The organism is Pectobacterium araliae, from assembly GCF_037076465.1.
GTDB classification, from domain to species: Bacteria; Pseudomonadota; Gammaproteobacteria; order Enterobacterales; family Enterobacteriaceae; genus Pectobacterium; species Pectobacterium araliae.
In genome coordinates, this window is sequence record NZ_AP028908.1 from 2419917 (window position 1) to 2477587 (window position 57671).

The following is a 57671-nucleotide window of genomic DNA, read 5'->3' on the forward strand; positions in this document are numbered from 1 at the left end:
ATTCCGTCAGCGCCTTTTTATAGTCTTCCCATTCCTGCGCCGAATCACCGTCTTGCGGACGGTTGACTTTGGCATCGCCCTTGGCCTCTGCGGCTTTCTGCGCCTTCAGCTCGCCTTCTGTGCGCACGATATCCATCACCTGCGCACCAATTTCACCAATCAGCTGCGCCTGTTTCAGGCGTTTTTGCTCTTTCTCTTTGTTAAAGATCGGGCTGAGCGCATTGTTCGCGTGCTCAACATCACGGCTCAGCGTGGCGATATCTTGCACCTGCTTCGCCGTATCCCGCAACAACAAGGTGCCATCGCTCACCGCTGCATAGGTGTTGCTAGCCGCATTGCCGCTGTTACCCAGCGACATCAGCGCCGACGGCACATTCATCGCCAGCGTTGAGAGCAGGCTACCGCTCATAGATGGACTGGCGCTAAAACCTGCGCCGCTGTGCTCCACCTTGAATTCGGCTTTATTATCTAACCCGTTCCAGCCCAGCGTGCCCGTTTCCAGCCGGTTTTTCTCGGCGTTGGCGGTCGAGCCAATCACGGCGGCGTCAAGCTGGGTATGCTCACCGGTTTTTATACCAAATCCGTCTTTACCCGCAAAGAGCCCAGCCTGTTGCTGCACGCTGTCATAGTTGCTGTGGATCTTGTCTTTGCTGAGGCTGATATAGCCGCTGCCGCTACCGCCGCCCCAGGTAAAACTGCCGCCCGCTGAGCCGCTAACCTGTTTAGAATCATACCGCTCGCTGTCTTGCTGACTTTGCAGCAGCAGATTGCGTCCGGTATCGACATCAATGCGCTCGCCGTTCACCTGCGCGCCAATCAGTCGCGTGTCACGTTCGCTTTTCAGCATGACGTGGTTACCCGCATCCACCGTCGTTTCTGACCAACTGTTGCCCGTACCGGTTTCCCGCCCTTTCGCCGCATTAGCGTTGGCGAAAATGCTGAGCCCCGCACTCCCGTTGCTCAGTCCCAGGCTGATGCCGATATTCCCGCCGCTGCTGCTGTTTTTACCGCTGATCTCCTCGCTGTTACGGGCTGAGAGCAAGTGAATATCCTGCGCCGCGTTCATCATGACGTCGCCGCCCGCTTTAAGCTGGCTGCCTGCGACTGTGATATCCCCGGTACGCGATTCGATACCAATATCTCCCGCCGCATTCAGCGTCGAACCAAAGCTCTGTTTCTGCTCGCTAGTCTGGCTGGAGCGTGAGTTTTGCGCCCCGAGAGAAATACTGACGCCGACAAAAGACGCTTCCCCCTTGTTGTTCAGCTCGGACTGGCTGCCCTGATAGACCTGATACCCGGACAGCCCGGCTTTCATGCCCTGCAGCAGCGCCAGTCGGCTATCACTTTCACTTTTCGCCGCCTGAATGCTCTGCACCGCGCTGTTGAGCGCCGAACCCACCACGCCGGATAGCGCCACGGTCAGACCCGCGCTTTTCTGCTCAAACTCCTGCTGTTGTTTGCGCGTATCATAGCCCGGATCGAGGGTGACATTGTTGCCTTGCAGGAAGATGTCTTTTCCGGCCACCATATCGGTGCCGCTGATCGTGACATCGTTCCCGGCCTTCACCGTCACCGAATCGGTCGTGCTGCCAAGGGTGCTGATGCTCTGACTTTGTGTCGCCGCCTGATCGCGCAGTTTCTGGCTGGTCGAGGTTGAACCGATGGTAAAACCAATACCGCCGCCGCTGAATAGGCCGCTTTTTTTCTTGCTGTGCTCTTCATAGTTCTGGTAGTTCTCTACGCTGGCGGCAGTGTTGACGTCATTATTCGCCAGCAGCGTGACCTGTTTGTCACCGACCACTGCGGAGCCTTGTAGATTGATATCCTGATTGGCCGCCATCGTGACACTGTCACCCGACAACAGACTGCCTTTCTCGTCGGTTTGCAACGTTTCCCGCAGGGTATGCGTCACCGTCTTCGAGAAGGCCTTTTTCTTGACCTTCGTTTCTTCAAAGAAGGTGTGCTGCGTTTCCGTGGCCGACAGCAGGTTGATGTTGTTACCCGCCTGCACCGTCACCGCACCGCTCGCCACGCCCTGTGCTGCTTGCAGATTGATATCCCTGCCCGCTTGCAGGTTCAGACCCTTGCCGGTCGTTAACTCGGTGCTCTGTTGGGTGATGTTTTGCTGCCAGTCGGCGTGACGGTTCCACCAGTTGCCGCTGTAGGTTTCTTCCGTCTCAGACAGCAGGTTGAGATCGCGTCCGGCTGCCAGTGTCGCATTGCCTTTGGCGTTCAAGCTGGCCGCGTCGGACAGCACATCCCGTCCGGCCACCAGATTTAGATCGCCCCCGCTCAGGAGTTGGCTGTTTGCCACGTCCTGCGTGCGGCGCTGCGCGGTACTGCCGCCCTGATACAGCGTCTCTTTCAGCGTGTCCTGCGCAGTCAGGCGGATATCATTACCCGCCGCCAGCGTCAGCGCCGTTCCACCGGAAAGCGAGCTGGCATCGATCTGAATATCCTGACCCGCCACCGCGCTCAGCGCACCACCTGCATTGACGGTGCTACCCTGCACGGCTGTGTTCAGCGCGGTGTTGCTGCTGCCCCAGCCGATATCTACGCGGTTATTGGTCAGCGTCAGCGTCTCAATCGCTACATTGCCTTTGGCGTTCAGCGCCATGTCCTGTCCGGCGTTGAGCGTAGCCGCCACGTTGCGGATATCCTTGCCCGCGCTGAGCGTCAGGCTATTGCCCGCGACAATCTCGGCGGTTTTGCCGAGTTCAGTGAAGACCAGCGAGCCAGTGCCGCTGCGCGAAGCCGTCGGCTGTGCGGTCTGGAAGTTGCGGCTTTCGGTTCGGTTGATGATATCGCCGTTAATGCTGGCGAGTTGCAGCGTGTTGCCTTCAATTCGGCTGCCGCTGTTGGTGATGTTGTTGAGCGCCACCAGATTCAGGCCGCCGTCTGATTTGATCAAGCCGCCTTCGTGGTTATCAATCTTGTCGCCGCTGGCGATCGCCAGCAATTCAACCGCATTAAGCGTGCCGCTGTTGGTGACGCTGCCGCCCGCATTCAGCTCAACCTTGTTCGCGACAATCGCGCTGCCCTGCAGGTTGCTTTTATCCGCCTGCGCCAGATACAGCTTCGGTGCCAGCACGGTCTGCCCGTTAACCTCGATATTTTCCCACCAGACCATGCTTTGACTGAGGTTCGCAACCTGATCCGGCGTCAGGCTGACGCCCAGTTGCAGGTTCATGCCTTTCTGCGCCGCGGCCGCGTTATCCAGCAGTTTCTGCATTTGTTCCAGATCGGAGCCGGTGCCATTCAGGTGACGCTGCCCGCTCTGTTTCAACACCGCCTGGCTGATGTAGCGGATATCAAACTCCGCATCCCCGAGGAAGCGGTAATCGTGGTCTGCATCCAGATTCAGCTTATCCAGCAGATAGGATGACCCCAGCACCTTATCGGCCTGCGTCCACTGCGAGCGCGTCTCGACCGGTACCACCGTTGACGGCTGCTGCCCCAGCAGCGTCTGCAGATCGCTGAACAGTGCGTTATCCACCTGCCCCAGCTGTTCCAGTTTCGGGTTGGTGTGGATCAGGTAACGGCTGTCCGCATTCGGATCGACAACCAGCAGCCCGTTATTGCTCGTCGGCAGCGGATAATCGGCAAGCGGGTTGGTGCTCAGGTTTTGCAGCCCGTTGCCGATGGCGTTCAGCAGGTCTGTGGCAGAAAGAGGTTGTGGCGCAGAAGGCGTGGCTCCGCCCGGCAGAGTGTCTGCACTGACCGTCGGCTTCGGTGCATCAATCGCCGCCATGCCCGGCGTGGTCAGTGTGGCGGGGCTATCTACCGTGCCCGCTATCGTTACACCCGTTGCGGTATTGTCCACGTTAATCGGCGTCAGGCTCTTGCCGCCATCGGGCCGTTGGCCTGTCGACGTGAGCGCAACGGCATCAGGGTTGCTGACGTGACCGGAAGCAGAAGGCGCTAACACCACCGCATCGCCGGTGTTGAGCGTCAGCGGCCCGGTGGTAGTCGGTGCCGCAATCACCGCTGTGATGTTCTCCGCCTGTGTTCCCGCTTGCAGCGCAGTGCCTGCCTGCTGCGTCAGCGCCACGGCTTTGCCCGCCGCCGCCACGCCTGCGGCATTGCCTGACAGCGCAGCCTGTCCGCTGTTCGTTTTGGTGACGTCTACCGTACCCGCGTCAAACGACGAATCCTGACTGGTCAACTGGCGCGTGGTCTGCTTCTGCAACGGCGACAGCGTGGTGATAGCATCCAGCACCGGTTTGGTTGCCGCAGGCATAAATCCGCCGCTGCCCGGCTGCAACGTGGTATTGCTAATATCTTGCTTAAAATCGGCGGTAATGGTGCCGCCCGCCTGAATTAACGCGTTATAGCTTTCGCCAACGGTTTTTTCGTAGGTTGGGGAGTCATCCAAGACATAAGATATATATGGAGAAACATAAATATCTGATGATCGTGGTGTATTGTTTTTTTGTGTTAAGTTCTTCCCACCTGCGTATCTATACGTTAAATACTCATTTAAAACACCACTTTGATAAGATTGGTTATTTAATCTATTTCCTTTCAATAAAAAATCATTCTTTGAAAATAGTTGAGATGCTCTATTCTCTAATTTATCCACATTAATTAATACATTATTTCCTGAACTTATTTTACCTGCATCCCCTTCTGTATTAATTTTAATATCTTTACTGTTAGTTAAAATTTTTTGAATAATGGCACTTTCATAAGGTGCATACTCATATGAATAGGATGTACTCTCCCTTCCGCCCTCCCCATCACCTCCTCCTCCTCCTCCACTACCATGTCTGACAGTTGTTACGGTAGTGTATATTCCATAATCACTATTTTTGAACCATGATGTAGGTATGTTGACTCTCGTAGCTCCTAACCACGACGGTTTTTTATCAATACCTAATTCCGTTTCCGTCACCACCAGTCCCTCACGCTGATTGGTCAGCGTGCCGGTGTTAATCGTGATGTCGCCGGATTGCGTTTCGATGGTGCCGGAGCTGTTGAGCAGCGAGGTGCTGGCGTTACCCTGCGCATCGCGTTGCACCCACAGGCTATTGCCCGCCAGAATGGTGCCGAACACGTTGGTCAGAGAGTCCGACAGCAGGCGCATATTGCCGCCCGCATACAGCATGCTGCTGTTATGCAAGACACTCCCCGCCTGCACCAGCAGGTCACCCGTAGTGCCAATCAGTCCTTTGTTATTCAGCGTTTTATCGCTCACCAGTGTCAGATTACCGCCGGCCTGAACGCTGCCCGCTTCCAACTGTACGATGTCTTTTGCACTGATCCGCGACTCGCCGCCGCCCGCCAGAATGCGGCCCTGATTGGTCAGCGTGCCGGTACTGGTCAACTGGACGGATTGACCCTGTAACGTCCCGCGCTGGTCAAGGTCGCCCGCCACGTTCAGCGCCAGCTGTTGCCCGGCGGCCATGGTTTGCGTGAAGGTCAGCGGCCCGGTGAGTTCGGCGGTCAGATTGCCCAGTGCCACCAGTTGCCCGTCCTGCTGCAGTTCATGGGTTTTCAGGCGCAGATCCTGCGCGCTGTAGAGCTTCGCGCCCTGACGGTTAATCAGGCGCTGCGTCTGCAGCGCCAACTGTGTCAGACCCAGCAGCGTGCCGTGGTTGTCCAGCTCGTCGGCGATAATTTCCAGTTCACCCGCCTGCACCAGCCCGTTATTCACCCACTGCGGAATTTTCAGCGTCAGCTTATCTTGCGCCATCAGGCTGCCCTGTTGGGTAAACTGCTCGGTGTTGACGGCCAGTCCGCGCCCCTGTAACCAGCCGTGGTTGTCTACCGCCGCCGCGTTGAGCGTGGTGGTGCCGTCGGATAACAGCTGCCCCGCCTGCTGGTTAACAATCTTATTTTTTCCATCCAATTGCAGCGCGGCGGTGCCCTGTACCGTGCCGCTATTGGTTAACGTATTGCCCGTCAGCGTGGTGGTCGCGGCTTTGATGTCGCCCTGATTATTCAACGCGGCCGCCTGCACGCTCAGCGTGCCATCACTGCTTAAACGCGCCTGCGGGGCATTAGTGAACTGGCCAGCGACGGTGGCGTTAAGCGCACGGTCACCGCGCAGGATGCCGTGGTTAGTGAGTGCATCTGCATCCAGCGTCAGCGTGCTGCCCTGCACCTGACCGCGGTTGGTAATATCATGCGCAGTCAGGTTCAACTCCCCGCCGCTAACCAGTTGGCTGCCCTGCGCGCCCTGATAGGCACCGGTCAGTTGCAGCGTCCCGCGTTGTACGCCCAGCAGATTGCCCTGCTGATCGAGATCGCGGGCGGTCAGGCGCAGATCGTCCGATTGCCACAGCCCCTGATTACTCAGCACGCCGGTCGTTAGTACGCCCACGCCGCCGCTAAGCAACCGCCCCGTAGCCAGATTATCGACGCGGTCGGTGAGCTGCAGCGTAAAGCCGCCAACACCCGTCAGCGTGCCGCTGTTCTCCAGCGTCGTGCCGGTCAACGTCACCGCGCCCTGCGAGAACAGATCTCCCTGATTACGTAACTGGTCGCCGTTGAGCGACAGACTGTTCAGCCCCGCGACGGTGCCACGGTTATCAAACGTATCACCGTGCAGCGTCAGCGTGCCCGCCTGCCATAAACCGGCGTTATCTGTCTGTTTAGCACGGAGCGTGGCCGCCCCTTTGCTGAGCAACTGGCTGCTTTTATCGCCGACATAGCGCAGGACGTCGAGCAGGCGCAGCGCGTCGGTGCCCTGAATGCGACCCTGATTATCCATCTCGCGGGCGCGTAGTTGCAGGTCACCGGCCTGTAATGCACCGGCGTTGCTCAGCGTGCCGCTGTCGAGACGGCCCGAGCCGTTGGTCAGCAGTTCCGCCCCGGCACGGTTAATCAGTTCATCCCGGTTTGTGACCGTCAGGCCGTTGCTGCCCAGCACGCGCCCACCGTTATCCAACGTGCCGGTGGTCAGGTTCAGCGTTCCCGCGACTATCTCACCGCTCTGCGTCAGGCGGTCGGCTGTGATAAGGGCGTCACCGTCACTCAGCAAACGAGACTGGGCACTTCCCTGATAGGTGTTCAGTAAATCAAGACGCATCCCGTCCTGACCGAGCAGCGACCCGCCGTTTGTCAGGGTGTTCGCCGCCAAGGTCAGCGTGTTGCCCTGCCAGAACCCGTCGTTAATGACATCACCAGCCTGCGCCTGCAGGGCACCGTTGGTCAGCAGTTGACCGGTGCCGCCGACCGTCAGACCATCGCGCAGTTCCAGCGTGATACTGCGCTCACCGATAACCGTGCCGGTGTTGTCGAACGCACCGCCATTCAGCGCCAGCGTCCGACTTTCCCAGCGTCCGTTATTGCGTAGCTGGTTGCCGCGCAGCGTCAACGTGTCAGCAGTATGCAGTAGACCTGCCCCCTGATAGTCGCCATTGAGCGTCAGCGCCCCGTCAGCAATCACGCTGCCCGCGTTGTTTATCGCACCACTGTCGAGCGTCAACTTACCCACGCCGGACACGGTGCCTTGATTGTCGAGCAGGCTGGCGCTCAGCCAGCTGTCGCCGCCGGAGAGCAGCGTGCCCTGATTGGTTAATCGGCTGGTTGGATTGGCGCGATCTAGCGTGATCGTTAATCCTTTATCCCCCTGCATCCGCCCGCGGTTGGTCAACTGCTGCGCGTCAAACGTCAGGCGGTCTGCCTGCACGTCGCCATCGTTGATCACGTTTGCGGCACGTAATGCGGCAAGTCCCTGCGAAAGTAACTTTCCGTTCTTTTGGTTATTCAGATCGTTGGTTGCTGCCAGCGCCAACGCATGAATACCAAAAATCTGCCCGCTGTTGGTCAGGCCAGCGGCCTGCAGCGTGATGTCGCCCGCCTGCCACTGACCGTGATTCTCAACCTGATCCGCCGTCAGCGTGCTGCTGCCCTGACTCAGCCATTTGCCTTGATTGCGTGCCGTCCCCGCAATCGCCAGCGTCAGTGCATCCACGCCCAGCATCTTGCCCTGATTGTTCAGCGTATCGGCGTCTACCTTCAGCTCCAACGCTTCCAGCGTACCCTGCTGGTCAATATGGTTCGCTACCACACCCAGCGTGGTGCTGCCACTGATAAGACCGCGGTTATCCAGTTTATCGCGCACATTCAGTTGCAGGTCATCGGAACCCTGTATCTGCCCGTGGTTCAGCACATCCTCAGCGGTGATGCCTGTCCGTTGGCTGGTGAGGTCACCGGTGTTGGTCAACGTACCGTCCAGCGTCAGTTGCAGGTCACGCGTGCCGTTCAACTGACCGCCGTTGGTCACCTCATCGGCAGTAATGGTCAGTGTCTGGCTGTTCAGCGCGCCCTGATTATCAAGATGATTGTCGAGATCCAGCGTCAACCCGTTCACGCCCGTCAGGATGCCCTGGTTGAATACGTCCTTGGCCTTGAGCGTCAGCGCCGTGCTACTGATGTCACGCGTATTATTCAGCGCCCCATTCAGATTTAGATTCAGGCTGTCGACGCCGGTGATCGTGCCGTGGTTGGTCAGATCGCTGGCGTTCAGCGTCACCGCCGCTCCGTACAGCGTGCCGCGGTTGGTGAGGCTATTGCCGGTTGTCAGTTCAAGACGGTCGAGGCCGTTGATTTTCCCGCTGTTGTCCAGTCTGTCGGCCTGTGCGGTCAGTTGATGGCTGTTCAGCGTGCCCTGATTGGTTAACGCGTCATCCAGCGTCAGTTGCAACCCGGTCGCGCCGGTGAGGGTGCCTTCGTTGGTCAGCGTGCGGGCAGCGATATCGGCGTTATCGCTCCACAACGTGCCCTTATTGTGTAATTCGCCGTTTGCCAGCGTCACCTTCAGTGATTTGTCGCCCTGAATATGGCCGACGTTGGTCAGTTGCTGCGCGTCCAGCGTCAGGCTGTCCGCCTGCCACGCACCCTCGTTGCTCGCCTCGGCCGCGTTCAGCACCGCCATGCCCTGCGTGAGCAGCGTGCCGGTTTGCGTATTGGTCAGCGTGTTTTTCGCCGTCAGCGTCAGCGCCGACAGTCCCAGCAGTTGGCCGGCATTCTCGACGTCATCCGCCGTCAGGGTCAGCGTTTTCGCCTGCCATTGCCCACGATTTTCCAGTCGGTTGGCGGTCAGCGTGCTGTCACCCTGACTCAGCCATTTTCCACTGTTACGCGCCGTGGTGTGAATCGCCAATGTCAGCGCATCCACGCCCAGCATCGTGCCCTGATTGTCCAGCACGTTCGCCTGTACCTGCAGATCGCGGCTTTCCAGTGAACCCCGCTGATCGACCTGATCCGCCTCAAGCTGCACCCGCTGACTGCCGCTCATCAGGCCGCTATTGCGCGCCGTCCCCTGTAGCGTCAGGTGCAGTACGTCACCGGAGACCTCGCCCTGATTGAACAGGTCAGTCGCCGACAGCCCCAGCGTCGCCCCATAAAGCTGGCTCTGATTGGTCAGGCGGTCAGCAACGGTCAGTTGCAGCTCATCAATACCGGCAATCTCGCCGCCGTTAAACAGGGTATCGGCCGTAATCGCTGTCCGCTGCCCCAGCAGCGTGCCCTGATTCTCCAGCGCGTGCCCTTGCAGTTGGATAACGTTCGCCTGCCAGCGCCCGCGGTTGGTGAGCGTCGCTCCGGACCAGTCCAGCGCCCCGTCCGTCTGTAGCGTCCCGCTGCCCTGATAATTTCCCGCCAGTGACAGCGAGGTGACGGCCAGCACGGTTCCGGCATTCTCAACCGTCTCGCCGATAAGGGTTGCCGCGCCGTTACTGGCGAGTGAGCCCTGATGGGTTATCTGCGTCGCGCGTAGTTGCGTGTCGCCTCCAGACACCAGCGTACCGTGGTTGTCCAGAACACCGTCTGTTGCTCCGCCGCTATGGCGTGAGGATGACACGTTGAGTTGCTGAATATCTGCCGCCAGCGACAAGGCCATCGGCAGGAATGCGCGCTGACGATCGGCACTCACAGGCACGACCGTGATGTCGATATCGCCTTCGGCCTGAACCCGTCCCACGTTGGTGAAACGGGCCGCCTGCAGCGTCAGGTTATCTGCCCGCCACTCGCCGTGGTTCTCTGCCTGAGCGGCCTGTAACACCGCCGCGCCCTGCGTAAACAGTTTCCCGTTTTGTTGATTGATCAGCCCGTTTTGTGCGGTTATGAACAGCGCGTCAATTCCCAGCAGTTGCCCGGCATTCACGATATCGTCGGCCTGCAGAGTGAGATCCCCCGCCTGCCACTGGCCGCGGTTGTCCACCTGCTGTGCAGTTACCACGCTGGCTTTCTGTGTCAGCAAACTACCGTCATTGGACAGATTACCGGCAATCGACAACGTCAACGCATCCACACCCAGCATCTTGCCCTGATTGACCAACGAGGCGGCGTCCAGCGTGACGTTTTTCCCCTCCAGCGTGCCATTCTCGCTCTGGTTAACGTCGCCTGCCGTCACCGCCAGCGTGTTGCTGGCGCTGATCACCCCCGCATTTTTCAACTGACCAGTGAGCGTGAGCTGCAAAGCGTCCGTCCCAACTATGCCCCCCCGATTATCGAGATCGGTTGCCGTGACACCCAGCGCACGACTGCGCAACGCACCGGAATTGTAGAGGTTGTCGCCGAGCGACAGCGTTAGCGTATCGACACCGGTGATGTCGCCGTGGTTAAACAGATGATCCACGGATATAGCGACAGTATTGCCCAGCACCGTCCCCTGATTGGTCAACGTCAGGCCTTGCAGGGATAGCGCCCGGCTTTCCCAGTGCCCGTGATTCACCAGCGTGTCGCCGTGCAGCGTCAGCGTACCCGCCGTATTCAGCAGGCCGCGCCCCTGATAGTCGCCGCGCAGCGACAGCCCTGTTGCCGCCACCAGACGGCCGTCGTTAATCAGCGACGCGCCTGTCAGTTCAGTGCGCCCCAGGCTGGACAGCGTGCCCTGGTTATCCATCAGGCGCGCGAACAACGTGGCGTCCCCGCCTGTCGTCACGGTGCCACGGTTAACGAATGTGCCCTTGCCGTCAGTGGTGGGCAGCGTCAGAGATAAGGATTCATCCCCCTGGATCTGCCCGTCATTGGTCAGATTCTCCGCCGCCAACGTCAGGGTTTTCGCCTGCCACTCTCCAGCATTAACGACCTCTTTCGCCGCTAACGTCGCCGCGCCTTGAGACAGCAGCTTACCCGCTTGCTGGTTGGTGAGCCCATTTGTGGCCGTCAGCGCCAGCGAGGACACGCCAAGGACTTTTCCCGCGTTATCCAGTTCATTCACCTGCAACGCGACATTTTTCGCCTGCAAGGTGCCCTGATTATCAAACCGGTGTGCCGATGTGGTGCTGTCGCCCTCGCTCAGCAACTCCCCCTGATTCGACAGGTTGCCGGTTATCGCCAGCGTCAGTGCATCGGTGCCGTGAAGCGTGCCCTGATTGTCGAGCTGTGCCGCCTCCGCACGAAGCTGGTTACCTTGCAGCGTGCCGCCGTTATCCAGATTGCCGCTCAGGAAGAGCGACAGGTTATTGATACCGCTCATCGTGCCGCTGTTGTTGAGAGATCCACCGTCTGCCGTCAGGGTTAACGCCTGCAGCGAGCCCCGGTTCTCGGCCTTCGCGGCTTGAAGGCGCAGCGCCTCCCCGCTGAGCCAGTCGCCGCTATTGGTAAAGGTATCAGCGACAGTCAGGTTCACCGCGCTGAGCGCCTGTGCCTGCCCGCTACTGGTGAAGGTAGTCGCCTGAATAGCCAGTGCCTGGCCCTGCAACGCCCCGGCATTGCTGGCAGCCTCGCTGTGAATCGTCCAGTTCCCGGTGGCCAGCAGGCTGCCGCGGTTGTCCAGTTGCGCAGCGGTAATCTGTCCATCGCCGGTAAGGCTGGTTTTGCCCGCATTAAGCCAGCGCTCGGCATTGATCAGGAACTGCTGCGCCTGAATCGCGCCATCGGTCTCCACCTGCCCCGCGTTCACCGTCAGGTCGGTGCCCGCCAGCAGCGTGCCGCGAGCGGATTGCGTCAGTGAACGCGTGGCGTCAAGCTGCAGCACGTTGTCGGCCTGCAGCGTGCCCTGATTGGCGAGCGTGCCAGTATGCAACTGTAATACGGGGGCAGTAATCGTACCGTCATTGCTGAGACGGTCAGCAGTAACCTGCAGGGCGTTACCGGACTGCATCAGGCCGCGGTTATCCAGCGTGCCGCCCAGTGTCAACGCCAGTTTTTCACCCGCGCTGAGCGTGCCGCTGTTCACCAGACTGCCACCGTGCAGCGCCAGCATCTGTTGTGCGTTGATAACGCCGTGGTTTTCTGTCGTCTGGCTGGTCAGGTCAAGTGCGTTTGCCGTGACTTCGCCCTGACTGGTGAACCGGGTGGCCTGCGCAGTCAGCGTCGCAGCCTTCAATGTGCCACCGTTGGTGAGATGGTCGGCCAGCAAAAACAGCTGATTATCCGTCAGAATGTTGCCCTGATTGTTCAGCACCGTTTGCAGTTCAAGTTTCACTTCATTCTGGGCGCTGAGTAATCCGCTGTTGTCCAGACGCTGCGCGTTAACCGTCAACCGTTCGGCCGCCGCCAGCGTACCACTGTTCGTCAACGCGTTGCCGCTGAACGTCAGCCCCTGCAGCGCGGCGATATCGCCGCGGTTGTCCAGCGCATCCAGCGTCAGCGTGAGGCTCTTCCCTGCCAGCGTGCCGCGCTGCACCAGACGTCCGCCGTCAACGGCCAGCGCATTACCGGCGGTCAGGTTACCCTGCCAGTCGCTCTGCTGTTTGACGCGCACGGAGGCCTTGTTCTTCGCCTGAAATTGCGCGCTGCCGATGCTGTTAAGCGTAGTGGCCTCCAGTCGCACCTCTTCGGCGCCCGCGCTGCCTGCCAGCGACATGGTGTCCCCGCGCATATCAAGCACCCCATCCGCTTTGACGCCGCTTTGCGCATCCTGCTGCAGCGATTGCCCTGCATCGATCGTCATTTTGCCAGCGGCAAGCTGGGTAGCAGCAAGCGTGACGCCGTCACTTTTTATCGATAGTTGATTCGCTGACTTGACCTTACCCTGTGCATCGACGCCCGCACTGATGACGCTGTTTTGCGCTTTCAGTCCGCCCCCCGATGCCAGCTCGATGTTTTGTCCAGCACGCAGCGTCGCGTCCTGCAGCGTGATGTCTTGTCTGGCTTTCAGCGTCAGGGCCTCTCCCGCCTGCTGTTTGCCCTGCAGCGCCAGCATGTCTGCATCGACCTGAATAGTACCCTGCGCCACTGCATCGCCGAGGCTGAGTTTACCGTTCGCCGACAGCGTGATATCGCCGCTGCGCGCGCTCAGATTACCGACGTTAACGCCCACACCTTTATCACTGGAAATCAGTTTGATGCGGTTGGTGTACATGCCACCCAGCGCGCTCGTATCCAGCGCGACTTTTACATTACTGCCAGCCACGCCGCTGTCCGCCGCCTGCGCCGTCACCTTGCCCGTCGCGTCAACCTGATTAGCACCCAGCACAATCCGGGTCTCGTTGGCATTCAGCCCGGCATCAATCTGTGCGGTGCGGGCTATCAGGCTGAGGTAGTCGCTCTTGCTCGCATCCAGCCCCTGCCCGGTCAGCGTGATATCGCCGCGCTTCACGTCGATATGTTGCAGGTTCCCCTGCGCGTCCATCTGCGGTTTTCCGGTGGTCAACGTCACCTGCGGGGTGTTGATAAAGCCGCAGCCGTCGCAGGTAATGCCGTTCGGGTTGGCAACAATCACGCTGGCCTGCTTGCCACCCACTTCAAGGTAGCCCGCCAGCGTACTGCGGTTGGTGGAGACCACTTCATTGATAATGGCGTCGGCGGCTTTGCCCTTCAGATTGGGGTTGTTCTGGATAAGCCCGCCGAGCTGGGTAGAATTGAGCTGTTCCGTGCCGTTATTCAGGATCAGGCCGGGTTTGTCGACGTTAAAATCGTGGTACTGGTTGTGGGAGATCCCCGCGCTGTTTGGCGTGGCGATATTGATGACCGGGACGCCGTTGCCGGCCTGATCCAGCGCGGTATTGCCCGTCGCAACCTGCACGCCCGCGGCCATCGCTGGCAGCAGCGGCTGAAACGCAATCAGGTAGATCAGCGTATACGCCAGCAGGCGCTGTGTGGTTTTTACTGGTTTCATCCCTGATCCCCGATCTTAATGACTAATTATGAACAACAAAAAGTTAAAAACTAAAAAGAAAGCCCAACGCGGTAATACGCCACGGCGCTATCCGGCTTTAGCCAGTCGGGATGTGCCAACGGCCAGCCAACCGTGATTTGTTGTGATAGATAGTGGTTTGCGATACCCACGCCTACCGCCGCTCCCCACAATGTACCCGCTGATTCACTGTCCGCCTGATGCGAGAAGAGGTGTCCGCCGTCGACCGCTGCCGTCAGGGTGACACTGCCCAATAGCGGCAACTGCGCCGCTCGCCAGTTGACTTCATTGCGCCAGTAGCCGCCGCGATTACCTGAGATATACTGCTCTTTAAAACCGCGCACAGAGGTTTCCCCGCCCAGCGTGACCTGCTCGCTGCCATACAGGCGCTGCGGTGAATACTGTCCGTAGACGTTGGTGAGGTAATGAAGGTTGTCAGCAATCGGGTAGTAATAACTGGCCGCCAGCGTCACTTTGTTAAATTCGGCGCGCAGCGCATCATCAGATTTCCCTTCATCGCTTTCAGCGCCGAACCAGCGCGTTCCTCTGCTGTAAGCCGGGTTGAGCGTCGCCAGCCCGCCCCACAGTTTTTGACTATGATTGATACCGATAATCGCGTTGCTGAGCTTACGGCTGCTGGATTGCAGCAGGACATCGTTGAGGTAATTTTGCCCGATACGGTGTGACAGACCCGCCGAGAGGCTGGTTTTCATGTCGCCGTTGCGAAACACCACGCGCGACAGCGTGGCGCGATGCGTCTGACTGTCGCCAGTTGAATGCCAGAGAAAATCCCGGTTGATAAAATCATTGCGATAACGGCTTTGCGAATAGTCGTAGCTGAGCGTCCAATAACCATAGGGCAATGACACGCCCGCCTGCAGGCTTTCGACATTGCGGCTATCGCGAAATTCGCTGCTGTGCCCGCCGTTGACAAACCACTGGTCGGCCAGCCCCAGCACGTTATCCGCCCACAGGCCGCCGCTGAGCTGCCGTTCTCCGGTACTTTTCTGTCCGCTATTATCAAAACCGATATTTGCCGTCAGCGGAATTTGCTTTTTACTGGTAAGGTTCACGATGGAATAGCCGGGCTGGCTGCCAGGCTGAATTTCGATGCTTACCTGCTGCGTCGGCATGCGGTTGAGCTGTTCCATGCCCTGTTCGATATCCCGGAGATTGAGAATGTCACCTTCCAGCCCCGGAAAAACCTGTTTTAATGCCCACGTCGATTGATTATTAATATTAATAGATTCGAGGCGGCCTTCCAGAATATCGATCTGCAAGACACCGCCAGAAAGATCTTGCTCAGCAATAAAGGCTCGGCTGGTGATATACCCCCGCTCGATATACCAATTACTGACGTCATGAATCAGCTGATTTATATTGTTAACATTAAGACAACGATTAATATAATCTTTATTTAACTTATTTTTATCTTTTTCACGCAGCAGGGAGCTATTGTGATAATTAATATCCTTAATGAAAAAGCAGTGTTCGGCATCGCTTCCACCAGTTGGATTTATCGTCGTTTGAGGTTGATTTAACTGCAATAATTCATCGCGCTGTTGCCGAGACTGATCAATTACCTCGGCCTGCCGCTGCTGAATGTCATTTCTGTCTGCCGGATTAAGCGGCGCGGAAAATACGGTATAAGAAAATAGCGCAGGCATGATAACGATCAGCCTGAAAAAACCACGCATGGCTTCATCCCTGATGATAATAATTTTTTCGGCATAGTAGAACCGTTAATTACCCAGCTCAATATGTCAGGTAATATATAATTTTATGACAATGGGTTTGCGTTAAGTCGCGATAAAATGCTTCCTTAACCAATAATTTTAGGTTGGTTACACCTCGTCATACAATACTGCGTATTTCATGACCTTTTCTTGTCGATTCTTCACCCGAGGGATATCTCACCCCATAGCATCGTTGATGCATCATATTGTATATTAACGCCTCATCGCCGCGGGTCATTGCGGTATCACCCCACATCTCTATCTCATCACGTTGCGCAGCGCTTCTCTGGGGGAACAGTGAATTATCCAATTGGGCAGATCAATCACAGCTATCTGGGCTCCAGCGTTTATACCATACTGCGTGAGGCGTTAATTACCGGTCAACTCAAGCCGGACGACCGCCTAAGAATACGGGAGCTTGCCGCACAGGTTGGTACCAGCGTCACGCCAGTACGAGACGCGATCCTACAATTAGCGAAAGAGCAGGCGCTGGTGCTCAAGACGCCACGCGATATCCGTGTTCCCCAACTGACCGACGATCAATTTAAAGAGATCCGCACACTACGACTGGCGCTGGAAGGCACGGGGGCTGAGCTAGCCGCCGCACACATTACGCCAAAAGTGCTCAAGCAGATCGAAGAGAATATTCGCCAGAATCGTCTGGCGATTGACGAGAAAAATCTACGCGAAGCATTGCGGTTGAATAGCGAATTCCATCTGTTTCTGGCTCAGGCGGCACGTATGCCGCTGTTGACGCAGTTTATTGGCAGCTTGTGGATGCGTACCGGCCCGTTGATCGCTCAGGCCTATGCGCATTTTTCCGTGCAGATGGCGATCGAACATCACGAAGAGGTCTTCGCGGCGCTACAGCAGCGCGATGCCAGCGCTGCTCGACAGGCCATCCAATCCGACATTCTGGACGGTAGTGAAACAATGCTGGCCTTTATTGCTGTGGATCAGTCGTCATGAGCCGTGGTAATAGTCCGCGAATAAAGGGAGTGAACAGTCATGCTGCCCATACCGTCATCTTGTTCATTCATTAAGTAAAGATCGGGCTGAGTGAGTTCCCGCAGGGGAGTCATTCTTTCGGGAAAAAGTATTCAAGGGGAAGAACTAGCCTGGTTTTATCAATCTTTCCTGCCGTTAGCTGTAACGAGTTTTCCTTTAAAATAACAAAGACAGTGATGGCTTATGCTTAAAGGTCACTCGTTGTTTATGATTTGCAAGAGCGTTGCGCCAGACGACTTATAACCAAAATAATGGCTGATAAACGCTATATCGTTGGCAAGGATGCGATATTTGAACCCATGCCGTACTCTTTCCGTCACGCTGCCGGATGATCGCTATGCTCGCCCTAACTACCAATACCGGATTATGGTTCAGACTTGTTTTTGTTTCATTTGGCTGCGCATTGCTGGCTCTGTTTATTGGGCAAGGGATTCTAGCCAGGCTAGAGCAAACGCAGTTACTGCGCTATAGCCAGGACGTACTTAAGCAGGGAGCCGCCGTCGCGAATGAAGGCAGGGAAACCATCAACCGTGTGCTGACGCTGAATAACACGCCCTGTTCCAGCGCCGACCTGAAAGAGTTGCGTCTGCTCTCTTTTTATTCTGTCTATCTGCGCGATATCGGGCGTATTAAAAACAACTACCTCATCTGTTCTGCGGGTTGGGGTATTCTCAATCCACCGATTTATCTGCTACCGCCGAACCTGACGACACCCGATGGCGTGCAACTGTGGACCGCAATGAAAGACGTGGTTGATCCTCGTATTACCGCAGATATGGCAAGTCTCAACAATGTGGTCACCATCACCGCTGCCGCCGCATTTCGCCGTTTTATCCAACCGCCAGCCGGATACAGCGCCGCGCTGACAACCCGTAATTTAGGCCATATCTATCAGATGTTTGGCGACATCAACCTGTCGACGCTCACGCCGACACCGCAACCGAATAATACGTGGTTAACCATGGGAAAACGGCAGACATTTTCCTGTGAGCCAAACCGAGATATCTGTGTACTGGCTCAGTTAGATTCTGCGGGTATCCTGTATCGTCCCTGGTATATCATCGCTGCTTTGTTTTTTGTCGGGGCGCTCATCGGTGCCAGTTTTACCCTGTCTTATCAGCTCTACTACGACCGGCATCAGACCCTACCATCGCAATTAAAACGCGCGATCAAACATCAACGGTTTCAAGTTCATTATCAACCACTCATCAGTCTGCCGCTGCGGACCATTATTGGCGTAGAGGCGCTTGCCCGCTGGAAAAACGAACGCGGTGACAACGTATCGCCGGAATACTTTATCAATATTGCGGAAGAGATGGGTTATATGGCGGAACTCACTCGGATCATTACACGTCAGGCATTGCACGATATGCAGCCTTATCTCACGCAGGAAACGCCTTTTCTGCTCAGTATTAATTTGTCGGTAATCGATATTGTGTCGCCTGACTATCTCCGCTTCTTACAGCAGATGTGCGATGACATGGGGATAGACAGAGCACGTATCATGTTAGAACTGACTGAACGTTCGAGCACGTCTCATCAAACACTGGCGAGCGGTCTTCAGGCATTACAGCATGCAGGCTATAAGATCGCGCTTGATGATTTCGGCACGGGGTATTCCAACCTCGATTATCTCAGCCACCTGCCGTTCGATATGATTAAGATCGACAAGATTTTTGTCAGCGCCATCGGTACAGACTCGGTTAATGCCGCCATGGCGGATCTGCTCTTCACCCTGATCAAAAAACTGGATGTTTGCGTGATTATCGAAGGCGTCGAAACCCGGGAACAGGCCGCCTATATCCTGGAACAGTGCCCTTCCGCCATTATGCAAGGATGGTATTTCGGTAAAGCGGTAGCGTTGCACGATCTGCCGGATAGCCTCCACTATCAATGTCCGCCGATCGAAACAACGTAGCCTGAAAGCGCCCCACCGTCATCATTCGCGGTGGGGCTGTTTTTAAACAGCCCAATATCAGGTCATCATGTCTGACAAGCTTCCTCGCCGCCGCTTTCAGCTCGCGGATATTGCCCGACCACCTGACGTAGATAATACGCTTCCCCCTGACGCAGTTCCGCCGTCATGAAATCAAGGAAAGCCTGCTGCGGCGGCGCGTGAGCCTTGCCTGCCAATGTTTGAACCTGAAGCGAACGCTGGTCGAGCTGCTTGATATTCAACGGCTTCAGGCGCATCGGTTCCTGTAAGCATTTATACATCACGGAATAGAAGCTACAGGCGGTAACCGCCCCCGGTGTACTCATCGCATAGTAATAGAGCGTGGTGAAATTGTTGCAGCACAGCGTCGGCTCCAGAAAAGTGCCATTCATGCGGCATGAGAGGTCAAACAGTTGTCGCAGCGTAGTAGACGATTCCGGCAACGCCAGCGGGAAAGGATGCAGATCCGCGAGTTGGATAGACTGCTGCGCTAGCGGATGATTGTCAGACATTAGCAACATTAGCGGCGCAGGCAGTGCCAGCTCGACATTCACGCCCTGTTCGGGCGCCAGCGCAAACTGAAGCGCGATATCCACTTCACCGTTGCGGATCATCTGTGACACCTGCATCGCCGAGTCGACTTTCAGCGCAAAGGTGGTGTCCGGGTCATGTTGGCGGAAACGCGCAAACAAGGTCGGCAACAGATCAAACGCCATCCCCTCCGTGCAACCAATACGCAACAGCGCCCGGCGGCTAGCCTTCAGCCCCTGAATCTCCGCCACGGCGGCATCCATGTCCATCATGCTCTTACGCACATGGTTTTCCAGAATACGCCCGGCATCATTTAACACCATGCCGCGCGCATGGCGCTCGAACAGCGGCACGCCGATGCGTTCTTCCAGCCGCTGGATTTGGCGACTGATCGCAGAAACGGCGACAAACAGATGCTGACTGGCGGCGCTGAGCGAACCGGTGGTGGCAACCACTAGAAAATAACGGATCTCGGAGCTGTGCATGGCATCGTTCCTTTCAAAAAGTGCTGAGGATTCGAAGGTTTATATTAAAAGCAAAGCTTAATTGCAATTTTTATTATTGTTGCAAAGCTCGTTTTTTCTTTAAATATCGGTAACTTCGGCACATTATCCAGCAAGGAAAGGCATGACCAGTGCAGACCTTATTCGTATCGCCTGTGAACGTTTCGATCGCGGAGAATTTAAACAGACGCTGGCCCGGCGTATTGCCCACGCCAGCGAAAGCCAGAAAGCAGACAACCAGCCCGCGCTGAACCGCTATCTGACTGACGAGATCCAGCCCACGTTGCAGGCGATGGGATTCAGCATAAGATCAATCGCCTCGTCGGATGCACGTCATCCTCCTTTTTTGCTGGCCGAACGCATTGAAGATCCCAACCTGCCGACCGTGCTGTCTTACGGTCACGGCGACGTGGTTTTCGGTGATGAGGACAACTGGCGCGACGGGCTTACGCCCTGGGAATTGGTCGAAGAAGGCGATCGCTGGTACGGACGCGGCTGCGCCGATAATAAAGGTCAGCACAGCATTAACCTGATGGCGCTGGAACAGGTGTTTCAGGCGCGCGGACAGCGTCTGGGTTTCAACTGCAAACTGTTGTTCGAGATGGGGGAAGAAATTGGTTCACCGGGACTTGCCGACCTGTGCCAACAGCACAAGCAAGAACTGGCCGCCGATATTTTTATCGCGTCGGATGGGCCACGCCTTAATGCAGAACGTCCAACGCTGTTCCTTGGCTCCCGCGGCTGCGCCAATTTTCGTTTACGCATCAACGCGCGCGCTCAAGCGTACCATTCAGGCAACTGGGGCGGGTTGCTCAGCAATCCGGGTACGCAGTTAGCGAACGCCGTGGCGAGTCTGGTGGATGGACAAGGACGGATGAAGATCGATTCCCTGCTGCCACCGCCGTTAACGCCCGCGCTGCGGGAAATTCTCAGCACCATCGACCCCGCAGGCAGCGAGGGCGATCCGGCGATTGATGAAAACTGGGGTGAAGGCGGTCTCACGCCTGCCGAACGGCTATTTGGCTGGAACACGCTGGAAGTGCTGTCATTCATTACCGGTAACCCAAACAAGCCGATGAACGCGATTCCCGCTGATGCGACGGCTATTTGCCAACTGCGGTTTGTGGTCGGCACCGACTGGCAGCATCTGGCGCAACATGTGCGCCAACACCTCGACCAGCACGGCTTTAAACAGGTGGAGGTTGAAGTACTTAATACGTCTCCGGCAACGCGGTTTAACCCCGAAGATCCGCTAGTGAACTGGACGCTGGCGCTGATGCAGCAAATCAGCGGCAAACAGCCCGCGCTGTTACCGAATTTGGGCGGGTCGCTGCCTAATGACGTTTTCGCCGACATCCTCGGCCTGCCGACACTGTGGATCCCCCACTCCTATCCGGCATGCGGCCAGCACGCGGCCAACGAACACCTGCTGAAATCCGTCGCCCGCGAAGGGTTAGCGATCATGACTGGCCTATTCTGGGAGCTGGGGGAGGAAGGGCATGATCTGTTAGAAGCACATAGAAGGTATGTACATCAGAAGTGATGTTTAACGCCCGCCTTTCCTGTCTTTCACTGGCATTAGAAATTAGGCTGAGGTAGAAGTGACTGCCGAGTAAGCGGCATGGATGTCGCGAAAGCCAGTGCCGCTTTTCTTACTTTATGCGGCACTGGAAACTTGAAATGCTAATTACTTCTTCATCCACGCCGGTTTCTGGAACGCGTGGAACATGGAGTTTTTGTCCTCAAAGAACGCGGCGAATTCCGGGGATTGAACAGCGGCTTTCAGATCCTGAGCGAATGGTTTATCGGCATCTTCCGCACGTACAACGATCATGTTTTTCAGGTCTTCCGGCAGCACATCCAGTTGAATGGCGTCAGACAGATTCAGGCCAGCGGAAATCGCGAAGTTGGCGTTAATCAGCGAGCCGGTTACGCCACCCAGCGCACGCGGTAACTGTGCGGCTTCCAGCGGTTTAAAGACCAGCCCTTTCGGGTTTTCTGTGATGTCACGCAGCGAGGCTTTGGTCGGTGTAATCTCTGGATTGATCTTGATCAGGCCGTATTTTTGCAGGAAATCCAGTGAGCGCGCCAGATTTGATGGATCGTTTGGCAGCGTCACGATATCGCCCGCTTTCAGCTCATCCAACGAGCGTACTTTGTTGGAGTAAAAGCCCATGCTGGCCGTCGGCACGGTGATCACTTCTGCCAGTTTCAGCCCTTTATCCGCGCTGAAACGGTCAAGATAGCGGCGATTTTGGAACAGATTGGCATCAATACTGTTGTTCGACAGCGCCAGATTCGGCTGGATGTAGTCGCTGAATTCACGCACTTTTACGTCGTAGCCTTTTTTCACCATTTCCGGCTTGATCGCTTTCGTGACCATATCGCCATACGGCCCCGGCGAGACACCGATGGTGATTTCTTTGCCTGAATCTGCTGCGTAAGCCTGAGAGATGCCCAGCACCAGCATGAGTGGAATGAGTTTTTTCAATCGCATCGTCGCGTTCCTGTCTGTCCGATTTAGTCAGTATTCGCCGTTTTGCTAACGGCATTCTCGTTATGTTAGGCGTCTGTAGCCACGGTTAAGATCGAGATACCGGGAGCGACCACGGTGCGAGGCATCCCTGCGGGAACCTCATCACCGTGTTTCTCCCTAAATCCCAACTCTTACGCGTGGTGCAACATCGCTCATTATTTTTCTCTATTTTTATAACGTTATTCCCTGGTGTTGGATAACGTTTTACTGCTCACACTTCTTACTAAAAAGGCTGATTCAAAAATCAGTTAAAACAAAAAGGTTTCCTGTCCGTAGCAATACTTTTCGTACAGTTCAGGGTTAATGTCGAAGCCGATCCCCGGTTTATTTGGCACCGCAACACAGCTGTCGTTGTCTAATTCAACAAACGGCAGCATGAAGTCTTCATGCCAGTAGCGGGAAGACGGAGGAATGTCGTGCGCATAGATAAAGTTCGGCAGCGTTGACACCGCAATATTGTGCGCTTTACCGACCGCCGTATCCAACATACCGCCGCACCACACCGGAATATTGTGCGCCTGGCAGTAATCATGAATCAGTTTGGTTTCAGTAATACCGCCCACGCGCGCGACTTTAATATTGATGATTTTGGCACTGCCTAGCTCGATCGCTTTACGCGCGTCTTCTACCGAGGCAATACTTTCATCCAGACAGATCGGTGTATTCACCGCGGCCTGAAGTTTGCGGTGGTCAATAATGTCGTCATGCGCTAACGGCTGTTCGATCATCAGCAGATTGAATTTATCGATGCGCTTAAAGAAATCAATATCATCCAGCGTGTAGGCAGAATTGGCATCCACCATCAGCGTAATATCACCAAATTCCTGACGCAGCGCCGCAATATAATCATAGTCTTTTCCCGGCTTGATTTTTATTTTGATGCGCTTATAGCCGTCGTTCAGAAAATTATCGACCACGCGGACTAATTGATCCGGCGTGTCCTGAATACCAATACTGACACCGGCTTCGACTTTATCGCGTACGCCGCCCAGTAATTGATGCAGCGGCACACCTTTTATCTTCGCGTACGCATCCCAGATACCGCCTTCAATTGCCGCTTTGGCGCAGTTATTACGCTTTACCGGCGCAAAAATATCGCGCACTTGCGAAGGATGCTCAATATTCCCGGCCTGTTTAACCATCGGAATCAAGAAGTCACGCATAATATGCCACGCGGTGACGTTGGTTTCTTCGTTATAAAATGGCAGGGAAATAGCTGAGCAATCGCCGTAACCAATCTGCCCACCAGCGTACACTTCCGCGATGGAAAAGTGTTTTTCCGTCTGCGTCGCAAAGCTGGTAGTAAATGGCGTTTTCAACGCCATTTTCATTTTTCGTAATACAATTTTGTCTATTTTCATGACATCTCTCTGCTGTCCTGAATAACGTATTCTGTCGCGGTTTAGCGGCGTTCGCGCTTATTCGCCCGACGCGATAGCATATCACCCAGCGTTTGCACGACCTGTACCAGCACCACCAACGCAATCACCGTCACGACCATGACTTCGGTTTCATACCGGTAATAGCCAAAGCGGATCGCCAGATCGCCGACACCACCGCCGCCAACAATCCCAGCCATCGCAGAGTAACCAATCAGGCTAACCAGTGTGATCGTCAGGCCACGTAATAATCCTGCCAAGGCTTCCGGCAACAGCACAGTTCCGATAATGCGCGTCGGGCTGGCACCAAAGGCTTCTGCCGCCTCCACAATACCCGGATCGACTTCACGCAGTGCGGAATCCACCAGACGGGCATAAAAGGCAATCGCTGCCACCGACATCGGCACCGCCGCCGCCACGGGCCCTATCGTGTTCCCTAGCAGCAACTGGGTTAATGGCAACAGCAGTACCAGCAGGATCACAAACGGGATCGAGCGGATGATATTCACCAGAATGGTTGAAACCAGATAGATAAAACGGTTCTGCCAGAATAAATGACGATCGGTAACATAAATCGCGATGCCTAGCGGCAGGCCGAAGACCACTGCACACAGCGTTGAAATACACACCATGGTGAAGGTTTCACCAAAGGCGAAGATTAATTCACCGATTAACTCAGTCATTGATGACCTCCACCCCAAAGGTATTCTGCTGAATATAAGCAATAGCCGCAGCGAGATTTTCCGCTGCCGGATCGTTACGGTATGAAATCTGGGCGATAATATGCCCCAACGCGCGATCGTTAATGTATTCAATATTGCCGTGCAGAATATTGACCGAGACCTGAAACTGCTGCGCAACGTCGGATAATATCGGTTGTTCTACCGAATCATCGGCGAAAAGTATTTTTAGCAAGACGCCTTTATTATTTTGCTTAAAGCGTTCAGGTAATTCGACCGGGCTGGTATGGCTAACTAATTGTTTGGTATAGGCGTGTTGAGGCGCAGAGAAAATCGTAAAGACCTCACCCTCTTCCACAATATTTCCGCCCGTCATCACCGCCATACGCTGGCAGATACTTTTAATCACACTCATTTCATGGGAAATCAGCACGATCGTGATACCTAACCGGACATTAATACTTTTCAATAACGCCAGAATAGACGCCGACGTTTCCAGATCCAACGCCGAGGTGGGTTCATCACACAGCAGCACTTCGGGATGGTTGGCTATCGCGCGGGCAATGCCAACACGTTGCTTCTGCCCACCGCTTAGCTGTGCCGGATACGCAGTTCCTTTATCCTGCAATCCAACCAGCGCCAGAATTTCCGGCACGCGCTCAGCAATCTCCGCTTTGCTTTTGCCCGCGGCACGTAGACTGAACGCCACATTGTCGTAGACATTGCGGGTATGCATCAGATTAAAATGCTGGAAGATCATGCCAATACGTTGCCGATGCTGGCGCAACTCGCGGCCAGACGCATCACTGATCAGTGTATCGCCCAGAAACACCCGCCCTTCGGTGGGACGCTGCAATAAATTGATCGTCCGCAGCAGTGTACTTTTTCCTGCGCCGCTGGTGCCAACAATCCCAAAAACTTCACCCTGTTGAATGGTCAGGTTGACGTTGTTTACCGCCCTGGACTGTGCAGTTTTACTGGCGGGGAAATCAACGCTCACGTTTTCTAACCGAATCATTACCTGACTCACTCCTGCTCGTTACTCATCGTTTTAAGAGGTGACACAGCGATATACGCAAACGTATGCCTGTTTGATTAAGGGCAAGGCTTAAGTGACCAATATTAAGGCAAAGCCTCCCTTTATTGTTTTCGTATAACTTTTGGGGATAAACGCCTTTTTAGATTGAGGAATAACCGGGCTATTTATGGTTGCCACTTTTGTTATAATTAGATTACTTTATTATAAATCAATAAAGTATTGTAAAATTATCGTCTATTTAAGTTAGAGAGAAATGAGCTTTGCGTCAATGATAAAAAAAGCAAATCACCTTTCTGTTTTTTAGAAGCTTTTTTATGATTTTTCTTCTATATGAATTACTGTCGCCTCGTTTACCCACGTGAGGTTCACGACATCACCAAACATAACAAAGCATCATAATTCGTTGATAAATACCAAAAAATATATCCTGAAACATTACTATCACAATCTGCATTTAGCCTGCTACACCATGATATATAGCCTGCCAGCTCAGTCTGGCGCGGCGTCTCCGGTTAGCGTTCCCGAAGGTGCCGAAGTCCTGCTTGACGCCGTACTGCCAACACTCTCCGTCACCCAACGCCGAAACCTGATGGTGAAAACCGCACTGGCCGATGGTTACCCGCTCTCCGGCGAGTCGGGTGATAAAGGGACGCAGAATTTCTGGCAGCGCCTGAATCTGCATGACGCCGCTCAGCTCGCCCTGCACCGTTAACATATCTCTACGACGCGTTATCCCTGCCTACGGGGACGGATTGTCGTCAACACGTCGCTCAGCGTCGTTAAGAACACATCGGCATGTTCTTCCAGAAACACCAGCGGCGGGCGGATTTTCAGCACGTTCGCCGCTGGCCCCGTTGCGCTGATTAGCACACCACGCTGACGCATCGCGTTTACTACCCGCAACGCGGATTCGGTTGCCGGAGATTTACTTTCACGATCGTTGACCAGCTCCACGCCGATAAACAGGCCATAAGCGCGAATGTCGCCAATTAGCAGAAAATCCTGCGCCAGTTGCTGCAATCCCTGGCGCAAATAATTACCCACTCGCTGAGCATTCTGCTGTAACTGCTCTTCCCGAATCACCCGCAGCACCGCGTGCGCCGCCTGACAGGACACCGGATTGCCGCCGAACGTATTGAAATAGCGGACATCTCGCCCAAATGCGTCGAACAGTGCGGAACGTCCAACCAATCCGGCGATAGGATGCCCGTTGCCCATCGGTTTCCCTAAACTCACCAGATCCGGGACGATGCCGTGGCGCGCAAAGCCCCACAGTGATTCTCCGGTGCGACCAAAACCCGGCTGTACTTCATCCGCAATAAACAGCCCGCCCGCCTGACGGATCAGCGCCGCCGCCTGCGCCATTTCGCCTGCCGGCGCGCAGAACACGCCATCGCTGGAAAAAATCGTATCCACCAGTAGCGCGGCAGGACGAATCCCCTCCTGCTGCATCTGCGCCAACGCTTCACGAATGCTAGTGAGAAATGCACCGGGCTGACGATAGGTATCCGGTGCGTCGATCAGCTTCACGTGATTGCCACGCGCTACGCCATTCCCCAGCGACGGCGACAGTTCCGCCAGCGCGCTGGTCACACCGTGATATGCCCAGCGCGTCACCAACATGCCCGTGCCACCCGTGGCATGCCGGGCGATGCGCAATGCCAGATCGTTGGCTTCACTGCCAGTGCAGGTCAGCATCACGTTGTTCAATTCAGCGGGAAATTCGCTCAGCAAGTCTTCCGCAAAATCGACAATCGCATGATGCAGATACCGCGTGTGAGTATTCAGCTGTGCGCTCTGGCGCGCCATCGCCTCAACCACTGCGGGGTGGCAATGCCCGACCGAGGCCACATTGTTATACACATCCAAATAACGTTTCCCCTGCTGATCGAACAGCCACACGCCCTCGCCGCGCGCGACATGTAGCGGTTCTTCATAGAACAGGCGGTAACCGCTGCCCAGCACCCGCTGACGGTGCGCCAGCAAATCTTCTGTTGTCGCCATTTCAGAAACGATTCTTCTCTGATTCATCGTTCATTCTCCGCGCAAGCCTGCTGTAGACGAGTCACAACCTGCGTATGGGAATAGGTCACCATGCGCTGTAGGCTGTGCCAACTGCGCGCCACATTACGCAGCAGATATTCCCGATTGTCGGGGTAGCGTGATGCTCGCCACTGCGCAATGGTCAGGGTCAGCGCCATACGGGTCGCGATCAAATCAGGCAGCAGTGCGATCTCCTCCGGCGTTAATGGCATATGGTGGTGATACGCCGCCACAAACGGCAGAACATGTTCCAAAAGATCCTGCCCCTCACCAATCTGGTACGCCAGCGCGGTCGCCACTTCGCAGATTAACGGTGCGAACACGGCATCGCCAAAATCGATAATGCCCGTCACCCGCGTCGGCGACGTGCCATCTACCAGCACATTATGTGGATTCAAATCGTTATGAATGATCTGATGGCGTAGCGTCGTCAATTCGGGCGCGACGTGGCTGTCATAGCGGTCAAAAATGCGCTGAAGATGCTGATACTGCTGGGGCGCAGAAACGAAATCGAGGTAAGGACGCACCTGACCCGCGCGGCTGATATCCCACAGCAGCGAACGGTTCGCCGCCGGATGGATAAAGTGGTGAAGTGCGTTATCCAACTGCGCCAATGTGCTCCCCAACTGCGACATCAGTGCCGTTGACGATGAGGCCAGATGCTGCGGCATACCGACCAGATAGCTCACCAGCCGCACACGCAGCACTACACCATCGATTTCAACAACGGTTTCTGCCCGACCATTTTTTGTCAACCTGATGCGCGGTACGGGCAATTCAGGTGCCTGACGGGCAAGATGCAGCAGCAGCGCAGTTTGAAAATCGCTGACATCAGCAGGTTCCGCCGTGTTGATCACTTTCAGCATATAGCGTTCGTCCGGCGTGACCGTCAGACAGAAATTCATATCACGTTCGCCCTGAAGCAGAGTCATCTGCCCAAACAGGCCATACTCTTGCTGTGCAATCGCCAACGCCTGCTGACAGGAAACCTGCGGTACAGCCTGCGTCATTAACTCGTCATCGTGTGGTAAAGCCTCGGCAAATACCGGCTGGTTGGACGTTGGAAATTGCAACACAGGGGAAAGTGTAGTGAGCCGTCCGTCAGACATGCTGTCCTCCATTAACATGAATTTCTGCACCGTTGACGTAAGAGGCACCGGAGGTGCAGAGAAAATAGATCAAACTTGCCACCTCTTCGGGTTTACCTAAGCGCTGCATCGGCACCTGTCGCTCAATAATGTCATCCGTACCCGGTGACAGTATCGAGGTTTCAATTTCCCCCGGCGCAATCGCATTGACGCGAACGCCGTGCGAACCAAAATCAAACGCCATTTCCCGCGTCAGCGCAGACAATGCCGCTTTTGAGGTGGCATAGGCGACACCGGCAAAGGGGTGTACGCGCGATCCGGCAATCGAGGTCACATTGATCACGCATCCCTGTGATGCCTTGAGTTCATCGAACAACCCATTTGCCAACAGCGCACAGGAAAACAGATTGACGTTGAAGACCCGCAGCCAGGTCGCATAGTCCGTGTCACGAACGCCCAAGCGCTGTCCATCAGCGCCTTTTGGCGAAATCCCCGCGTTATCGACCAGCGCATCCAGACGTCCACCTAGTTTTTCCTTAATCAGCGGTAGCGTCTGTTGCAGGCTATCGATGTCTTCCAAATCGAGATGAATATGATTGAGTAGCTTTTCCGCCCACGGGCACTCTTCTGCCCAGTTCTGGCGCGAAGCGGTAAAGATCCGCCACCCTGCCGCGTGGAAATGCTTAACGGTAGCATGTCCAATCCCCCGGCTGGCACCGGTCAGCAGTAACGTTTTTTGTGCTGTCATACCGAACCTCCTGAGCCCTTTTGTACAAGATTCATCAAACTGGTGTTTGATGCATCATAAATTGAGTTTTAAAAAAAGCTGAAAAAATATCCAGCGAAATGTAGTCTTTTCTCTTAACGAAGCGCACTCTTAAACACATTTTTATGCCGAATCAGAGAGCGTTTCGTGCGCTACAGTACTGTTATTTCATGCTACCTCGTAGCACGCGCCCGACGCAGGGCGGCTCACTCGCCGTCGCCCTGCGAACCCTGGCTTTTCGGCGCTAATTATGTCGCTGCGCGATGCCTTCGTCGGTATCAGGCTTAACGGACCGCTTGCGACACGTTCCCTACGTGGCGCAAGCTTTCGCGGCATCCATGCCGCTCATCCTAAGCCTGCTATCTCCTCAGCATAATTTCTTACGCCGGATAACAACCGAGCCGCTTACACTGGTTGTTTTTTGATGATGTTTGCCAGATTAGTTCCCACTCCGTAGCCGCTCCGAACGGCGGCGTAAGATCTCCATCACGACTAGCAGGACGAGTGCGGCACCCACCATCATGGTCGCTGCGGCGGCTATCGTCGGGTCGAGGTTTTCACGGATGCCAGCAAACATCTGTAACGGCAGCGTGCGTTGACGCGGACTGGCGAGGAACAACGTGACGATGACCTCATCAAACGAGGTCGCAAAGGCAAACAGCGCGCCGGAAAATACCCCCGGCGCAATCAACGGAAACGTCACCTTGCGAAAAGCCAGCAGCGGTGAAGCCCCCAGGCTGGCAGCAGCACGCGTCAGGTTGTGATCGTAGTTCTTCAATACCGCCGTGACTGTAATCACTACGAACGGCACACCGAGCATCGCATGAGCCAACACTAGCCCCAGATAGCTGTTCAGCAATGATAGCTTGGCGAAGAAGAAAAACATCCCGACCGCAACAATCACCACCGGCGCAATCATCGGTGAAATCAGTACCGCCATCACCAATGACTTACCGCGAAATTCACCGCGTACCAGCCCGACTGAGGCCAACACGCCGAGCACCGTCGCCAGTAACGTCGCCAGCGGCGCAATCAGCAGGCTGTTGCCCAACGCGCCCAGCCACTCGCTGGAGTTGAAAAATTCGCGATACCAACGTAGGGAAAATCCCGTCAGCGGATAGCTCAGAAACGACCCCGCATTAAACGAAAGTGGCACAATCACCAGCACGGGGACGATCAAAAACAACAGCATCGCCGCGCCGTAGAAGTTAAAGAACGTGTTCCACAGGCGGATAACCACTTCACCCTGCTGTCTCATTTGTTATCTCCCCAGTATAAGGTTATGGATATCGCGCTTAATGTGCTGCCGCTTCCGCATTGGTGCGCGTTACGCGGATGTACACCACGTACAGCAGCGTCACGATGATCAACAGTTGCGTACCCAGCGCGGCGGCCATTCCCCAGTTCATGGTGGTATTGGTGAAAAACGCGACAAAGTAGCTCAGCATCTGATCGCTTGGTCCCCCCAGCAGCGCAGGCGTTATGTAGTAGCCAATCGCCATCATGAAAACCAATAGCGCCCCTGCCGTCACGCCAGCATACGTTTGCGGCACGTAAACCCGCCAGAATGCAATAAACGGATGCGACCCCAACGAGATCGCCGCGCGTACATAGTTCGGGGAAATGCCTTTCATCACCGCGTATAACGGCAGAATAAAAAACGGCAGTAGGATATGAGTCATCGAGATATAGACACCGATACGGTTAAACACCAGCACTAGCGGTTCGTCAATAATACCAATGCCAATCAGCGAACGGTTGATCAACCCACCGGACTGCAACAACACAATCCAGCTTGCCGTCCGCACAATCAGCGATGTCCAGAACGGCAGCAAGACCAAAATCAGCAACAGGTTGGCACGGTTAGAAGGCTGTTTCGCCAGCCAGTACGCTAACGGATATCCCAGTCCCACGCACAGCAGCGTCACCACGCCCGCCATCAGCAGCGTGCGCAGCAGCACATCGACATACAGCGCCTGATCGGCAGGCTGCGGGACAATCTGTTGCGTATTGGCATCGACTTTATGGTCAAACACCGCTAACAGATAATAGCTGGTGAAAGGTCGTGCGGCGCGATCGAACGTTTGCCAGGTTGCCAGTTCCCCCCACATCGGCTGTTCACGTATCAGTTGGTCACGAACATCACTGCTGCCCTCCACGGGCAGTTTGCGCAATGTGCGGGTAATCAGCGTGCGATATTCCGACCCTTCATACCCTAACCGTTTGGTGATCGTACTTAACTTGCCGCTGCTACGGGCATCGCGCAGATCGCCGACTAACGCCCGAAAGACCGCCTCATCCGGTACATCGTTGCCCGACCAAAGCCGCATTGCGGCAATGGTCTGTGGCATATTGTCGCGCAATTCTGGGTTAGAGACGCTTTTCCCCAAAATCGAGGTGATCGGGAAGAGAAAACTCACCACGATAAACAGAAACAGCGGTGCAATCAGCAGCAAAGAGCGTTTCTTATAGGCTTTCTGCGCGACCCACAGTTGCTGCTTCAAGGTTGAATTTCCCTCGTTTCCGCCAGACGGTACAGCGGCGACGATATCACTCTGGGACATAGGCTCTTTCTCCATCATCACGTACGGTAAATCACTGCAACGTTATTGGGCAGCCCAGGCGTTAAAGCGCTGTTCCAGCTCTTCACCGTGATCGATCCAAAACTCAGTGTCTACTTGCAAGGCCTGTGCCAGATTATCTGGTGCGGTCGGTAGATTGGCAGCAACAGCCGGAGCCAGCAGGCTGGTGGTCTTAACGTGGGTTGGCCCGTAAGGAATGTTCTCGGCGAATACCTTCTGGTTTTCCGGCTGGTTGGCAAAGGCAATAAACTGCTCCGCCAGCGCTTTGTGCTTGGAGCCTTTGACGATTGCCCAGCTATCCAGATCGTAAATACTGTCGGCCCAGACAATCTTAAAGTCATGTCCTTCTTTCTGCGCCGCCGCGACGCGGCCGTTATAGGCTGACGTCATCACCACATCGCCGGACACCAGCCATTGCAGCGGCTGCGCGCCAGACTCCCACCACTGAATATTCGATTTGAGCTGATTCAGTTTCTTAAAGGCACGCTCGACACCCTCTGGCGTCGCCAGCACCGTGTAGAGATCTTCACGCTTCACGCCATCGGCCAGCAACGCAATTTCCAACGTGAATTTGGCGCTTTTACGCAGCGCGCGCTTGCCAGGGTACGCTTTCACATTCCAGAAATCAGCCCAGCTTTTCGGTGCCTGTTTCAGTTTCGCTGCGTTGTAGGTCAAGACGGTTGACCACAGGAAGATCCCCGCGCCGCACTCGGTGACGGCACCTTTGACAAACTGGGATTGGTCGCCCAGTTTTGACCAGTCCAGCGGTTCAAACAGCCCTTCGCTACAGCCGCGCATCAGTTCAGGGCCTTCGACTTCCACGACGTCCCACCCTACCTGCCCGGTTTCTACCATCGCCCGGATACGTGCCATTTCGCCGTTATACTCACCGGCTTCCACCGTACCTTTGCCCGCCGCAGCGAACGGTTTGTAAAACGCCTTATCTTGCGCATCTTTGTTCAAACCACCAAATGAGATCACCGTGACGGATTCCGCCTGCGCCTGACAGGCCATCGCCACCAGAAAAGTCGTGGCCGCTATTCTCTTCAGTACCGGGCGGCTGAAGAGACCTTTCGCTTTGGCGTTGCTGCTAAGTTTGGACATGGGCTTGAATATAGACATCGTTTCGCTCCTGGAGTGGTAGTCAATGTAAAGGTCAAAGGCGTATCACTATTTTGCGTACTCTATTTTCGGACACCGCCTTTTTGATGCATCATACATCAGCATAATTATGCAAAAAGAAATGAGCATAAACTGTGCCAATACAGAAATTTTATTGATGTTTTACTAAAACGGCGGCGGGAATGGTGATGAGAAACAACAAGGTTGTGCGGTCAGCATGTTGCCCTGGTTGTATTTCGCCATTTTTGCCATGTTGTGGTGCAAGCCAGCATTGCCTTGCACCACCCAGACACATTGCGCGTCTGATACCCGCGTGCCGATAGGGGCTATCGACACGCGTTTCTTACCGACGATCTATCGTGAGAGATCGACGCAGAGATATTTCATTTCCAGATAATCTTCGATACCGAAACGTGAGCCTTCGCGTCCCAGCCCAGACTGCTTCACCCCGCCAAACGGCGCGACTTCATTCGAGATCAATCCGGTATTAATGCCGACCATGCCGTAGTCCAACGCTTCCGGCACTGTCCACTGGCGTACCGCATCGCGCGTGTAAACATAAGCAGCCAATCCGAACTCGGTATCGTTGGCCATCGCAATGGCTTCTGCTTCATCGCTGAAACGGAACAGCGGCGCGACTGGCCCAAACGTCTCTTCACGGGCGAAACGCATCTCACGCGTCACCTCGCCAACGATGGTCGGCGTGAAGAACGTACCGCCCAGTTCGTGGCGTTTCCCCCCCAACAGTAGCGTCGCTCCGCGAGATAACGCATCGGCAATGTGCTGCTCGACTTTGTTAATTGCATCGGCATCAATCAGCGGCCCCTGCGTCACGCCCGGCTGTGTACCGTCGCCTACGTTTAATTTACGGACTTCTTCGATCAGCCGTTCTACCAGCGTTGGGTAAATCCCGTTCTGTACATAGATGCGATTCGCACAGACGCAGGTCTGCCCGCTGTTGCGGAACTTGGAGGCCAGAATGCCTTTCACTGCCTGATCCACATCGGCATCATCGAACACGATAAACGGCGCATTACCCCCCAGTTCCAACGAGAGTTTTTTCACCGTCGGCGCGCTCTGCGCCATCAGGATGCGACCCACTTCCGTCGAGCCAGTGAAGCTTAGCTTGCGCACCACCGGGCTATCGCACAGCACCTTGCCCACGGACTGTGCATCACCGACGATCACCTGCAACACGCCGCGCGGAATACCCGCCTGCTGTGCTAACTCCGCCAGCGCCAGTGCGGTAAACGGCGTCTGCTCCGCAGGTTTAACGATCATCGTACAGCCCGCCGCCAGTGCGGGGCCGACTTTACGGGTAATCATCGCCGCTGGGAAATTCCACGGCGTAATCGCCGCACACACGCCAATGGGTTGCTTAATCACCATCAGGCGCTGCTGTCCCTGCGGCGATTGCAGTACGCTACCTTCAATACGTTTGGCTTCTTCCGCAAACCAGTCGATGAAACTGGTGGCATAAGCGATTTCGCCACGCGCTTCCGCCAGCGGTTTTCCCTGCTCCGCCGTCAGCAGCGCAGCCAGATCCTCCTGATTGTCCATCATCAGGCGCGCCCACGCCTGCAATAGCGCGGCACGTTCTTTTCCCGTCTTCTTACGCCACTCAACCAACGCCCGTTCCGCAGCAGTAATCGCCTGCTCAGTTTGTGACACCGTCACGAGTGGCACATTACCCAACACCTCACCCGTCGCCGGATTGGTAACATCCAGACGTTCACCGTTTTGACCATCTTGCCACTCGCCGTCAATCAGGCAGTGTTGACGGAATAAGCGTTGTTGTTTCAGTGAAATAGACTGTTTCAGTTGCATAGCATCTCTTCTATTGTGTTAATACGCGCGTCAGGATGTTCATCGCCTTGCTGAACTGCTCATCAGGAACCGTCAGCGGATACAGGAAACGAATCACGTTGCCATGCACACCGCAGGTCAGCAGCAGTAAGCCCGCCTCTAACGCGCTTTTCTGAAATTGACGGGTAATCTCTGCTGAAGGCTTACCCGTGCCCGGATCGTTAAATTCAGCGGCAACCATCGATCCTTGTGCACGAATCGCCACCAGTGCCGGACACTGCGCTTTTACTTTTTCCAGCGTTTCGACCAACGCAGCGCCCAGCCGCTGCGCCCGTTGGCACAATTTTTCTTCTTCAATCACGTCCAATACCGCCAGCGCAGAAGCAACCGACAGTGGGTTACCCGCATAGGTGCCGCCCAATCCGCCCGGCGAGGGAGCATCCATGACGTCAACACGGCCGACCACGCCAGAGATCGGGAAGCCGCCGCCCAGGCTTTTCGCCATGGTGATCAGATCCGCTTTTTCTGCGTAATACTCCATCGCAAACAGTTTGCCGGTACGGGCAAAGCCCGTCTGCACTTCGTCGGCAATCAGCAGGATACCATGCTCGTCACACAGCTTACGCAGCCCGCTGATAAAGGCCGGCGGCGCGACGTGGAAACCGCCTTCGCCCTGTACCGGTTCCAGCAGAATAGCGGCAACCTGATCGGCGGCGATATCGGTATGCATCAGACGTTCGACGCTTTCCAGTGCCTGTTCAACGGTGATGCCTTGCTTCTCATTCGGATAAAGCGCGTGAAAAATAGAGCCGGGGAACGGGCCGAACCCGGTGGAATACGGTGCCACTTTGCCCGTCAGCGTCATAGTCAATAACGTGCGGCCATGAAACGCCGCGTTGAAGGCAATCACGCCGGGGCGTTTGGTGTAAGCGCGGGCGATTTTCACCGCGTTTTCCACCGCTTCGGCTCCGGTGGTAAAGAACGTGGTTTTTGCCGCACCTTGAATCGGTGCCAGCGCGTTAATACGCTCAGCCAGCGTAACGTAGCTGCCGTAAGGGACAATCTGATAAGCCGTATGGGTAAAGCGATCCAACTGTTCGCGCACCGCCGCGACAATCTTCGGGTGACGATGCCCGGTGTTCAGTACCGCAATCCCGGCAGCGAAATCGATAAACTCTCGCCCTTCAACATCCCATAGGGTGCTGTTTTCCGCACGCTCAGCATAGAAATCACACATGACGCCCACACCACGCGGCGTGGCGGCCAGACGGCGTTGATTCAGTTCGCTATTCTTCATGGTTTGCTCCGGTATCCCAAACACATCTGTTAGTTGAAGATGATTAGTTGAACAATGACAATTAGTTTAGTTGCAAGATGAGTCGCAAGATGATGATGTCATTTAGACGCGAGATGGTTCTATAATCCAGTGCCAGTTTTGAATATTTGAAGGATCCACTTTGCGCTCACTTCTGACCGACTTATTGCTTCAGCGTTTAGCCACCCAGCAGGATGGTGCGCTGAACAAACGTGTATACGACAGCATCCGGCTAGCGATTCTTGATGGCGCGATTGCCGCAGGTACGCGCCTGCCATCGTCACGCGATCTGGCACAGCAGCTGTCTCTGTCACGCAATACCGTGCTGACGGCTTACGAGCAGCTACTGGCAGAAGGCTATATTGACGCACGCAAAGGAAGCGGGACCTTCGTCACGGAACAGTTACCTGATGGCAATATGCTGCCAGTGAGCAGCAGTAATGCGGGGGAAATACGAGAGCCTAAGCATGAGCTTTCGCGTCGCGGTATGCATCTGCTGGGTTATGCCGGGGCTTCCATTCGCCAATGGGGGGCATTTATGCCCGGTATTCCCGATATCGCCAGCTTCCCGCATGATTTATGGCGGCGGATTCAGACACGTCTGACACGGCGCGTTCGTCCTGAACAACTTTCTTACTCGCCCATTGGTGGCTGTCCAGAACTCCAGTTGGCGCTGGTGGATTATCTACGTGTCGCCCGTTCCGTCGAGTGTACGCCGGAACAGGTTCTGATTACCGAAGGCACGCATCAGGCAATGGATTTGCTGGCTAAAATGCTGTGCAACCCCGGCGATTTGGCATGGATTGAAGATCCCTGCTACTGGGGGATTCGTAATGTCCTGACGATTAACGGCCTGCGCATTGCTCCCATCAATGTTGATGAACAGGGTCTGGCACCGCCAGAAACGCTTTCGCCCGATACGGCTCCACGGTTGATATGCGTGACACCGTCACATCAGTATCCGCTAGGCGCAGTGATGAGCCTGGCACGTCGCCAACGGTTGCTGGCTCTGGCACAAGAGCATGGTTGCTGGGTGGTGGAAGATGATTATGACAGCGAGTTCCGCTTTTCCGGCAGCCCAATCCCCGCGCTGCAAGGGCTCCAGACGCAATCCCCGGTGATCTACATCGGTACATTCAGTAAAACGCTCTACCCCGGCCTGCGCGTCAGCTACATGGTGTTACCGCCACTGCTGGCGCAGTCGCTAAAGACAGCACATTCCGAGCTTTACCGCGGCGGACACTGGCTCACGCAGGCGACGCTTGCGCAGTTTATCCGCGAAGGCCACTACGCCGCACATATCCGCCGCATGCGTTTGCTGTATGCCAAACGGCGCGCGCTATTGACGTCGCTGATCGAACAGCATCTGGGCGCCGATTACGTCGGGGACAATAGCAATGCCGGGCTGCATATGTTGCTCAGCCTACCGCCCCACATTGATGATGTCGTGCTGAGCGCCGCGATCTTGCGCCGTGGTGTAATGGTTAAACCGCTTTCCAGTTACTACCTGCAACCGACGCCGCAGCGCGGTTTATTGCTGGGCTATGCCAGCGTCGAAGAGCCTCAAATGGAGCAGGCTTTTTCCGTGATTGTGGCGTGTATTCAGGCACTGGATACCCATCATTCTGACGTCTGACCGATCCGCATTTTCACACCAGTCCATTTGCACCGGTACGGTGCCATCCTCCATCAATGCGCTCCATTACGGCGCACCCGTTGTGGTGAAGGCTGGCGTGATGACGCATTGCTGCGCGGTATTTCCTGCTCGTTCAGCATCCGGCATGGTTTATGCATTCTTATGAATAACAGTGACTGCCGGAGAATGAAAAATGAGAAATTATGTCAGCTTCAGGAATGTTCAGAAGACCTATGACGGCGACCGCCTGATCGTCAAAAACCTGAATCTGGATATCCGCGAAGGTGAATTTCTGACCCTGCTTGGGCCATCCGGCTCGGGAAAAACCACCAGTTTGATGATGCTCGCCGGGTTTGAAACCCCGACGCAGGGGGAAATTATGCTGCGCGATGCACCGCTGCATCATCTCCCACCGCACCAGCGCGACATCGGCATGGTGTTTCAGAACTACGCCCTGTTTCCACACATGACCGTAGCGGAGAATCTGGCATTTCCGCTCTCTATCCGCCGTCTGAATCGTGCCGATATCAAAGAGAAAGTGGATCGGGTATTGGATCGTGTGAAGCTCACCAGCCTGGCCGATCGCTACCCTGCACAGATGTCCGGTGGCCAGCAGCAGCGTGTCGCGCTGGCTCGCGCATTGGTCTTCGAACCGAAACTGGTGCTGATGGATGAACCTCTGGGTGCGTTGGATAAGCAACTACGCGAACATATGCAACTGGAAATCAAAGAGTTACACCAATCGCTGGAATTGACCGTGGTGTACGTCACCCATGACCAAAGCGAAGCAATGACGATGTCCAACCGCGTCGCCGTATTTAACGACGGCGTAATTCAACAGATGGACAGCCCCAGCGACATCTACGAAAAGCCGGAAAATGCGTTTGTGGCGCAGTTTATCGGCGAAAACAATACGCTTCTTGCCACACGCGGCGAGGCAGAAGGCGCGTTCTATCGTACAACGCTGGATGACGGCACCTCACTGCGCGCGTTGAAAGTCCGCCCCAGCTCACCGGGTCGAAAAATTACGCTCTGCATCCGCCCCGAACGTATTCACGTCAACGCGGCTCACGTCGATGACACTATGCAACACGTCAAAGCCCGCATTCAACAGTTCATCTATCTGGGCGATCACGTCAGGATGATGACGGAAGTGGCAGGTCAGCCGCAGTTTATGGTGAAGCTCCCCGCCAGCGACATTCAGCCGCACTGGAAAGCGGGCACCGAAGTCAATCTGTCATGGCAGCCGGAGCACCTGCGCGCGCTGGATAGCATCATTACGCATTAATCGTGACGCGCTGACAGCACAAGGTACAACTCAGGCAGGAAATAAGCATGTTGCCCCTGAACAGGGGCAACGAATACAGCGCTAGTCTCGAATCTTGCGGTACACCCACAGCACGACAATCGCGCCAACAACCGCCACCACAAAACTGCCGAAATTAAAGCCATCGACCCGACCAAACCCAAAGAAAACGCTGATATAGCCGCCCACAACGGCACCGACAATCCCGAGCAACACCGTCAGGATAAAGCCGCCGCCGTCTTTACCGGGCATAACCCACTTAGCCAAAATCCCCGCAATCAAGCCAAAAATAATCCAGGACAGAATCCCCATACCTACTCCTCGCGTTTTCGTTTCACCACACCCGACGTTGCCATTCGTTGGCAAATCGAGACGTTAAGCAAGTATAGGTTAAGATTGAGGAAGTGTGTGGGTGATGCAACGGATGATCAATAGTGCATGTCGTTTAATCGCATTAAAAATAGCCCTTACTCCTTCGCATACAAATACACCGACGCCCGTGATACCCCCAGATGCTGGGCGATGGTTTCCATCGATTTTTTGACTTCCAGCAGGCCGTTGTCTTTCAGTTCCTGAAGCAGGATTTTTCTGTCCTGCGCTTTTAACGCCCGTGGCGTGGTAGCAAGTCGGGCGGCGAAGTGATCGATGTGTTGTCTGATCGCCGCCGCACCGTTTGGCTCCAGATGCTCGGTCACAGAGTCAGAAGCGAGCTGGGTAAACTGTGCCAGCGCATTCTGCATGCCGCGGAATAGCGTCATGTCGACGTTCAGGCACAGCGCCGCGACATAGTCGCCTTGCGCATTTTTGATGCCGACCGAGGTGCTTTTTACTGGACGTCCGTCAGCAAATTGGTTGGCGTAATTCGCTAAAATATTAGGAAATTCAGGCGAGGCGATACGGGCAAGGCCCAACTCCGTTGCGGGTGCACCCACCTCTCTGCCGGATAGATTATTGTGAATGGAAAGTATCGCGTGCTCTGGGTTCTTCAGATCGTGCACGACCACTTCACAGAATGGCGCAAACGTCTCGCTCAACCCTTTCGCTATCGCCTCTAACTGCGTCAACAGCAGACCTTCTCCAGATGTAGACATCTTATCTCCAATCGCAGCAGCGTTTTCTGCCGCAAAGTGTACCACACGCCCGCGTTTCGCTTTCTTTCAGCGGCAGATGACACTCATACACAATCCATAACTTGAAAATAAATCAAATTAGACAATTTATCTAATTTTATATATTTTGTTTATTCGGTTTTCAACAACATCGGGACAACGGCTCCGGTGTGTACAATCACGACGAGCAGGTGATACAGATATGAGCGACTTACGCCTCCCAACCTACGACGATGTGGTAGCCGCAGCGGAACGTATTGATGGCTATGCCAATAAAACGCCAGTGATGACATCGCGCACGGTCAATGACGCATTCGGTGCAGAGCTTTTCTTCAAGTGTGAAAACTTGCAGCGCATGGGCGCATTCAAGTTTCGCGGTGCGATGAACGCACTGTTGCAGTTCTCGGACGAGCAGAAAGCCGCTGGCGTGGTCACCTTTTCTTCCGGTAATCATGCGCAGGCGATTGCGCTGGCCGCCAAATTGCTCGGCATTCCAGCAACGATTGTTATGCCACACGATGCCCCGGCGGCAAAGGTCGCCGCCACACGCGGTTACGGCGGGAACGTGGTGGAATACAACCGATATACCGAAGATCGTGAACAGATCGGTAACGATCTGGCGAAAAAGCATGGCCTGACGCTCATCCCCCCTTACGACCACCCGTATGTCATTGCTGGGCAAGGCACGGCGGCGAAAGAGTTGTTAGAAGAAACCGGTGAACTGGACGCCCTGTTCGTCTGCTTAGGCGGCGGCGGATTGTTGGCAGGCTCCGCACTTTCTGCTCGTCAGCTATCCCCACAGTGCAAAATTTATGGCGTCGAACCCCTCGCAGGCAACGACGGACAACAATCTTTCCGCAACGGCACGATTGTGCATATCGATACGCCCAAAACCATCGCCGACGGCGCACAGACCCAGCATTTGGGCAACTATACCTTCCCTCTGATTCGCCAGAACGTCGACGATATCCTGACCGTGACGGATGACGATCTGATTGACGCGATGCGGTTTTACGCTGAACGCATGAAAATCGTCGTTGAGCCGACGGGATGTCTTAGTTTTGCGGCAGCACGCAACCTCAAAGAATCACTACGTGGTAAACGCATCGGTATTATTATCAGCGGCGGGAATGTCGATATCAGCCGCTATGGCACATTTTTGACTGGCGATGCCTAAGAAAAAACGATGATCTTTATTTCTGAAGCCGAATCCGCGGCGCTCATCAGTCATGAGCTAGCTTATGATGCCGTGCGTGATAGCAGAAAATCCTCAGATATGGCGCAAGAGCTCAAGGCTGCCGGGCTGGATGCGCAAATCAGCGATGCCGGACAGCGTGTTCGATCGCTGGGGATAGCCTGTCCTATGCTCAGCGTCGGTGCCACACCGACAGCGTATTTTGCCGACGAGGCGCGTAGCGTAATGCCGCCGTCAAATTGCCATTGATGCAGGCGGCTGTAGCAGTTATCCATAAAATCTTGTCCATCGCGCTGCCAGCAGATTGAAGCATGGTATGCTGACATCGCTCAGTTCCCTTTGTTATGACTTTCTAATGCTCGCAATAGCGCCGCGAGATTGGTGTCAAGTGCAGCTAGCACATCCGTAGATAGCACAGAGAGCACCTGCCGCTCGTTCTCAATGTGCGCCTCGACGGCGCGATTAATCAGTGCAAGCCCTGTATCGGTGAGTTGCACCAGCATGCTGCGCGCATCCTGTTCGTTCTGCACTCGCTCGATAAACCCTCGAATTTCAAGGCGCTTGAGTCGGTGAGTCATGGTGCCCGACGTCACCATCAGCGTGGAGAACAGTTCAGTCGGACTCAGGCAATATGGTGCGCCAGCGCGCCGCAGCGTAGCCAGCATATCAAACTCCCAACTGCTCAGATCGAATCTGGCAAAGCAGGATTCCAGACGCTGATCCATGAGTACAGCACATCGCCTGAGGCGTCCAATCGGCCCCATAGGACTGGCATCCAGATCGGGGCGTTCGCGCCGCCACTGATCAAGGATGTCATCTACTGCATCGTATTCGCTGGTTTGACTCTTCATTTATCTTGGTTTCAAGGTAATTGATCAACTCTATTATCGTATCTTGAATTGAAGGTAAAGTCATGAACACGCCATCCTCACCACACGACTGGCGTGACGTCATGCTCACGGCGTTGACCCGCTGGCAACGACACGGCCGATGAAGGGCGCTGTCGGCAGGAAAGATAAAAAGCCGAGCGGGAATAATGGGTAGATCGTAAAGACGGTAGCTGTAAGCCCGAGCCGCGCAGATACGAATCTCATCCCTGAGATTCCCCCTTTCGGGCTGACGCAAGCGACGTTCAAAAGCGTTCCTGACGCTTTTGTCACTGGTGAGGACGCTTTACTCTTCTATCCCATTATTCCCGTTCTTGTTCTGTTGATAGGGTTTTTAACGATCTTCGGTGTTATAGCAACACAGCCGTTTCTATCATACTTAGCGACGGTTACGCACAAGCTGGTAGCGACGCGTCAGGTACTCGACCGGTGCGCTCCAGATGTGAACCAAACGGCAGAACGGGAATAGGACGAACAACGTCAGCCCCAACACGATATGCAGTTTGAAGATCAGCGCAACACCCGCCAGATGTACAGACGCACCACCTTGGAAGTACGCCACGCTCTGTGCCCAACCGACCAACTTCAGCATTTCACTGCCGTCCATATGCTGTGCAGAGAACGGGATGGTCAATACACCCAAACCAGCCTGAATCACCAGTAAAGACAGAATGAGAATGTCACCAACGCTGGACGTCGCACGAATACGTGGGTTAGTCAGACGGCGCTTTAACAGCAGCGCACCACCAACAAACGTCAGCAGACCAGCAGCACCACCGCCAAACATCGCCATTTTCTGTTTTACATCCATCGGCAGGAAGGCTTCGTACATCCAGTGCGGCGTCAACATACCGAGGAAGTGCCCAGCAAATACGCCCAGAATCCCCAGATGGAACAGGTTAGACGCCAGACGCATCCCTTTTTTATCCAGCATTTGGCTCGAACCCGCACGCCAGCTGTACTGGCCGTAGTCATAACGCAGCCAACTGCCAATCAGGAAGATCGCCATCGCCAGATAAGGATAGATGTCAAACAAAAATATATTGAAATAGCTCGTGATTGCACTCATTAGCGTTGCCCTCCCGCCGATGTCGCGTCAAGGTTCAGATATTGCGGCACCACCGCGCCAGCGAAGCGGCGTTGGTGTTGCGTTTGTTGGGCCGATGCGCAGCCTTCTTCGCCGAGGAACTTAACCTGTTCCTCTTCCCACACGGCATCCAGCGCCTGCGGCGTGTCATCACGCGCTTCGTCAGCCACCTGATGTGTGACATTGTCACTTTTCAGGTTACTACCAGACAACGCCAACAACAGATCGAACAGCACGGCATAGCTGCTGTCACGCTGCTGCAAACGCGCACCAATCAGCGCCAGAATCGGCGCGATGTCGAGTAAACCCGCACGGCTCTGCGCGGGTTCCAGACGAGAAAGGTACTCAAGATACAGCGGCAGGTAGTCCGGTAGCTCACGGCAATCCAGTGCCAGACCGGCATCCTGATATTGCTGCATGAGATCGACCATCGCCTGACCACGGTCACGAGATTCGCCGTGAACGTGTTCGAACAACAGCAACGAGGTCGCCCGACCGCGGTCAAACAGGCCGCTATACTCCGCCTGTTTGTCCAACAGATCCTGCGCACACAGCGTGTTGATGAACTGCATCAACGTGTGGCTCTCTCGTAGCGGTAAGACATCGGCCTGCTCTACCGCGTCGATCAATTCAGCCCGGTTTTCCCATAGCTCGCTATCGGGATAGTCCAGCAGGCGGGCAATAATCCGCAGGCTAATCATGGTTCGTCTCCTGCATGATCTTGCTGTTCATATCGCGTGTTTTGCTGCTGACATCAATAGCATCAATACGCTTGCTGTTGAACAGGTTGAATTTGGTATCACTACCGTGGCAACCATCGCCAAAGCTGAAGCCGCAACCTTTGCTTTCTGGGAAGGCTTCACGCGCCAGTTCACGATGGCTTGACGGGATCACGAAACGGTCTTCGTAGTTCGCAATCGCCAAGTAGCGGTACATTTCCTGCGCCTGCGCTTCAGTCAGCCCAACCTGCTCCAGCGCGCTGGTATCGATTTTGCCTTCTACGGTTTCTGCACGTTTGTAGTGACGCATCGCCAGCATACGTTTCAGCGCCAGTAATACTGGCTCGGTATCACCTGCGGTCAGCAGGTTCGCCAGATATTGCACTGGAATGCGCAGGCTTTCGACGTCCGGCAATACGCCAGTGTGCGCCAGTTGACCCGCGTCTGCGGCAGACTGAATCGGTGACAACGGCGGCACGTACCACACCATCGGCAGCGTGCGGTATTCTGGGTGCAGCGGCAGCGCCAACTTCCAGTCCATCGCCATTTTGTAAACCGGTGATTTCTGTGCGGCTTCAATCACGCTGTTTGGAATGCCATCTTTCAGCGCTTGCTCAATGACTTTCGGGTCGTTCGGGTCAAGGAACACATCCAGTTGGCTCTGGTACAGATCTTTCTCGTTTTCCACCGAGGCTGCTTGTTCAATGCGATCGGCATCATAGAGCAGCACGCCCAGATAGCGGATACGCCCAACGCAGGTTTCTGAACACAGCGTTGGCTGACCGCTTTCGATACGCGGGTAGCAGAAAATACATTTTTCTGATTTGCCGCTCTTCCAGTTGAAGTAGATTTTCTTGTACGGACACCCGGTCAAGCACATACGCCAGCCGCGACACTTGTCCTGATCGATCAGGACAATACCGTCTTCACCGCGTTTGTAGATCGCGCCGCTCGGACAGGTCGCCACGCACGCGGGGTTCAGACAATGCTCACACAGACGCGGCAGATACATCATGAACGTGTTTTCGAACTGGCCGTACATCTCTTTCTGCACATCATTGAAATGGACAGGATCGAAGTTCTTATCCTTGGAGCGTTTGCTGAATTCGCCGCCCAGATCGTCTTCCCAGTTCGGGCCGTTCTCGATTTTCTTCATCCGCTGACCGGTAATCAGCGAGCGCGGACGGGCGACAGGCTGATGCTTGCCTTCCGGCGCTTTACGCAGGTTCTGATAGTCGTAGTCGAACGGCTCGTAGTAGTCGTCGATTTCCGGTACATCTGGGTTAGCGAAGATTTTGGACAACACGCTGATGCGGTTACCCATCCGCGGTTCAAGCTTGCCGCTGATTTTACGGATCCAGCCGCCCTTCCACTTTTCCTGATCTTCCCAGGCATGGGGATAACCCACGCCCGGTTTGGTTTCGACGTTATTGAACCAGGCGTATTCCATCCCTTCACGGCTGGTCCAGACGTTTTTACAGCTAACGGAGCAGGTGTGACAGCCGATGCATTTGTCCAGATTCAACACCATGCCCACTTGTGAACGAATTTTCATCAGGCTTTCTCCTGCTGTACCGCTTTCTGTACTGTTTGTTGCTGAACCGTCTGTTGCTGAACCGTCTGTTGCTGAACATAGTCCTGGCCTTCATCATCCAGCCAGTCGATGCGTTTCATTTTACGCACCACGACAAACTCATCACGGTTTGACCCGACGGTGCCGTAGTAGTTAAAGCCATAAGCCAATTGGGCATAGCCACCGATCATATGGGTCGGTTTCGGCGTGATACGGGTTACCGAGTTGTGAATACCGCCGCGCTGCTGGGTAATTTCCGATCCCGGCAGGTTAATAATGCGTTCCTGCGCGTGGTACATCATGGTCATTCCCGCAGGCACACGCTGACTCACCACCGCACGTGCCGTCAGCGCACCGTTGGCGTTGAACGCTTCTACCCAGTCGTTATCCGCAATACCCAAATCACGGGCATCGTCTTCGCTCAGCCAGATAATCGGGCCACCGCGCCCCAGCGTCAGCATCAACAGGTTGTCGCTGTACGTGGAGTGAATGCCCCATTTCTGGTGCGGCGTTAGGAAGTTCAACGCTTTTTCCGGGTTGCCGTTTGGTTTCTGGTTCATCACCGGCTCAGCCGCACGGGTATCAACCGGTGGACGGTACACCAGCAGGCTTTCACCGAAGGCACGCATCCATTCATGGTCTTGATACAACTGCTGGCGACCGGACAGCGTACGCCACGGAATCAGCTCGTGAACGTTGGTATAACAGGCGTTATAAGAGACATGTTCATCTTCCAGACCAGACCAGGTCGGGCTGGAGATGATCTTGCGCGGCTGCGCCTGAATGTCGCGGAAGCGAATTTTCTCGTCTTCTTTATTCAGCGCCAGATGTGTGTGATCACGACCGGTGAATTTGCTCAGCGCTTCCCACGCTTTTACCGCTACCTGACCATTGGTTTCCGGGGCCAGAGACAGAATCACTTCTGCCGCATCGATCGCCGTTTCAATCTTCGGACGACCTGCCGCCGCACCGTCAGCCTTGGTGTAGTTCAGCTTTTTCAGGAAATCGACTTCGGTCTGTGTGTTCCAACCGATACCTTTACCGCCGTTACCCAGCTTGTCCATCAACGGACCAAGTGAGGTGAAACGTTCGTACAGGTTCGGGTAATCGCGCTCCACCATCATCAGGTGGGGTGCCGTTTTACCCGGAATCAGATCGCATTCGCCTTTTTTCCAGTCATCCACGCCGAACGGCTGCGCCATTTCTGCCGGGGAATCGTGTTGGATTGGCAAGGTAACCAGATCGGTTTCCTGTCCAAGGTGTCCCTGACAGACGCGGGAGAAAGTTTTCGCGATGCCTTTGTAGATTTCCCAGTCGCTTTTGGAATCCCATGCCGGATCGACAGCCGCAGACAACGGGTGAATAAACGGATGCATGTCCGAGGTATTCATGTCGTCTTTTTCGTACCAGGTTGCCGTTGGCAGGACGATGTCGGAATACAGGCAGGTGCTGGACATACGGAAATCAAGTGTCACCACCAGATCCAGTTTGCCTTCAACGCCTTGAGCGCGCCATTCCACTTCTTCCGGCTTCACGCTGCCCGCCATGCCCAGATCTTGCCCTTGAATACCATGATCCGTACCCAGCAGGTACTTCAGCATGTATTCGTGGCCTTTACCGGAGGAACCCAACAGGTTAGAACGCCAAATGAACAGGTTGCGCGGGTAGTTTTGCGGGCTATCCGGCTGTTCAGCGGCAAATTTGATTTCGCCTGATTTCAACGCGGCAACGGTATATTCCTGCGGCGTGACACCAGCGGCACGCGCTTTTTCTGCGATATCCAGCGGGTTAACGTTCAACTGCGGTGCAGATGGCAGCCAGCCCATACGTTCGGCACGCACGTTGAAGTCAATCATGCTGCCGCTAAAGCGGGATTTATCCGCCAGCGGTGACAGCAATTCCTGCGGCGCGACGGTTTCATAACGCCACTGGCTGGAATGGTTATAGAAGAACGAGGTACTGTTCATGTGACGCGGCGGACGCTGCCAGTCCAGACCAAACGCCAGCGGCGTCCAACCGGTTTGCGGACGCAGTTTTTCTTGTCCGACGTAGTGCGCCCAACCCCCACCGCTCTGACCGACACAGCCGCAGAAAATCAGCATGTTGATAATGCCGCGGTAGTTCATGTCCATGTGGTACCAGTGGTTGATACCGGCACCGACGATGATCATCGAACGACCGTGCGTTTTATCGGCGTTATCCGCGAATTCACGCGCAATGCGGATGATGTTCTGACGAGAAACGCCCGTGATTTCCTCAGCCCAGGCTGGGCTGTACGCTTTCACATCGTCGTAATCGCGCGCGCAGTTGTCGTCGCCCAGACCACGATCCAGGCCGTAGTTCGCCATCGTCAGGTCATACACGCAGGCAACCAGCGCTTCGCTACCGTCAGCCAACGTCAGGCGCTTAACTGGCAGTTTGTGCAGCAGGATTTCTTCTAGCGCAACGTTGTTGAAATGTTCGCTGACCGCGCCGCCAAAATACGGGAAGCCAACATCAACCACATCGTCGTGCGACCCCAGCAGGCTCAAGCGCAGCTTCACTTCTTCGCCGCTCACGCCGTCACGCTGTTCCAGGTTCCATTTGCCCTGATCGCCCCAGCGGTAGCCGATCGACCCTTGCGGTGCCGTCAGGTTGCCGCTTTCATCGTCAATCGCGATGGTTTTCCACTGCGGATTGTTGTCTTGGCCGAGGTTGTCCACCAGATCGGAGGCACGCAGCAGTCGGCCTGCCGCGTAGTAGCCATCTTCACGCGGTTCCAGCAGCACCAGCATCGGTAAGTCCGTGTATTGACGAACGTACTCACTGAAATACTGGCTCGGTTTGTCGAGGTGGAACTCTTTCAGAATAACGTGGCCCATTGCCAGCGCCATCGCGCTGTCGGTGCCTTGTTTCGGGTTCAGCCAATGGTCGCACAGCTTGGCGATTTCAGCGTAGTCCGGCGTGACCGCAACGGTTTTGGTGCCTTTGTAGCGCACTTCCGTGAAGAAGTGGGCATCCGGTGTACGGGTTTGCGGAACGTTAGAGCCCCAGGCGATGATGTAGGAGGAGTTATACCAGTCTGCCGATTCCGGTACGTCAGTCTGCTCACCCCATGTCATGGGTGACGCCGGTGGCAAGTCACAGTACCAGTCATAGAAGCTCAGGCAGACGCCGCCGAGCAGAGAAAGGTAACGCGCACCGGCAGCGTAGGACACCATTGACATCGCCGGAATCGGTGAGAAACCGATAATGCGGTCTGGGCCATAGGTTTTGGCGGTGTAAACGTTAGAGGCCGCGATCAGCTCGTTAACTTCATTCCAGTCAGAACGAACGAAACCACCACGGCCACGAATTTGTTTGTAGTATTGGGTTTTTTCGGGGTCATTGACGATGGACGCCCAGGCATCAACCGGATCGCTGTGCGTCAGTTTCGCTTCACGCCACAGCTTCATCAGGCGTTTACGCATCATCGGGTATTTCAGGCGGTTAGCGCTGTAGAGATACCAAGAGTAGCTGGCGCCGCGTGGGCAGCCACGAGGTTCATGGTTAGGCAAGTCCGGGCGGGTACGCGGATAGTCAGTCTGCTGCGTTTCCCACGTCACCAGACCGTTTTTCACATAAATCTTCCAGCTACATGAACCGGTGCAGTTTACCCCGTGGGTAGAACGCACGATTTTGTCATGCTGCCAGCGACTACGATAGCCATCTTCCCAGTCACGATTGGTATTGAGGGTCTGCCCGTGACCGTCGGAAAACGGTTCGGCCAGTTGTTTGAAGTAACGTAACCGGTCAAGGAATTTGCTCATCCTGACTCTCCTGCTGCGAAGCCTGTTGGCTCCTGTCGTTATGAAATGCTCGTAGCAGACATCTGTTTTTGCTGACGACACATCGCTCAAATTGGCGCTAGGGTATCCAGCAAGCCCTTCGTCAAATTTGATGATGATCAAGAGAGTTTCCAGGCTAAAAACAGGGAACCCACCTAACTACCCATAAAGGATAAGGGGAGAGAACCCATTCAATGCAATGAAAAATAAGAATAAAAAAACGAGATAAAAACGATGTAACGTGAGTAATGCACAGAGGTGACTATTTGGAGGTAGTAGGCTTACGCCATGCGTCCGTCGAGGGAAAAGTGAACATTGACGAGCGCAGACGCAACAGAGTGAGCCTGCGCTCGTCAGGTGAAACGCGATAAGTTAACGAACGGTTGCCAGCACCGTTTCCGCTGCGAGATATGCTCCCTGTTCGACGCAGTGGTGCAACGTTCCCGCTCGATGAGACTGAATCTGAACCTCCATTTTCATTGCTTCCATCACTGCGACAACCTCACCTTTTTCTACTTGTACACCGTCCTCAATCAGCCAACTATGTAAGGTGCCTGCAATCGATGTGGGTAACTGTGTAGGGTCGTCTTCTTTCGCTGCCGGAATCGGTGTAGACGGTGCCGTAGCAAACGAGGCCAGCCCTCCCAATAATTGGCTGGGAAAGGCCAGTGCATGGCGCTGGCCGTCGATCTCAATAAAGGTACGAGTCAGGTTGCTATCAGTTGAATGTATATGACGAGGCATCGCCGCAATCTGCCCCGTAAATTCAGTTTCGATCCAACGCGTATGTACCCGAAATGTTTCGGTGAAATCAGCATCATCCATAACCGCGCAGTGAAACGGCAAGACAGAAGCGACGCCCTGAATAACAAACTCGCGTAGCGCACGACGGGCACGTTGAATAGCCTGTTCTCGCGAGCTCCCCGTAATAATCAACTTTGCCATCAGAGAATCATAACTGCCAGGAACCGTTGACCCTGCACCTACTCCGCTATCCAGACGCACACCTGGACCACAAGGCACGTTAAAGAGAGAAAGCGTACCCGGCGTTGGTAAGAAGCCTTTCGCCGCGTCTTCCGCGTTAATACGAAATTCAAAAGCGTGACCACGCGGTTCAGGGGTTTCATGGACACTCAACGGCAACCCTTCTGCAATGCGCAGTTGTTCTACCACAATATCAATACCCGTCGTCTCTTCCGTGACCGGGTGTTCAACCTGCAAACGGGTATTGACTTCCAGAAAGGACAGCGTGCCATCACCGCTCAGTAAAAATTCAACGGTTCCGGCACTTTCATAGCCAGCATGCGTACAAATAGCCTGCGCCGCCTGATGAATACGCTGCCGTTGCGCGGTGGTGATAAACGGTGCTGGCGCTTCTTCTATCAGCTTTTGATTGCGCCGTTGCAAGGAACAATCCCGTGTCCCCAATACCACGACATTGCCCTGTTTATCCGCAATGACCTGCGCTTCAATATGGCGAGGTTTATCCAGGAACTGCTCAACAAAACATTCGCCACGCCCGAATGCCGCTTCCGCTTCCCTTACGGCGGAATGATAAAGCTCTTCCACTTCATCCAGTCGCCACGCGACCTTCAGCCCACGTCCACCGCCGCCAAATGCGGCTTTGATCGCAATAGGTAAACCATGTTCCTGAGCAAAACTCAGCACCTCCTGTGCATCACTCACTGGCTCTGTCGTCCCTTTAACTAAAGGAGCACCCACCGCTTGCGCAATTTTGCGTGCCTGAACTTTATCGCCAAGCTGCTCGATCGTCTCCGGTTGTGGGCCGATCCAAATCAGTCCCGCCTCTTGTACCGCACGGGCAAATTCGGCTCGTTCGGATAAAAAGCCATATCCCGGATGAACCATCGTCGCCCCCGAACGACGTGCGATATCAATCAGCAGTGGAATATTCAGGTAAGTATCCGCTGAACGCACGCCCGGCAACGCCCAGGCTTCATCCGCCAAACGTACGTGTGAGGCATCCACATCAGGATCGGCATAAACCGCAACAGCCTGTGCGCCATAATCCCGACAGGCACGAATAATACGCACCGCAATTTCACCCCGATTAGCAATAAGGACTTTTTGCGGCCGATCGTGATAATTAGAAATGGTGCTCATCAAAGATCTCACTCTCATTAATGTCATGAAACGGACGAACGGCATTAAACCGGATAAGTGCGCCCGGTGGGATTTGTCCAGCCAAATCAAGGTGATAATCAGCAACAGCGGCAATCACCGGATAGCCCCCCGTAAGCGGGTGGTCGTTCAGGAACAGAACGGGTTGACCGCTAGCGGGTACCTGAATAGCACCACAGCATGTTCCTTCACTGGGTAATTCCTGATGCTGGCTACGTGTTAACGTTTGGCTTCCTGATAAACGCAGGCCAATACGGTTAGATTGCGGCGTAACCCGCCACGTTTGTGACGTCAAAAGCGCCATCCCCTCATCGGTAAACCAGTCCGTTCTTGGGCCAAAGACAATATCCAAAGTGACAACGTCACCCGATGCAGGCAGCGATGTTGGGGGTAATATCCCACACTGTACCGAGGTACACCCTTCTGCCCCCCCAATGTTCAGCACATCTCCAGTTTTCAACGGTAATGGACCGACTTGAGCTAGACTGTCAAAAGCACAACTTCCCAGGATGGCATCAACCTGAAACCCGCCACGCACAGCAAGATAGCTACGCAGTCCCGTTGCCAACCCCCGCAGGGAGATTTCATCCCCATCACGCAAATCAAGGGGTTGATAGCACGCCATCATCATCGTGTCACCGGAGGCTGTCTTTAGCGTTATTTCGCAAGGCGCTCCCGTCACGCAGAGTAACAATTCGCCCTGTACCCGTGCGCGGAACCCGCCTTGCACGACTTCAAGGCACGTATGCGTGACAGGATTACCCACCACGCGGTTCGCATTACGCAGCGCCGCCTTGTCCATCGCCCCGGATTCGCCGACGCCCATTGCTGCCTGCCCAGGCCTTCCCAAATCTTGATACAAGGTTTGTAGCCCGCTGGAGAGCACAGTCAGGCTGATCGGTGTGGTTTTCGTTTGAGCTTCTGCCGCTGGTGTGGCCGGAGGCAGGCTGATCACACGGGTCTCACTTGCCGCATCCACAAAACGAACTTGAGTCCCCGGCAGTAAGAGCGCTGGCTGCTGCCGATGCAGATCCCACATTTTCAGCGGAGTATGGCCAATAAGCTGCCAGCCTCCGGGGCTGGCCTGAGGGTAAATACCGCTGAACTCTCCCGCCAGGGCTACGGAACCTGCCGGAATTCGAGTACGTGGTGTAGGTCGGCGTGGCACCTGCCACGATGAGCCATGAGAAACCATATAAGCAAACCCTGGCGCAAAGCCGGTAAATGCCACGCTCCAGAGAGCATCAGTATGGCGTGCAATGACATCCGATAGGCGAATACCGAGGTGCTCCGCTACATCGTGCAGATCCTCGCCGTTGTAATACACAGGCACCGTGACTTGCTGTGGGCTTGCAGACGGCACACGCACTCGTTCACGCTGGCTAATCTGTCTCGCTAATACGCTGGACGAAACGACCACAGGTTGAAACCGGATAAGCAGCGTTCTGGCGGCCGGAATCACCTCGTCGATGCCATAAATCGGCTGCTCAGATAAGGAATCAAAAAGCGCTAGCGTCTCATTCAGATTCGCTAACTCAACAAGGAAACTGCTCAAGTTGACCGGTAAAAAGCGCACGATTCTCTCCCCTAGCGCTGCCAGGCCGCGTCTGGCACGTCCGTGATAAACATGTGTCCCGGCGCGTGGCTGAGAGCAAAAGGTACTCCTGATTTCATTACCGCAGCCTGCGGCGTCACGCCACACGCCCAGAACACGGGAATTTCTCCCGGTTCAATACTCACGGCATCACCAAAATCCGGTTGCATAATATCGTTAATGCCCAGCAACGAAGGCTCGCCAATATGAACCGGCGCACCATGTACTGCGGGGAAACGCCCCGTGATCATCACGGCATCGGCCACGCGATCGGCAGGGATGGGGCGCATAGAGACCACGAGTTCCCCCTGCAAGCGTCCCGCCGGGCGGCACAATCGATTGGTTTTGTACATCGGCACATTGCAACCCGCACTAATGTGTCGGATGTCAATGCCAGCCGCAGACAGTGGCGTTTCAAATGTGAAGCTACAGCCAATCAGGAACGTCACTAAGTCGGTGTGTTGCTGCCACAACGCTGATGCATCGGTGATTTCATTCACCAGCTTGCCATGTTCCCATACCCGGTAACGAGGAATATCGGTACGCAAATCAGCACCGTCGGCCAGAATGGTGTGAAAACCCCCTTCTTCTATCACATCTAATATCGGGCAACTTTGCGGATTCCGCTGCGCATACAGTAAAAAGTCAAAGGCCCAGTCTCGCGGCAGCGCGATCATATTGGCCTGAGTCATCCCCGGAGCCATACCCGCAGTCGGTTTATCATAACCCTGACGGATGGTCTGTCTGGCCGCTCTGGCGGCATCTATAGCGTGTTGACTGGCTTTCATCAATGCGCTCATTTTTTCTCCTTATGAATTCAGAAAAGAGCGAATGGTGATGCCGTTTGCTTCCAGCAAAACACGAACCTGATCCGCCATCGCTATGGCGCCAGGGCTATCCCCATGCACGCAGATGGAGTCCGCCTGAACCGGTGTGAAGTCCCCTTCAATCGACGTGACGCCGCCGTCAGTCACCATTTGCAGCATCCGTTGTGCGACCTGTTCTGGATCATGCAGAACCGCCCCTTTTTCACGGCGTGAAACCAGACGTCCATCGGAATGATAGGCACGGTCGGCGAACGCCTCAGCGACCGTTTTCAATCCCTTCTGCTGTGCTAACTGGAGGATGGGTGAACCGGCCAGCCCGACTAATGGCAACTGCGTATCGTAGGCAAAAATTGCCTCGATAACGGCTAACGCCTGACGTTCATCGTGAGCAATGGTATTGTATAAAGCGCCGTGAGGCTTGACGTAACGTACCGTCGTTCCCACCGATTTAGCCAATCCTTGCAATGCACCCAGTTGATAAATCACATCAGCGGTTAATTCATCGCTGGCAATATCCATCGCTCGTCGGCCAAAGCCAACCAAATCGGGATAACCAACATGCGCACCAACGCTGACACCACGCAGATGGGCAGCGCGCAGTGTTTCACGAATGCCAGCAGGCGAGCCGGCATGGAAACCGCAGGCAATGTTTGCACTACTCACCAGTTCAAGGATCGCAGTGTCATCGCCCATTTGCCATTGGCCGAAGCTTTCACCCAAATCGCTATTTAAATCAATTTGTTTTGGCATATCGTTCTCCTTACACGACCTTCAGGAAATTAAAAATTGCACTAAAGGACATAGCGCCCATGTACCACGTCAATGCACACGTAATCAGACCCAGCCATAACAACCAGCGCGGGTAATGATATCCCTCCATCAAATCAGCACGTTTCCATCCCACATAGACAAAAATGGATAAACCAACAGGCAAAATCAGTCCATTAAATCCCCCGACAAACACCAATATGGATGCTGGTGTTGTCCCCAAAGACAGATACACCACCAAAGAAACGACGATAAAAACGATAGTGGCGAGATTTCGCTGACGCTCTGTCATCGACTGTTTAAACACGGTGACAAAGGAAATGGAGGTGTAGGCTGCACCAATCACGCTGGTTAACGCGGCAGCCCAAAAGATCAGACCAAATATTCTTACGCCAATACTTCCGGTTGCGTGTTGGAAAGCTTGAGACGCGGGGTTGGCAACCTGACTTGAGATATCCAACGTGACGCCGCTTGCCACCACGCCCAGCACGGCAAGAAACAGGATGAAACGCATTAATCCCACCACCAGAATGCCTTTCGTCGCCGCCGCCGACACTTCTTTAATGTGCTCCACGCCGACCATGCCTTTATCCAGCAGTCGATGCGCGCCAGCATAGGTGATGTATCCCCCAACCGTTCCCCCAACGATAGTAGTAATGGAGGCAAAGTTAATCTCATCCGGCAGGATGCTCTGGCGTAAGGCTTCGCCAACTGGGGGGTTCGACATCACCGTGACATAGAACGTCAATACGATCATCATCAAACCTAATAACACCATGATACGGTCAACGGTGGTACTGGCTCGGCGTGAGGAGAAAATGTAAATAGCCACTGCTGCACTGATCAATCCGCCCCATTTCGGCTCCAGCCCCAGCAATGCATTCAGCCCTAAACCGGCACCGGCAATGTTACCAATGTTAAATGCCAGCCCCCCCAAAATAACGAGTACCGACAGAACGTAGCCACTCCCTGGCAGCGCCGCATTAGCCACATCCGAAGCACGCATACGCGTCGTGGTAATAACGCGCCACACATTTTGCTGCACCACATAATCAATCACAATCGATGCCAAAATGCCGAAAGCAAATGCGGCCCCCATCATGGCAGTAAAGGTTGCAGTTTGTGTAATAAAGCCAGGACCTATTGCTGATGTCGCCATCAGAAAGATCGCAGCAATCAGCGATGAACGTCGACTCTGGGCGAATGTATTGTTTTCGGTATCTTGCGCAGCCATGTGACTCACTCCCGTTAATAGATAATGACCTTCCCTTCTGTTAAGCAATTTACAGACCATTGTTGGTACAAAAATTAGTATTGTTAATAAATACAATGGTAATTGTTGAACAATATTCAAATAAGTGTTGATAAAAAAGACAAAAAACGCGACAGATCTCACAAGAAAGTGTGTTATCTGATTCCGACCTCAGATAACGAAGTTCGCCTTGGTGCGGATTGTGCTCAGAAATGATGCACCAACAGAGAGAGTTGGCACTGTGATGATGCAACGGCGGCACAGTATGTGGAGGTGCCACCTTGCTGCTGCTACGGGAATATGTGAAGATTGCGCTATCCTTCCTCCCGTAACCCACTGGATCTTCATGAAGAAAGACGCGCCCGTACAAATGCTGGGTGAGAAAACCGCCGAAATTATTCGCCAGAAAATTATCATCGGCGAACTCGCTCCAGGTATGCGTCTTTCCGAGGCTTCACTGAGTGAGCTACTGTCCATTTCGCGCAATACACTGCGTGAAGTCTTTAGGATACTGACGCTAGAAGGGTTGCTGTGTTATGAGCCCAATCGTGGCGTTTATGTCGCGATCCCTGATATCGCCGCAATCATTGATATTTATCGCATACGCAAACTGATTGAATGTGATGCGCTAACGCACGCCTATCCGCTCCATCCTGCCGCGACACAAATGGAAGCCGCCGTGTTGGAAGCCCGGCAGTATAGTAAAGAAGGGAACTGGATCCGCGTCGGTACCGCGAATATGAAATTTCATACGGCTATCGTGGCGCTTGCTGATAGTGAACGCCTGACCCGACTATATCGTCATATCTCTGCGGAGCTTCGTCTGGCTTTTGGTCATTTAGACGACCCTGAATTACTTTACGCGCCCTACATTGAAAAGAATGCCAACATACTTGCGCTGCTGAATAGCGGACAGAATGCACTGGCAGCACAGACGCTGGCGGACTACCTTGATCTTTCAGAACGGACGCTGCTTGCAGCCTATACGCGCCATAAGCAAACTGCCCGATAACCCTGGAAGCACAGCACGAGGGTTTGCGCCGAGAATTAGCCTCGGCGCCATTGTTCACATCGGCGTTATGATTTCTTTCTGGCATAAAACAGCCACGTCACCAGAACACACACCACGTAGCACACCACAAACACTTTCATGGCGCCGGTTGGTGAACCCGTTAATTCCAGCGACATCCCAAAGGCCTGAGGAATGAAGAAGCCGCCGATAGCGCCAATCGCCGAAATAAAGCCCAGCGCCGCGGCGGTATCTGTGGCCGCAGAACTCTGTGCATCCGCATCACTTCCCCCCTGAGCCTTAACCCGATCTCCCGTTAATTTACGGAAAATAACCGCGATCATCTGGAACGTTGAACCACTCCCCAGACCCGCCGTCAGGAACAGCATCATGAAGATGCCAAAGAACATCCCGAATGAACCCGCAGAATTCGCACTCGGCAGAGATAGGAACAGTAACACCGAGAAAATTGCCATTAGGATGAAGTTAATCAGCGTGACCTTCACACCGCCAAAGCGATCAGACAGCATTCCACCAACCGGGCGCGCCAACGCGCCCAGCAGCGGGCCAAAGAACGCGTAGTACAGGATCACGATATCGGGAAACTGCGTTCTGGATAGCATGCCGAAACCTGCTGAAAAACCGATAAATGAACC

The 57671-nt window shown here is 54.7% G+C and carries 36 protein-coding genes and 1 pseudogene (2 of these 37 cut by a window edge); 8 read left to right on the plus strand and 29 right to left on the minus strand.

Annotation, left to right across the window (positions count from 1 at the left end):
* Together AACH44_RS11000 and AACH44_RS11005 are read right to left on the minus strand one after the other, a co-directional pair.
* Window positions 1-14017: the 5' portion of a hemagglutinin repeat-containing protein gene (locus AACH44_RS11000; RefSeq protein WP_338659234.1), read on the minus strand. Its footprint begins 1424 nt before the window's first position; only the first 14017 of its 15441 coding nucleotides appear in the window; its start codon is at window positions 14015-14017; its stop codon lies off the left edge, out of view.
* Between the two features lie 50 nt (window positions 14018-14067).
* Complete coding sequence (locus AACH44_RS11005) at window positions 14068-15732, minus strand: ShlB/FhaC/HecB family hemolysin secretion/activation protein (protein WP_261848609.1); 1665 nt, start codon at window positions 15730-15732, stop codon at window positions 14068-14070.
* A 336-nt stretch (window positions 15733-16068) separates the two neighbouring features.
* On the opposite strand from AACH44_RS11005, the gene AACH44_RS11010 reads away from it, so the two are divergent.
* Together AACH44_RS11010 and AACH44_RS11015 are read left to right on the plus strand one after the other, a co-directional pair.
* Window positions 16069-16740 (plus strand): GntR family transcriptional regulator, encoded by a 672-nt coding sequence (locus tag AACH44_RS11010; protein ID WP_261848610.1) that lies wholly within the window; start codon window positions 16069-16071, stop codon window positions 16738-16740.
* A gap of 376 nt (window positions 16741-17116) precedes the next feature.
* A complete protein-coding gene (locus AACH44_RS11015; RefSeq protein WP_261848611.1) occupies window positions 17117-18697 on the plus strand; it encodes an EAL domain-containing protein in 1581 nt (526 codons plus the stop codon).
* Window positions 18698-18762: 65 nt separating this feature from the next.
* Here AACH44_RS11015 and AACH44_RS11020 read toward each other — a convergent pair whose 3' ends face one another.
* Window positions 18763-19731, minus strand: coding sequence for a LysR family transcriptional regulator (locus AACH44_RS11020; RefSeq protein WP_338659235.1), 969 nt, complete (start codon window positions 19729-19731; stop codon window positions 18763-18765).
* Window positions 19732-19873: 142 nt separating this feature from the next.
* Between AACH44_RS11020 and AACH44_RS11025 the strand changes: the two genes are divergently transcribed.
* The gene (locus tag AACH44_RS11025; RefSeq protein ID WP_338659236.1) at window positions 19874-21292 is read left to right on the plus strand and encodes a M20 family metallopeptidase; all 1419 of its coding nucleotides are present in this window, start codon (window positions 19874-19876) and stop codon (window positions 21290-21292) included.
* A 144-nt stretch (window positions 21293-21436) separates the two neighbouring features.
* Here the strand turns inward: AACH44_RS11025 and AACH44_RS11030 are convergent, their stop codons facing one another.
* From AACH44_RS11030 to AACH44_RS11045, 4 genes are all read right to left on the minus strand, one after another.
* Entirely contained in the window at window positions 21437-22246 is an 810-nt protein-coding gene (locus tag AACH44_RS11030) for a MetQ/NlpA family ABC transporter substrate-binding protein (RefSeq protein WP_338659237.1), read from the minus strand.
* A gap of 287 nt (window positions 22247-22533) precedes the next feature.
* Window positions 22534-23646, minus strand: coding sequence for an o-succinylbenzoate synthase (menC, locus tag AACH44_RS11035; protein ID WP_261848615.1), 1113 nt, complete (start codon window positions 23644-23646; stop codon window positions 22534-22536).
* A 41-nt stretch (window positions 23647-23687) separates the two neighbouring features.
* Complete coding sequence (locus AACH44_RS11040; protein WP_261848616.1) at window positions 23688-24347, minus strand: methionine ABC transporter permease; 660 nt, start codon at window positions 24345-24347, stop codon at window positions 23688-23690.
* Window positions 24340-25362 carry a methionine ABC transporter ATP-binding protein gene (locus AACH44_RS11045; RefSeq protein ID WP_261848617.1) on the minus strand — a complete coding sequence of 341 codons (1023 nt, stop codon included), beginning with the start codon at window positions 25360-25362 and terminating at the stop codon, window positions 24340-24342. The genes AACH44_RS11040 and AACH44_RS11045 overlap by 8 nt, the downstream gene beginning before the upstream one ends.
* Window positions 25363-25846: 484 nt before the next feature.
* Between AACH44_RS11045 and AACH44_RS11050 the strand changes: the two are divergent.
* Window positions 25847-26095 (plus strand): annotated as a pseudogene (locus AACH44_RS11050) (acid phosphatase); the annotation flags it as partial.
* Between the two features lie 17 nt (window positions 26096-26112).
* On the opposite strand, the gene AACH44_RS11055 reads toward AACH44_RS11050, so the two are convergent.
* The 8 genes from AACH44_RS11055 to AACH44_RS11090 all read right to left on the minus strand — a co-directional run bounded on the left by AACH44_RS11055 (window position 26113) and on the right by AACH44_RS11090 (window position 36087).
* Window positions 26113-27414, minus strand: a complete 1302-nt coding sequence (locus tag AACH44_RS11055; RefSeq protein ID WP_338659238.1) for an aspartate aminotransferase family protein — start codon at window positions 27412-27414, stop codon at window positions 26113-26115.
* Window positions 27411-28535, minus strand: a complete 1125-nt coding sequence (locus tag AACH44_RS11060; protein WP_261848619.1) for a phosphotransferase — start codon at window positions 28533-28535, stop codon at window positions 27411-27413. The genes AACH44_RS11055 and AACH44_RS11060 overlap by 4 nt, the downstream gene beginning before the upstream one ends.
* Window positions 28528-29262, minus strand: a complete 735-nt coding sequence (locus AACH44_RS11065; RefSeq protein ID WP_261848620.1) for an SDR family NAD(P)-dependent oxidoreductase — start codon at window positions 29260-29262, stop codon at window positions 28528-28530. The genes AACH44_RS11060 and AACH44_RS11065 overlap by 8 nt, the downstream gene beginning before the upstream one ends.
* A gap of 457 nt (window positions 29263-29719) precedes the next feature.
* Entirely contained in the window at window positions 29720-30538 is an 819-nt protein-coding gene (locus AACH44_RS11070) for an ABC transporter permease (protein WP_105879655.1), read from the minus strand.
* A gap of 37 nt (window positions 30539-30575) precedes the next feature.
* A complete protein-coding gene (locus AACH44_RS11075) occupies window positions 30576-31844 on the minus strand; it encodes an ABC transporter permease (RefSeq protein WP_338659239.1) in 1269 nt (422 codons plus the stop codon).
* A gap of 42 nt (window positions 31845-31886) precedes the next feature.
* Window positions 31887-32966, minus strand: coding sequence for an ABC transporter substrate-binding protein (locus AACH44_RS11080; protein WP_261848710.1), 1080 nt, complete (start codon window positions 32964-32966; stop codon window positions 31887-31889).
* A 372-nt stretch (window positions 32967-33338) separates the two neighbouring features.
* A complete protein-coding gene (locus tag AACH44_RS11085) occupies window positions 33339-34811 on the minus strand; it encodes an NAD-dependent succinate-semialdehyde dehydrogenase (RefSeq protein WP_261848623.1) in 1473 nt (490 codons plus the stop codon).
* Window positions 34812-34821: 10 nt separating this feature from the next.
* On the minus strand, window positions 34822-36087 hold the full coding sequence (locus AACH44_RS11090; protein ID WP_261848624.1) for a 4-aminobutyrate--2-oxoglutarate transaminase: 1266 nt from the start codon (window positions 36085-36087) through the stop codon (window positions 34822-34824).
* Between the two features lie 160 nt (window positions 36088-36247).
* Here AACH44_RS11090 and AACH44_RS11095 point away from each other — a divergent pair, with 160 nt between their 5' ends.
* Window positions 36248-37741 (plus strand): PLP-dependent aminotransferase family protein, encoded by a 1494-nt coding sequence (locus AACH44_RS11095; RefSeq protein ID WP_261848625.1) that lies wholly within the window; start codon window positions 36248-36250, stop codon window positions 37739-37741.
* Between the two features lie 193 nt (window positions 37742-37934).
* Entirely contained in the window at window positions 37935-39029 is a 1095-nt protein-coding gene (locus AACH44_RS11100) for an ABC transporter ATP-binding protein (protein ID WP_261848626.1), read from the plus strand.
* Between the two features lie 81 nt (window positions 39030-39110).
* Here AACH44_RS11100 and AACH44_RS11105 read toward each other — a convergent pair whose 3' ends face one another.
* Both AACH44_RS11105 and AACH44_RS11110 read right to left on the minus strand, forming a co-directional pair.
* Window positions 39111-39359 carry a GlsB/YeaQ/YmgE family stress response membrane protein gene (locus AACH44_RS11105; protein ID WP_261848627.1) on the minus strand — a complete coding sequence of 83 codons (249 nt, stop codon included), beginning with the start codon at window positions 39357-39359 and terminating at the stop codon, window positions 39111-39113.
* A 155-nt stretch (window positions 39360-39514) separates the two neighbouring features.
* Window positions 39515-40138, minus strand: a complete 624-nt coding sequence (locus AACH44_RS11110) for a helix-turn-helix transcriptional regulator (RefSeq protein WP_261848628.1) — start codon at window positions 40136-40138, stop codon at window positions 39515-39517.
* 220 nt (window positions 40139-40358) lie between these two features.
* Here AACH44_RS11110 and AACH44_RS11115 point away from each other — a divergent pair, with 220 nt between their 5' ends.
* Window positions 40359-41333, plus strand: a complete 975-nt coding sequence (locus AACH44_RS11115) for a threo-3-hydroxy-L-aspartate ammonia-lyase (RefSeq protein WP_261848629.1) — start codon at window positions 40359-40361, stop codon at window positions 41331-41333.
* A 62-nt stretch (window positions 41334-41395) separates the two neighbouring features.
* Here the strand turns inward: AACH44_RS11115 and AACH44_RS11120 are convergent, their stop codons facing one another.
* The 11 genes from AACH44_RS11120 to AACH44_RS11170 all read right to left on the minus strand — a co-directional run bounded on the left by AACH44_RS11120 (window position 41396) and on the right by AACH44_RS11170 (window position 55988).
* Window positions 41396-41677, minus strand: a complete 282-nt coding sequence (locus AACH44_RS11120) for a hypothetical protein (protein ID WP_261848714.1) — start codon at window positions 41675-41677, stop codon at window positions 41396-41398.
* Between the two features lie 3 nt (window positions 41678-41680).
* The gene (locus tag AACH44_RS11125; RefSeq protein ID WP_261848630.1) at window positions 41681-42202 is read right to left on the minus strand and encodes a MarR family winged helix-turn-helix transcriptional regulator; all 522 of its coding nucleotides are present in this window, start codon (window positions 42200-42202) and stop codon (window positions 41681-41683) included.
* 415 nt (window positions 42203-42617) lie between these two features.
* The gene (gene narI / locus AACH44_RS11130; RefSeq protein WP_261848631.1) at window positions 42618-43307 is read right to left on the minus strand and encodes a respiratory nitrate reductase subunit gamma; all 690 of its coding nucleotides are present in this window, start codon (window positions 43305-43307) and stop codon (window positions 42618-42620) included.
* Window positions 43307-44026 carry a nitrate reductase molybdenum cofactor assembly chaperone gene (gene narJ, locus AACH44_RS11135; protein ID WP_261848632.1) on the minus strand — a complete coding sequence of 240 codons (720 nt, stop codon included), beginning with the start codon at window positions 44024-44026 and terminating at the stop codon, window positions 43307-43309. The genes narI and narJ overlap by 1 nt, the downstream gene beginning before the upstream one ends.
* Window positions 44019-45599, minus strand: a complete 1581-nt coding sequence (narH, locus tag AACH44_RS11140; protein ID WP_261848633.1) for a nitrate reductase subunit beta — start codon at window positions 45597-45599, stop codon at window positions 44019-44021. The genes narJ and narH overlap by 8 nt, the downstream gene beginning before the upstream one ends.
* The gene (locus AACH44_RS11145; RefSeq protein ID WP_261848634.1) at window positions 45599-49405 is read right to left on the minus strand and encodes a nitrate reductase subunit alpha; all 3807 of its coding nucleotides are present in this window, start codon (window positions 49403-49405) and stop codon (window positions 45599-45601) included. The genes narH and AACH44_RS11145 overlap by 1 nt, the downstream gene beginning before the upstream one ends.
* Before the next feature lie 390 nt (window positions 49406-49795).
* Window positions 49796-51547, minus strand: coding sequence for an acetyl/propionyl/methylcrotonyl-CoA carboxylase subunit alpha (locus AACH44_RS11150; protein WP_261848635.1), 1752 nt, complete (start codon window positions 51545-51547; stop codon window positions 49796-49798).
* The gene (locus AACH44_RS11155; RefSeq protein ID WP_261848636.1) at window positions 51531-53141 is read right to left on the minus strand and encodes an urea amidolyase family protein; all 1611 of its coding nucleotides are present in this window, start codon (window positions 53139-53141) and stop codon (window positions 51531-51533) included. Before AACH44_RS11155 ends, AACH44_RS11150 begins: the two co-directional genes overlap by 17 nt.
* An 11-nt stretch (window positions 53142-53152) precedes the next feature.
* The gene (locus AACH44_RS11160) at window positions 53153-53959 is read right to left on the minus strand and encodes a putative hydro-lyase (protein WP_261848637.1); all 807 of its coding nucleotides are present in this window, start codon (window positions 53957-53959) and stop codon (window positions 53153-53155) included.
* 9 nt (window positions 53960-53968) lie between these two features.
* Complete coding sequence (locus tag AACH44_RS11165) at window positions 53969-54736, minus strand: 5-oxoprolinase subunit PxpA (protein WP_338659240.1); 768 nt, start codon at window positions 54734-54736, stop codon at window positions 53969-53971.
* A 10-nt stretch (window positions 54737-54746) separates the two neighbouring features.
* Window positions 54747-55988: an NRAMP family divalent metal transporter gene (locus AACH44_RS11170; protein ID WP_261848639.1), complete on the minus strand. Its 1242-nt coding sequence runs from the start codon at window positions 55986-55988 to the stop codon at window positions 54747-54749.
* Window positions 55989-56352: 364 nt separating this feature from the next.
* Between AACH44_RS11170 and AACH44_RS11175 the strand changes: the two genes are divergently transcribed.
* Complete coding sequence (locus tag AACH44_RS11175; protein WP_261848640.1) at window positions 56353-57018, plus strand: GntR family transcriptional regulator; 666 nt, start codon at window positions 56353-56355, stop codon at window positions 57016-57018.
* Between the two features lie 65 nt (window positions 57019-57083).
* Here the strand turns inward: AACH44_RS11175 and AACH44_RS11180 are convergent, their stop codons facing one another.
* Window positions 57084-57671, minus strand: the end of a protein-coding gene (locus tag AACH44_RS11180) for a NarK family nitrate/nitrite MFS transporter (protein WP_261848641.1). Its footprint extends 801 nt past the window's final position; the window shows 588 of its 1389 coding nt (coding positions 802-1389); its start codon lies off the right edge, out of view; its stop codon occupies window positions 57084-57086.

Coding starts and splice junctions, on each gene's coding strand:
- AACH44_RS11005 (WP_261848609.1), bottom strand. CDS start 15,732: ATGCGTGGTTTTTTCAGGCTGATCGTTATCATGCCTGCGCTATTTTCT.
- AACH44_RS11015 (WP_261848611.1), top strand. CDS start 17,117: ATGCTCGCCCTAACTACCAATACCGGATTATGGTTCAGACTTGTTTTT.
- AACH44_RS11020 (WP_338659235.1), bottom strand. CDS start 19,731: ATGCACAGCTCCGAGATCCGTTATTTTCTAGTGGTTGCCACCACCGGT.
- AACH44_RS11025 (WP_338659236.1), top strand. CDS start 19,874: ATGACCAGTGCAGACCTTATTCGTATCGCCTGTGAACGTTTCGATCGC.
- AACH44_RS11030 (WP_338659237.1), bottom strand. CDS start 22,246: ATGCGATTGAAAAAACTCATTCCACTCATGCTGGTGCTGGGCATCTCT.
- menC (WP_261848615.1), bottom strand. CDS start 23,646: ATGAAAATAGACAAAATTGTATTACGAAAAATGAAAATGGCGTTGAAA.
- AACH44_RS11040 (WP_261848616.1), bottom strand. CDS start 24,347: ATGACTGAGTTAATCGGTGAATTAATCTTCGCCTTTGGTGAAACCTTC.
- AACH44_RS11045 (WP_261848617.1), bottom strand. CDS start 25,362: ATGATTCGGTTAGAAAACGTGAGCGTTGATTTCCCCGCCAGTAAAACT.
- AACH44_RS11055 (WP_338659238.1), bottom strand. CDS start 27,414: ATGAATCAGAGAAGAATCGTTTCTGAAATGGCGACAACAGAAGATTTG.
- AACH44_RS11060 (WP_261848619.1), bottom strand. CDS start 28,535: ATGTCTGACGGACGGCTCACTACACTTTCCCCTGTGTTGCAATTTCCA.
- AACH44_RS11065 (WP_261848620.1), bottom strand. CDS start 29,262: ATGACAGCACAAAAAACGTTACTGCTGACCGGTGCCAGCCGGGGGATT.
- AACH44_RS11070 (WP_105879655.1), bottom strand. CDS start 30,538: ATGAGACAGCAGGGTGAAGTGGTTATCCGCCTGTGGAACACGTTCTTT.
- AACH44_RS11075 (WP_338659239.1), bottom strand. CDS start 31,844: ATGTCCCAGAGTGATATCGTCGCCGCTGTACCGTCTGGCGGAAACGAG.
- AACH44_RS11080 (WP_261848710.1), bottom strand. CDS start 32,966: ATGTCCAAACTTAGCAGCAACGCCAAAGCGAAAGGTCTCTTCAGCCGC.
- AACH44_RS11085 (WP_261848623.1), bottom strand. CDS start 34,811: ATGCAACTGAAACAGTCTATTTCACTGAAACAACAACGCTTATTCCGT.
- AACH44_RS11090 (WP_261848624.1), bottom strand. CDS start 36,087: ATGAAGAATAGCGAACTGAATCAACGCCGTCTGGCCGCCACGCCGCGT.
- AACH44_RS11100 (WP_261848626.1), top strand. CDS start 37,935: ATGAGAAATTATGTCAGCTTCAGGAATGTTCAGAAGACCTATGACGGC.
- AACH44_RS11105 (WP_261848627.1), bottom strand. CDS start 39,359: ATGGGGATTCTGTCCTGGATTATTTTTGGCTTGATTGCGGGGATTTTG.
- AACH44_RS11110 (WP_261848628.1), bottom strand. CDS start 40,138: ATGTCTACATCTGGAGAAGGTCTGCTGTTGACGCAGTTAGAGGCGATA.
- AACH44_RS11115 (WP_261848629.1), top strand. CDS start 40,359: ATGAGCGACTTACGCCTCCCAACCTACGACGATGTGGTAGCCGCAGCG.
- AACH44_RS11120 (WP_261848714.1), bottom strand. CDS start 41,677: ATGTCAGCATACCATGCTTCAATCTGCTGGCAGCGCGATGGACAAGAT.
- AACH44_RS11125 (WP_261848630.1), bottom strand. CDS start 42,202: ATGAAGAGTCAAACCAGCGAATACGATGCAGTAGATGACATCCTTGAT.
- narI (WP_261848631.1), bottom strand. CDS start 43,307: ATGAGTGCAATCACGAGCTATTTCAATATATTTTTGTTTGACATCTAT.
- narJ (WP_261848632.1), bottom strand. CDS start 44,026: ATGATTAGCCTGCGGATTATTGCCCGCCTGCTGGACTATCCCGATAGC.
- narH (WP_261848633.1), bottom strand. CDS start 45,599: ATGAAAATTCGTTCACAAGTGGGCATGGTGTTGAATCTGGACAAATGC.
- AACH44_RS11145 (WP_261848634.1), bottom strand. CDS start 49,405: ATGAGCAAATTCCTTGACCGGTTACGTTACTTCAAACAACTGGCCGAA.
- AACH44_RS11150 (WP_261848635.1), bottom strand. CDS start 51,547: ATGAGCACCATTTCTAATTATCACGATCGGCCGCAAAAAGTCCTTATT.
- AACH44_RS11160 (WP_261848637.1), bottom strand. CDS start 53,959: ATGAGCGCATTGATGAAAGCCAGTCAACACGCTATAGATGCCGCCAGA.
- AACH44_RS11165 (WP_338659240.1), bottom strand. CDS start 54,736: ATGCCAAAACAAATTGATTTAAATAGCGATTTGGGTGAAAGCTTCGGC.
- AACH44_RS11170 (WP_261848639.1), bottom strand. CDS start 55,988: ATGGCTGCGCAAGATACCGAAAACAATACATTCGCCCAGAGTCGACGT.
- AACH44_RS11175 (WP_261848640.1), top strand. CDS start 56,353: ATGAAGAAAGACGCGCCCGTACAAATGCTGGGTGAGAAAACCGCCGAA.